Annotated in this window: 51 protein-coding genes, 1 tRNA gene and 1 pseudogene (2 of these 53 cut by a window edge); 19 read left to right on the top strand and 34 right to left on the bottom strand. The window is 60.5% G+C overall.

Annotated features, from left to right (window positions below):
* The 19 genes from BDE40_RS06075 to BDE40_RS05985 all read right to left on the bottom strand — a co-directional run.
* Positions 1-2,372: the 5' portion of a hypothetical protein gene (locus BDE40_RS06075; RefSeq protein WP_134013528.1), read on the bottom strand. Its footprint begins 1,015 nt before the window's first position; 2,372 of the gene's 3,387 nt are visible here — the first part of the coding sequence; it begins with the start codon at positions 2,370-2,372; its stop codon lies off the left edge, out of view.
* A gap of 13 nt (positions 2,373-2,385) precedes the next feature.
* Entirely contained in the window at positions 2,386-4,020 is a 1,635-nt protein-coding gene (locus tag BDE40_RS06070) for a hypothetical protein (protein ID WP_134013527.1), read from the bottom strand.
* On the bottom strand, positions 4,013-7,015 hold the full coding sequence (locus tag BDE40_RS06065) for a baseplate J/gp47 family protein (protein ID WP_134013526.1): 3,003 nt from the start codon (positions 7,013-7,015) through the stop codon (positions 4,013-4,015). The genes BDE40_RS06070 and BDE40_RS06065 overlap by 8 nt, the downstream gene beginning before the upstream one ends.
* Positions 7,012-8,220, bottom strand: a complete 1,209-nt coding sequence (locus tag BDE40_RS06060) for a baseplate J/gp47 family protein (protein ID WP_134013525.1) — start codon at positions 8,218-8,220, stop codon at positions 7,012-7,014. Before BDE40_RS06060 ends, BDE40_RS06065 begins: the two co-directional genes overlap by 4 nt.
* On the bottom strand, positions 8,220-8,618 hold the full coding sequence (locus BDE40_RS06055) for a GPW/gp25 family protein (protein WP_121020628.1): 399 nt from the start codon (positions 8,616-8,618) through the stop codon (positions 8,220-8,222). The genes BDE40_RS06060 and BDE40_RS06055 overlap by 1 nt, the downstream gene beginning before the upstream one ends.
* Positions 8,618-9,442: a phage baseplate assembly protein V gene (locus BDE40_RS06050; protein ID WP_134013524.1), complete on the bottom strand. Its 825-nt coding sequence runs from the start codon at positions 9,440-9,442 to the stop codon at positions 8,618-8,620. The genes BDE40_RS06055 and BDE40_RS06050 overlap by 1 nt, the downstream gene beginning before the upstream one ends.
* Before the next feature lie 10 nt (positions 9,443-9,452).
* Positions 9,453-10,622 carry a phage late control D family protein gene (locus BDE40_RS06045; RefSeq protein ID WP_134013523.1) on the bottom strand — a complete coding sequence of 390 codons (1,170 nt, stop codon included), beginning with the start codon at positions 10,620-10,622 and terminating at the stop codon, positions 9,453-9,455.
* The gene (locus BDE40_RS06040; RefSeq protein ID WP_134013522.1) at positions 10,622-10,957 is read right to left on the bottom strand and encodes a hypothetical protein; all 336 of its coding nucleotides are present in this window, start codon (positions 10,955-10,957) and stop codon (positions 10,622-10,624) included. Before BDE40_RS06040 ends, BDE40_RS06045 begins: the two co-directional genes overlap by 1 nt.
* A 4-nt stretch (positions 10,958-10,961) precedes the next feature.
* Positions 10,962-11,591: a hypothetical protein gene (locus tag BDE40_RS06035; RefSeq protein WP_134013521.1), complete on the bottom strand. Its 630-nt coding sequence runs from the start codon at positions 11,589-11,591 to the stop codon at positions 10,962-10,964.
* Positions 11,581-11,793 carry a hypothetical protein gene (locus tag BDE40_RS06030; RefSeq protein ID WP_134013520.1) on the bottom strand — a complete coding sequence of 71 codons (213 nt, stop codon included), beginning with the start codon at positions 11,791-11,793 and terminating at the stop codon, positions 11,581-11,583. Before BDE40_RS06030 ends, BDE40_RS06035 begins: the two co-directional genes overlap by 11 nt.
* Positions 11,790-13,175 carry an ATP-binding protein gene (locus tag BDE40_RS06025; protein WP_134013519.1) on the bottom strand — a complete coding sequence of 462 codons (1,386 nt, stop codon included), beginning with the start codon at positions 13,173-13,175 and terminating at the stop codon, positions 11,790-11,792. The genes BDE40_RS06030 and BDE40_RS06025 overlap by 4 nt, the downstream gene beginning before the upstream one ends.
* A complete protein-coding gene (locus tag BDE40_RS06020) occupies positions 13,172-14,131 on the bottom strand; it encodes a Pvc16 family protein (protein WP_134013518.1) in 960 nt (319 codons plus the stop codon). The genes BDE40_RS06025 and BDE40_RS06020 overlap by 4 nt, the downstream gene beginning before the upstream one ends.
* 1 nt (position 14,132) lies before the next feature.
* Positions 14,133-15,074, bottom strand: coding sequence for a hypothetical protein (locus BDE40_RS06015; protein ID WP_134013517.1), 942 nt, complete (start codon positions 15,072-15,074; stop codon positions 14,133-14,135).
* Positions 15,071-15,859 (bottom strand): hypothetical protein, encoded by a 789-nt coding sequence (locus BDE40_RS06010; RefSeq protein WP_134013516.1) that lies wholly within the window; start codon positions 15,857-15,859, stop codon positions 15,071-15,073. Before BDE40_RS06010 ends, BDE40_RS06015 begins: the two co-directional genes overlap by 4 nt.
* Positions 15,859-16,371, bottom strand: a complete 513-nt coding sequence (locus tag BDE40_RS06005; protein ID WP_073138745.1) for a phage tail protein — start codon at positions 16,369-16,371, stop codon at positions 15,859-15,861. Before BDE40_RS06005 ends, BDE40_RS06010 begins: the two co-directional genes overlap by 1 nt.
* Before the next feature lie 55 nt (positions 16,372-16,426).
* Positions 16,427-18,022 (bottom strand): phage tail sheath family protein, encoded by a 1,596-nt coding sequence (locus BDE40_RS06000; protein ID WP_134013515.1) that lies wholly within the window; start codon positions 18,020-18,022, stop codon positions 16,427-16,429.
* Between the two features lie 526 nt (positions 18,023-18,548).
* Positions 18,549-19,520, bottom strand: coding sequence for a glucokinase (locus BDE40_RS05995; RefSeq protein WP_134013514.1), 972 nt, complete (start codon positions 19,518-19,520; stop codon positions 18,549-18,551).
* A gap of 5 nt (positions 19,521-19,525) precedes the next feature.
* Positions 19,526-20,839 (bottom strand): GH1 family beta-glucosidase, encoded by a 1,314-nt coding sequence (locus tag BDE40_RS05990; RefSeq protein WP_134013513.1) that lies wholly within the window; start codon positions 20,837-20,839, stop codon positions 19,526-19,528.
* Positions 20,840-20,849: 10 nt separating this feature from the next.
* Complete coding sequence (locus tag BDE40_RS05985) at positions 20,850-21,878, bottom strand: substrate-binding domain-containing protein (protein WP_134013512.1); 1,029 nt, start codon at positions 21,876-21,878, stop codon at positions 20,850-20,852.
* A gap of 277 nt (positions 21,879-22,155) precedes the next feature.
* On the opposite strand from BDE40_RS05985, the gene BDE40_RS05980 reads away from it, so the two are divergent.
* From BDE40_RS05980 to BDE40_RS05960, 5 genes and pseudogenes are all read left to right on the top strand, one after another.
* Positions 22,156-23,511, top strand: a complete 1,356-nt coding sequence (locus BDE40_RS05980; protein ID WP_134013511.1) for an ABC transporter substrate-binding protein — start codon at positions 22,156-22,158, stop codon at positions 23,509-23,511.
* A 77-nt stretch (positions 23,512-23,588) separates the two neighbouring features.
* Positions 23,589-24,566 carry a carbohydrate ABC transporter permease gene (locus tag BDE40_RS05975; RefSeq protein WP_134013510.1) on the top strand — a complete coding sequence of 326 codons (978 nt, stop codon included), beginning with the start codon at positions 23,589-23,591 and terminating at the stop codon, positions 24,564-24,566.
* Positions 24,567-24,593: 27 nt separating this feature from the next.
* Positions 24,594-25,718 (top strand): carbohydrate ABC transporter permease, encoded by a 1,125-nt coding sequence (locus BDE40_RS05970; RefSeq protein ID WP_134013509.1) that lies wholly within the window; start codon positions 24,594-24,596, stop codon positions 25,716-25,718.
* 12 nt (positions 25,719-25,730) lie between these two features.
* Positions 25,731-27,383 (top strand): beta-galactosidase BglA, encoded by a 1,653-nt coding sequence (gene bglA, locus BDE40_RS05965; protein ID WP_134013508.1) that lies wholly within the window; start codon positions 25,731-25,733, stop codon positions 27,381-27,383.
* Between the two features lie 16 nt (positions 27,384-27,399).
* Positions 27,400-28,498 (top strand): annotated as a pseudogene (locus tag BDE40_RS05960) (ABC transporter ATP-binding protein).
* Here BDE40_RS05960 and BDE40_RS05955 read toward each other — a convergent pair.
* Positions 28,495-28,944: a GNAT family N-acetyltransferase gene (locus BDE40_RS05955; RefSeq protein WP_134013507.1), complete on the bottom strand. Its 450-nt coding sequence runs from the start codon at positions 28,942-28,944 to the stop codon at positions 28,495-28,497. The pseudogene BDE40_RS05960 and the gene BDE40_RS05955 sit on opposite strands and share 4 nt — an antisense overlap.
* A 105-nt stretch (positions 28,945-29,049) precedes the next feature.
* Here BDE40_RS05955 and edd point away from each other — a divergent pair, with 105 nt between their 5' ends.
* The 3 genes from edd to BDE40_RS05940 all read left to right on the top strand — a co-directional run bounded on the left by edd (position 29,050) and on the right by BDE40_RS05940 (position 32,323).
* Complete coding sequence (gene edd, locus BDE40_RS05950) at positions 29,050-30,855, top strand: phosphogluconate dehydratase (protein ID WP_134013506.1); 1,806 nt, start codon at positions 29,050-29,052, stop codon at positions 30,853-30,855.
* Positions 30,856-30,930: 75 nt separating this feature from the next.
* Positions 30,931-31,572, top strand: coding sequence for a bifunctional 4-hydroxy-2-oxoglutarate aldolase/2-dehydro-3-deoxy-phosphogluconate aldolase (gene eda, locus BDE40_RS05945; RefSeq protein WP_134013505.1), 642 nt, complete (start codon positions 30,931-30,933; stop codon positions 31,570-31,572).
* Between the two features lie 46 nt (positions 31,573-31,618).
* Complete coding sequence (locus BDE40_RS05940; protein WP_134013504.1) at positions 31,619-32,323, top strand: SOS response-associated peptidase; 705 nt, start codon at positions 31,619-31,621, stop codon at positions 32,321-32,323.
* A gap of 80 nt (positions 32,324-32,403) precedes the next feature.
* Here the strand turns inward: BDE40_RS05940 and BDE40_RS05935 are convergent, their stop codons facing one another.
* The 5 genes from BDE40_RS05935 to BDE40_RS05915 all read right to left on the bottom strand — a co-directional run bounded on the left by BDE40_RS05935 (position 32,404) and on the right by BDE40_RS05915 (position 38,432).
* A complete protein-coding gene (locus tag BDE40_RS05935; protein ID WP_134013503.1) occupies positions 32,404-33,399 on the bottom strand; it encodes a GNAT family N-acetyltransferase in 996 nt (331 codons plus the stop codon).
* Positions 33,400-33,490: 91 nt separating this feature from the next.
* Positions 33,491-35,053 carry a trimethylamine methyltransferase family protein gene (locus BDE40_RS05930; RefSeq protein ID WP_134013502.1) on the bottom strand — a complete coding sequence of 521 codons (1,563 nt, stop codon included), beginning with the start codon at positions 35,051-35,053 and terminating at the stop codon, positions 33,491-33,493.
* Between the two features lie 221 nt (positions 35,054-35,274).
* Positions 35,275-36,426, bottom strand: a complete 1,152-nt coding sequence (locus BDE40_RS05925) for a TPM domain-containing protein (protein ID WP_134013501.1) — start codon at positions 36,424-36,426, stop codon at positions 35,275-35,277.
* A gap of 42 nt (positions 36,427-36,468) precedes the next feature.
* Positions 36,469-37,263 carry an isocitrate lyase/PEP mutase family protein gene (locus BDE40_RS05920; RefSeq protein ID WP_134013500.1) on the bottom strand — a complete coding sequence of 265 codons (795 nt, stop codon included), beginning with the start codon at positions 37,261-37,263 and terminating at the stop codon, positions 36,469-36,471.
* The gene (locus BDE40_RS05915) at positions 37,260-38,432 is read right to left on the bottom strand and encodes a pyridoxal phosphate-dependent aminotransferase (RefSeq protein ID WP_134013785.1); all 1,173 of its coding nucleotides are present in this window, start codon (positions 38,430-38,432) and stop codon (positions 37,260-37,262) included. Before BDE40_RS05915 ends, BDE40_RS05920 begins: the two co-directional genes overlap by 4 nt.
* Before the next feature lie 246 nt (positions 38,433-38,678).
* Here BDE40_RS05915 and cysS point away from each other — a divergent pair, with 246 nt between their 5' ends.
* Genes cysS through BDE40_RS05900 form a run of 3 tightly spaced genes read left to right on the top strand, consistent with a single transcriptional unit; the run spans position 38,679 to position 42,455 of the window.
* Positions 38,679-40,097: a cysteine--tRNA ligase gene (gene cysS, locus BDE40_RS05910; protein ID WP_134013784.1), complete on the top strand. Its 1,419-nt coding sequence runs from the start codon at positions 38,679-38,681 to the stop codon at positions 40,095-40,097.
* Positions 40,094-41,713, top strand: coding sequence for a citramalate synthase (gene cimA / locus BDE40_RS05905; protein ID WP_134013499.1), 1,620 nt, complete (start codon positions 40,094-40,096; stop codon positions 41,711-41,713). Before cysS ends, cimA begins: the two co-directional genes overlap by 4 nt.
* Entirely contained in the window at positions 41,703-42,455 is a 753-nt protein-coding gene (locus tag BDE40_RS05900; RefSeq protein WP_134013498.1) for a squalene/phytoene synthase family protein, read from the top strand. Before cimA ends, BDE40_RS05900 begins: the two co-directional genes overlap by 11 nt.
* Here the strand turns inward: BDE40_RS05900 and BDE40_RS05895 are convergent.
* From BDE40_RS05895 to cobA, 3 genes are read right to left on the bottom strand one after another with little or no spacing between them, the layout of a single operon-like run.
* Positions 42,452-43,684, bottom strand: a complete 1,233-nt coding sequence (locus tag BDE40_RS05895) for an MFS transporter (protein ID WP_134013497.1) — start codon at positions 43,682-43,684, stop codon at positions 42,452-42,454. The genes BDE40_RS05900 and BDE40_RS05895 overlap by 4 nt on opposite strands.
* 16 nt (positions 43,685-43,700) lie before the next feature.
* A complete protein-coding gene (locus BDE40_RS05890; protein WP_134013496.1) occupies positions 43,701-44,984 on the bottom strand; it encodes a cobyrinic acid a,c-diamide synthase CobB in 1,284 nt (427 codons plus the stop codon).
* Complete coding sequence (gene cobA / locus BDE40_RS05885) at positions 44,981-45,832, bottom strand: uroporphyrinogen-III C-methyltransferase (protein ID WP_134013783.1); 852 nt, start codon at positions 45,830-45,832, stop codon at positions 44,981-44,983. The genes BDE40_RS05890 and cobA overlap by 4 nt, the downstream gene beginning before the upstream one ends.
* A gap of 97 nt (positions 45,833-45,929) precedes the next feature.
* Here cobA and BDE40_RS05880 point away from each other — a divergent pair, with 97 nt between their 5' ends.
* From BDE40_RS05880 to BDE40_RS05865, 4 genes are read left to right on the top strand one after another with little or no spacing between them, the layout of a single operon-like run.
* Entirely contained in the window at positions 45,930-46,973 is a 1,044-nt protein-coding gene (locus BDE40_RS05880; RefSeq protein ID WP_134013495.1) for a cobalt-precorrin-5B (C(1))-methyltransferase, read from the top strand.
* Positions 46,970-47,707 (top strand): cobalt-precorrin-6A reductase, encoded by a 738-nt coding sequence (locus BDE40_RS05875; RefSeq protein ID WP_134013494.1) that lies wholly within the window; start codon positions 46,970-46,972, stop codon positions 47,705-47,707. Before BDE40_RS05880 ends, BDE40_RS05875 begins: the two co-directional genes overlap by 4 nt.
* Entirely contained in the window at positions 47,688-48,311 is a 624-nt protein-coding gene (locus tag BDE40_RS05870; protein WP_134013493.1) for a DNA-3-methyladenine glycosylase family protein, read from the top strand. The genes BDE40_RS05875 and BDE40_RS05870 overlap by 20 nt, the downstream gene beginning before the upstream one ends.
* Positions 48,308-48,979: an alpha/beta hydrolase gene (locus BDE40_RS05865; protein WP_134013492.1), complete on the top strand. Its 672-nt coding sequence runs from the start codon at positions 48,308-48,310 to the stop codon at positions 48,977-48,979. Before BDE40_RS05870 ends, BDE40_RS05865 begins: the two co-directional genes overlap by 4 nt.
* Here the strand turns inward: BDE40_RS05865 and BDE40_RS05860 are convergent.
* Positions 48,945-49,460 (bottom strand): hypothetical protein, encoded by a 516-nt coding sequence (locus BDE40_RS05860; RefSeq protein ID WP_211342401.1) that lies wholly within the window; start codon positions 49,458-49,460, stop codon positions 48,945-48,947. The genes BDE40_RS05865 and BDE40_RS05860 overlap by 35 nt on opposite strands.
* A 228-nt stretch (positions 49,461-49,688) precedes the next feature.
* Between BDE40_RS05860 and BDE40_RS05855 the strand changes: the two genes are divergently transcribed.
* The gene (locus BDE40_RS05855; RefSeq protein WP_073138652.1) at positions 49,689-50,273 is read left to right on the top strand and encodes an HNH endonuclease; all 585 of its coding nucleotides are present in this window, start codon (positions 49,689-49,691) and stop codon (positions 50,271-50,273) included.
* Here BDE40_RS05855 and BDE40_RS05850 read toward each other — a convergent pair.
* On the bottom strand, positions 50,270-51,169 hold the full coding sequence (locus tag BDE40_RS05850; protein WP_134013491.1) for a cation diffusion facilitator family transporter: 900 nt from the start codon (positions 51,167-51,169) through the stop codon (positions 50,270-50,272). The genes BDE40_RS05855 and BDE40_RS05850 overlap by 4 nt on opposite strands.
* Positions 51,170-51,178: 9 nt before the next feature.
* The gene (locus BDE40_RS05845; protein WP_134013490.1) at positions 51,179-52,138 is read right to left on the bottom strand and encodes a radical SAM protein; all 960 of its coding nucleotides are present in this window, start codon (positions 52,136-52,138) and stop codon (positions 51,179-51,181) included.
* 192 nt (positions 52,139-52,330) lie between these two features.
* Between BDE40_RS05845 and zwf the strand changes: the two genes are divergently transcribed.
* Genes zwf through pgi form a run of 3 tightly spaced genes read left to right on the top strand, consistent with a single transcriptional unit; the run spans position 52,331 to position 56,027 of the window.
* Positions 52,331-53,782, top strand: a complete 1,452-nt coding sequence (zwf, locus tag BDE40_RS05840; RefSeq protein WP_134013489.1) for a glucose-6-phosphate dehydrogenase — start codon at positions 52,331-52,333, stop codon at positions 53,780-53,782.
* Positions 53,782-54,429: a 6-phosphogluconolactonase gene (gene pgl, locus BDE40_RS05835; RefSeq protein ID WP_134013488.1), complete on the top strand. Its 648-nt coding sequence runs from the start codon at positions 53,782-53,784 to the stop codon at positions 54,427-54,429. The genes zwf and pgl overlap by 1 nt, the downstream gene beginning before the upstream one ends.
* Complete coding sequence (gene pgi / locus BDE40_RS05830; RefSeq protein ID WP_134013487.1) at positions 54,429-56,027, top strand: glucose-6-phosphate isomerase; 1,599 nt, start codon at positions 54,429-54,431, stop codon at positions 56,025-56,027. Before pgl ends, pgi begins: the two co-directional genes overlap by 1 nt.
* On the opposite strand, the gene BDE40_RS05825 is transcribed toward pgi, so the two are convergent.
* From BDE40_RS05825 to BDE40_RS05815, 3 genes are all read right to left on the bottom strand, one after another.
* The gene (locus tag BDE40_RS05825) at positions 56,024-56,497 is read right to left on the bottom strand and encodes an acyl-CoA thioesterase (protein ID WP_134013486.1); all 474 of its coding nucleotides are present in this window, start codon (positions 56,495-56,497) and stop codon (positions 56,024-56,026) included. The two genes, pgi and BDE40_RS05825, sit on opposite strands and share 4 nt — an antisense overlap.
* A gap of 6 nt (positions 56,498-56,503) precedes the next feature.
* Positions 56,504-56,577, bottom strand: a tRNA-Gly gene (locus tag BDE40_RS05820).
* 34 nt (positions 56,578-56,611) lie between these two features.
* Positions 56,612-57,096 carry the end of an ASKHA domain-containing protein gene (locus BDE40_RS05815; protein WP_134013485.1) on the bottom strand. It continues 1,549 nt past the right edge of the window, so 485 of the gene's 2,034 nt are visible here — the last part of the coding sequence; its start codon lies beyond the right edge, outside the window; its stop codon occupies positions 56,612-56,614.

Below are 57,096 nucleotides of genomic sequence, written 5' to 3'. Positions count from 1 at the left end.
CAACACATCATGCAGATCTCGCTGGCGATGATGTTGCCCGGTTTGTAGTTCGACAATTCCACGCAGGCCAAGGGGATCAGGGTCCAGCCTTCGACCATGTCCGGACAGGCTGGCACCACGCGGTCGCAGAGGCATTCGAGTCGGAATTCCTCGTCCTTTTTCATGATCGCGGCATAGGCCAGCGTTTTGCTGACCAAGGCCAGTTGGCCGGAGGTGCCTTGCAACGGGCCGTTCGACAGCTCCTTGTCTAAAGCGGCGTTGATCTCGCGCAGCTCTTCGGCTTTGCGTTTGGCCAAGGGATCGCCTGCTTCCGACAGCCGTTTTTGGTATTCCTCGATCAACTCGTCGAGGATTTTCTGAGCGACGTTGATGGTTGATTTGTTCAGCTCCGCGCCGGGAAGGGGGCGGATGTTGTTGCGCAGGCAGACGTGAAGCAGGGTCAGCACTTCCACGGCGTCTTTCTGATCCGGCAATTTCTCGAACAGCTCGCTTTGGGTCAGGCTGCCACGCCCCTCAAGGCAATTTTGAACCTGATCCGACAGGGTCAAGTCGGATGTGCGGTAGGCCAGTGCTGCGGGGGACAGGAAATATTTGGTCCGGCCATCGCGCACCCCCAAGGACAGACAGATTTCGACGTTGCGCTTTTGGAGTTCTACGAAAGACTTGGCGTCAGGCAGAAGCTGGCTTTCGTCAAACTTTGACAGCTGTAGCTGGTCGCGCTGGCGTTCGTGCAGGATGCCGTTGCGGTCAAGGGCAACCCCGCCGCTGATCTCGATCGTGCCGTCGCCCAGCTCGACCGACAGGCCGCAGACAACGCCCCAATCCATCATCGTGCGCATCATCAGTTGCAGCTGCTTGTTGTCGTCGGCGCGGCACAGCGCGTTCAGCGCCTCGTCAACCGAGCGCGCGCTGCCCAAGGTTTCGCATTCCTCGTCGGACGGAGTGAAGGCAACATGGGTGGCGTCGATGTCGCAGACGCGGTCCAGTGCCTCTTGCACGGTTTGCGTCTCGCCCAGCAGGTCGCAATTCGGGTCCGCGTCATAGCTGATATGGCTGGCCGGCAGATCGGCGAGGGTGGGGAAGGACAAACGGCGGCGCAGGGCGTCCGGCAGCGGCTCCAAGGTTTCGCCATTCGAGAGGGCAATCGGGCAGAAGTGATGCATCGGGCCAAGCGGCGGTTGCGCGCGACCCAAGGGCGCGCCGTTCAGTAGCGCCTGCGCGTCTTCGGGGGCGTAACGGCGCAATTCGGCCAGCCAGTAGTCACCCGCAACCATTTCACGACGCTGATGCGTCAGGGTCAGGGTGAAGAACTCTGTGGTCAGGGTAATGTCACGGGTGCTGACACGTGGCTTGGCGCTGGCGGCACTGGGGCCGGAGGGCCGCGTGCTGGTGTCCAGCGGCAGACGCACCATGCCGTCCCAGCGGCGCACATGGGTATAGCCCAGCTCGGACGTGTCCTTGGGAAGTGTTGCATCGCTAGGGGTGTCAGAGCGTAAATCGGTGGTAAACGCCCCGCGCGCAGCGACATGGTCGCTGTTGAAGTAGCCAAGTTGCGCCTCGGTCGTCTCGGAGAAATACTCGTAAACCGCGTTGTCACGCTCCAGCGCGGCGCGCGTTTCCAGAGGCTCCACCGCTTCGGCGTTCTCGGAGGACCAAGCCAGCCGGATGGCGGTCATCTCGCCGCGCTTGTCGCGCTCTACCGAGACGACCTCGATGCGGACCAGCGCGTTCGGCAGCACCTTGTCGATGCTGATCAGATCGGCGCAAGGGTCACAGGCGTCCAGCTCGGTCGAGGCTTGAGCCAGCTCCAGCGACATCACAGCGGTGCCGCGGGCCTTGAAGGCAGGATGCTGGCCAAGCGCTTTGGGCAAGTCTTCGAGGCTGCCCAGTTCGGGCAGGCATTTCAGCTGGACCATCGTGCGGGTCCGATACGACGTCTCCGCGCCGTGCAGGCCCGCATCGGCCAGATACGGGTCCTCATGCGCCATAATTGGCCGCTCCCACAGGTCGACATAGACCAACCCGTTGGTGGGGGGCGGGCCGTTGGGCAGGTCGGCCTGTGCCGCAAAGGCCGAGAACAGGTCGACGCCCTCTTTCTCGACATCCCCAAGGCGGAAATGGCCTTGTTTGCCTTGCGCAAAGACGGTGCCGGATTGCAGCATCACTTCATCTTCCTTGCCCAACGCAAGCATACCACCGACCGCAGGCACGCCGGAGCCTGCGAAGGCCGCCCCTTGTGCTTCGTCGCGGTCCTGGTGAATTTGTCCGGCCTCGGTCAAATCGGCATCGGTGATCATCGCCCCTTGGACATGGGCGATGTTGGAATAGCGGTGCTCCTCGCGGAAGCTGAGCCTTGAATGAGAACCCTTCATCTGAAATCCCTCTCTATATGTCGCTGTCGGCGGAGCCCGAAATGGGTGGGCTCATGGCCAGCATGGGGTCGTAAAAAATGGCGATCTCCTGTCCGAGCGGCAGGAATTGTTCGAGTTTGTTCTTGAGCGCTCGCAGGCTGGCGGCGTGGTAAAGCCCGTGGCCCGCGCCCATCTCGCCCTCATCCTCCGCGCCAGCGGTGATGGCGGCGGTGGTGTCGGTGTCGAGCACGGCGTATCCTGCCTCGCCATAGCGGGCGATGCGTTTGACGCAGTCCTTGCCGTCGATGTGCCAGCGGTCGATGAATTGCGGCAGGGCGGTGGTGTTCGACCCGCCGCGCGCATCCAGACAGCGCCGCGACTTCTTGCTGCCTTCATCGCGGCGGGCAAACCGCGAATAGCGGATGCAACTGGGCGGGGTTTCCGCATCGGCGCAGATCAGCGTATCGACGAGCGAGACGAATAGGCAGTCCGACGCATCCAGCCGCGCAAATTCAGCGCCTTCCATGACGGTGCAGTATTCCATTTGCCCGTGACGCCCGTCAGCGAGGATCAACTCGAACACTGAATTGACTGCGCGAAAGCTCACGCCCCGCACCTTGGGAAGCGTCAGTTGCACCGTGTGCGCGGCGCAATCAATGAACGTTACATTGGTGTTGGCCGCGCCCTTGAGCGTGACATTGCCCTTGTCGCTGACAAAGCGGATGCCTTCGAACGTCACCGCGCGGTTTGGCAGGTTTAGCTTGGCGGGCGTCTTCGCAATAACAGCAGGCCCGGTGATGCCGTCGCCCAACTGCTCCATTGGCAACAGGTCCTCTGCCCGAACGACAGAACCTTCCTTGAGCAATGCGTTGAGTTTCTTCTGCCCCAAAACCACCTCTGGCAACGCTTTGTGGAATATCCCCTGTGGCGGGCGCACATGGATCAAGGTGCGGCGCGGGTGCGGGCCGATGCGGCGCACACGGTCCGGATCACGCAAATCGGGGCTGCGCGCGGTGCTGTCATCATAGGCGCGCGGAAAACAGGGAACACCGTTCGGTGCCAGCGGGCGCCAATATATGTCGCGCGCATCGGGGTCGTGGCGGTCGGCCTTGAGCCGGTGGAGCGGGTTCGACCCGCCCTCATCCACCACCGCGCGGTCAAGTTTGCGGAAATCCGGCGTGACGACGTTGGACGGCTGCGCCGCGTCGGGGTGTTGCGTGAATGGCGGCAAATCCATGCGCGGCGTCTGCGCGGTCATGCGCCAGCCTTCTTTGGCAACGGTTTCGGTGCGGGCCACCACATCGCCAATATCGTCGATTGACGACAAGGTGCCTTTCGATTTGAACCACGCGACGGAGTTGTTCAACTCGTTGGCGCGTGCCACCGGGTCCGGCGCGGTCAGCTCTGCGCCCAGAAGCTCCGCCAGATAGGGGACAACCCAAGGCTGGATTGCCCGCCCGTCATCCAAGGGTTCGGCGAAACTGTCGGCATGGGCTTGCTCGGTTGTCGCGCGGATATGGTCGAGCAGGTGGCCAAAACCGTGAAGCATGGCTTCCAGATCGCCGAAGTCGCCTTCGGGACCGGTGTCGCGATACCGGTATTCTTCGGGTAACTCGCGATAGAGGATGCGTCCGGCCCGTGAGCGGAGGTCGTTGATGTTCTCAGTCATGGAGGCCTCGCACATTTACGGAAATTGAAGGCGCGCCGGAGAGGGTCGCCGCAGCGGAGTTCTCGCCGATATGGGCCACCTCGTTGGCACGTGGAAAGATCGTGACGATCTGGTCGTCACGGACCATCACGCGCGGCAAGTTGCGCGGCGTGTTCGGGCCGTAATCGAAACGGGTGATGATGCTTGTGGCGACACCGGTGACGGCTTCAAGCGCGGCAATTGCTTCAGAGATATAGGCAGGTTGGCCAAAGTCGCGCTGTTTCAAGGCGAAGCGGGTGCGCAGGGCGGCGTCACACGCGCCTGCAATGTCAGTTGCGTCATAGGACGTGAGATCAGCGCGAATGTCGGCCCAGATACGTAGGTAAAGCGGCGTGTAGGGTTCAAATGCCAGCGTGACCCCCGGCAAAACCCGACCGCCAAGCGCCTCTTGCAGGTCCAGTTTCAACTGCTCGTTCAGCTCTGCACCGCCTGCGGGCACGACATGGAGCCGCACCAGACGGGTGCGCCGCGCCGTAGCCACCTCATGCGCGCGGGCGCGCCAGATGGCGGCATGGCGGTTGCACAGCATTTCAGTGTCGCGCAGGGATACCGCGCGCCCGTTTGACGACAGACGCGCAGGGGCGGACGTGCGCAGGCTCTCCACCGGCTCGCGATCCGCACCACCGGACGACGCGAAAGGCTGATAAACCGCCTTCACGGCGGCGTGCTTCTTCGAGGGTTCCACCAAGGAAAAGGGCGGCAAGCCAGACCCGCGCGCACCGGTTCCGACACGGTGCCGCATCAAGGTGACGTTGTTGCTGCCGGTTGGCAGACGCCTGCGGAAATGGATGGTCAGAAAACCGTCCTCGCCCAAGGTCGAGGACCAGCTGCGGGTCCCGTCAGCTGCCGGATTGATGTAATCCGCATAAGGCCAAACCTCGCCCTCCACGGCGACTTCCAAGGCGGGCATGACCCCGCTTTCGGGCACGGGGGACGCAATGTGGCTGATATCGGCGAGTTGCAGCAGAAAGCTTTGGCGCATCTGTTCACCATCGCCCGAGCCCAGCGTCTTTGGCCCTTTGCTTTCGCCATGACCGGCAGTGACTGCGTTCAGTTGGAACACTGTGTCACCACGGGTCATCGGCGCGATGGAGCCTGCAATTTCCAGACTGATTTCGACGCGCCCGCCGCCCAGCGGCTTGATCGTGGCAAGGCTGGCCTGCACGTCGGTCACGGAATCACTGATGATAAGCGGACGGCCGGGGCGCAAAATATCCATCGCCGCGTCGGAGATGTTTTCAAGCGTGAAATGAGCAAGATTACCAAAAGGCGCAGGGTTGTAATCATGGCCGTCGGGGCGCAGGGATTTTTGGAGTGGGCCGATGAACTCGGACTGGTGCGGGGCAGGGATGTTGGCGTCGAACTCGACGTGGAACTGCCCCTTGTCCTGACGCAATCCGCGCACGCGCAGCGCTTGCATCGCCCCGTCGCGGCGATTGCGGCGAATGAAATATGCGCCACGGCTCAAACCCTTGGGCAAGGCCCCTTGAAACGACGCGACGCGCGCGCTGTCTTCGCCCGTCACTTTCGGGTCTTTCACCACTTTGGCCGATACGGTTTTTTCGCCCTGCAAGCGCATGTAGACGACATCGGGGCGATGGGGTGGTTTGAAGGTGTAGCCAACGAGCGGTGCGCCGCTTTTGTCCGAACGGACCTCGCCCACGCCTTCGCGGATAACCTCCAGCCCTTCCAGATCGTCCGTGTCGTCGCCCCACATCTGCGCCACCACGTCACTGCCATTGATATAGAAGATGCGGTCGATCTTCGGGGTCGGACCTTGAAACACTCCCGGCTTAACGCTGGCCAGCGGTGTCAGCGGGACCAGCTCGAACTCATCCGGCAGGTCCACGTCTTTGGGCAAGGCGAGGGTCACCCGGCTTTCATTGCGGTCCACGACGCGCAGGATGCGCGATGTAGTCCCGCCGCGCAGCTCCACAAGGTCGCTTTTCTGCAAGGCGTTGGGGCGCTCCAGCTCGACGATTCTGGTATCTTCGGTACTGCGTGGTAAGGCGCGCAGCACGTCCGCCGGATCGCGCCAAAGCATCGCCCGCGACGTTTCCGGGCGGCGCGCCAAACCTTGCGCGAAGGTCAGCCTCAGCATGCTGTCATCGCCGTCTTCGCTTTGGTCTCTGACATCTGTGAGGGTCACCACCTGACCCTTCCCATGGCCCGCGACAATTGCCAGCTCTCCGGGGCTGATCGCGTCCGCGTCGGGGTTGAGCCAGTCGGCGTTTTGCACGGGCAGGGGTGTCGTGTTCACGTCCCAACTGACCACGCGGGCGGCATTCAGATCGGGATGCGCAAGCAGTTTGGAAAGGGTTTCGAAGACCAGCGGCTTTCCGGTGGTGGGCGTGTGCTTCATCGCCAGACCAGCGGCGATTTCCGTGCTGCCGGCGTCGGGCTTCAACTCCAACGCGACCAATGTGCTGGCAGAGGCGGCGGGCGTTGGTTGGTAGTTCACCAAGGCGGCCAGACGGCGCAGGTTGTCCCATTGGGTTGCCGTGCGCAGGTAGCCTTCGTTGGCATAGGCGTTCAGGTGGCCCAGCGTGACATGGCTGGCCCGCGCAAAGGCGCGCAAAATGTCCCAAGCGTAGTCGCCGTCGCTTCCGGCTTCATATTGCGCACGAACACGCAGCCCTCGCTGACCGCGGCTTTCCAGCTTTACGCCGTCCTCGGTTGCGGGAGGCAAGGCCTGTGCCAGCCGCTGCCAGACCAAGGAGCGTCGCAGCGCCTCCACATCCACTTCGGCGCGCTCCAGATCGGAGGTTTCGGTCAGAAACAGGTCGCGCAAGGCCTCGGGCTGGCGCATCTCGACCGGAACGCCTTTGGCGTAAAGCCCCGTCAAAATCTCGCGCAGGCGTTCCAGCCAGATGGCGGCGTCGCCGTCGACATAGTCGAACCGGCTCATGCCTGCACGGTTCCAGCGGGTCAGGTCGGTGGGCATCAGGTGGCTCATCCGGTTTCCCCCCCTTGGACGGTGATGCGGAACGCACCGCGTTCTGGGGCATGCGCGTCACCGGCACACAGCACATAGGTGTCTGGGTCGACGATGATGAAGCCTTCGGCGCTGCGATCCTCGAAGCTGCGCCCGACACGGCGGAAGCGGTTCAGGCACGCCACGGCCACGCCTTCGATCTGCATCGCGGCCTCGATGATGTCGGAGGCATAAAGCGCCTCGCCAAACCCCAAGCGACCCGGCTCGAAGAAACCGCCCTGGTCGGAGGTGAAGACTTCGGCAACCGCTTGGCGCAATTCGGAGCGGAAGAAGCCGGGTTTTGCACGCACGGACAGGGTGACGTTGATCGGCGCTGCGCGGGCGGGTTCCAAGAACACCTCGGAGCCAATCATCCGGTAGGCGTCGACCAGCACCCGCAGGATGGCACGACCCGTGAGTTTTGGCCCGATAGGTGGCAGCGCCAGATTGCGGTTGGAGTGGAATGCAACGATCTGCTCCCAAAGCTCCGCACGCAGGCGGTTGGGGCGGGGTGCATCAACGTCCCCGTCATGCAAGGGCGCATCCATCGGCAGATCATCCTCCAGCAAAGTGGCGATCAGAATCGAGTTCCACGCCCCCGACCACACCAGCCGCGCCTGCGCCAGTGCCACCAGCGGGTGGCCTTGCACGGTCGCGCTGTGGTCGTTCAAGGTGACCATCCGGTGTTGTGCTGCGATCTGGCTGGGGCCGTCTTTGCGGGCTTGCTCCATCGCTGAAGGGACGCGCTGCCAGTATTGTTCTAACGCTTGCTCATCCGTGGGTTCAGCCCCGAGCGGGCGGTACATAAGCCGCGCTTTCGCAATGTCGGCATCATCAGCCTGCCAGCCGATCATCGCCAGCAGCCTGCGCACGGAGCCGGGGCGGCGGGCGGTGTCCAAGAACCGTTCCGCCTGCACACGATCCAGCGCGTGGGAGGCACGGTCCAGCGCGGCGGAAAGCAATTCGACCAGCACCACCTCCATATCCGCTGGCGTCCAACGGCGACGGTCGGGGTAGCGCGAGGCCAGTTCCTGCATCAAGAACAGCCGGAAGCTGTCATAGTCGCGCACCTTCCAGTCGAAATCGTCCTCGACACCGGGAATGGGCAGCGGCAACACCTGTTCGCGGGTTCCGCAATCGGGGCAAGTCCCGTCGAAAACCAGTTTGGCTGCGGCAAGGTCCGCCATCACGTCACCTCAAATCTATGGGTTTCTTCGCGGGCAAGCGCCGCGATGGTGTAACTGATCTGGACCATCAACACCTCGGGCTGGTCCGGTGGCGCTCCGATATCGACGCGGATGGTTTTCGGATCGACCTCTCCGGCCAGCGCTTCCGACAACGCGCCGTAAAGACGGTTTTGGGCCAGTTCCCACAAGCCCACGGCGTTCGGTTCGAACACATGCTGGCGCGCGCCGAAGCCGTATTCGGGGCGGAACACCCGCTCGCCGGGCGAGGTGAACAGAACCTGCTCCACCTGCTGGCGGATATGGTCGAACCGTGCGACCTGTGCGGCCCCGTTTTCCGTCATGCGGAAGGGGAAGGCCATGTAGCCGACACGCGGCAGGGTGCTTTCGTATTGTGACATCAGCTGGCCGTGCTTTTCGTGGTTAAAACGGACGGGGTGAGCGGCACCAGCGGCGGCGAGGTCGGTGCGCCAATGGAGGTCGCGTTGTGGGTGTGCGCGTTGAACAGCGACAGGAATGTGGAGCCCTTGATCAACGGCTCGCCGCCTGATCCGGCCACAGTCACCATGGACCCCTCAATATTCACTGTGGCGGAGGATTTTACTTCAACACCGCCACCTGACATGCTGATTTCATTGCCATTCGCATCCGTGCAGGTGATGCCTGAGGAGGTCATGACCAACTCGTTCCCGTTGCCATCGGCCACCGTCAACTCACCGCCTGCGGCGTCCAGCGTCACCGTCGCACCCGCCGCATCGGTCAGGATCATGGAGCCGTCCTGATCCAATACCATCGAGGCATCGGCGGCGGATTTCAGAGTTAACACCTCGGTGCCGTCAGTGTCGTCGAGCGACAGCACATGACCGCTTTCGGTCTTGATCAGCTTCACCGCTTGGTCGGAATATTCCTCGGGCACTTCGCCGCCCGTGCGCCAGAACGTGCCTGTCCACATCGGGCTGGCGGCGTCGCCTTCCAAAAACTCCGCCACGACCTGCGATCCCACAGGCGGCACGGCGAGCATGCCGAAGCCTTCGCCGCCACCATAAGGGACAACGGGCAAGGCCCAGTCCGAGGTCTCGGTGCCCAAAACAGACGGGATCACCAGCTTGCAGCGGCCGCGTAGGTCGGGGTCCTCCACATCGGCTACGAAGGCGCGGTATTTGCCGAAATAGCTGCGCTGTTGCTTGCGGATCGTGCTCTCGAGGGCTTGGAATATTTCGGACATTGTGGCCTCCTCAGAACAGGTTTTGGATGGCAGAGAGGATGGGTGATAGCGGTGCCGCGCCCACGGCTTCGGTCTCACCCACAGCGTTGCGGATCAGTTGGAACTGCTGGCGGTAGCCGTCGGGGGAGAACTGGTGGGTGACCGTGTCCACGTAATAAACACCGCCATTGCGCGCGCCGACGCCGTCGACGGTCACCGTGCCGCCGACCCGCAGGACATGGCCGTACAGCGTGCCGTCCAGCTCTCCATTTGCTTTGATGCGAAAGCTGGCCTCGTTGACCATGCCTTGGGCGCGGGCTTCGATCTCGTCCTCGGTCTCGTCGCCTTCGCCTTTGATGCGGGCGATGGCGGGGGTTCCCAGCCCCGCACCTTCAGATGCGGCGGGGTACTTGCCCAGCAAAGGCAGGTCGGCAAAGGCCTCGCCGGTGACAGCCTCTGCGCCGTCGGTCGCAGGGGCTTTCTCCCACGCCACGACGTCGGGTTTGTTGGCCTCGTCCGAGACGGCGAAGTTCAGGCAATTCGTGGCGCTGCCCGCATAGACCATGATTGGCGCTTGCGGGTCTGCCTCCAGCCGTTTGGGGCCGAAATAGACCTCGCCCCGCTCGAAGATCATCTCGAACCCGTTGGCCTTGGCGCGGTCTTGCAGCAAGGCAATCGGGGTGGAATCCTGCGTAAGCGCGCGGGCGCTTGCCCCGTCCGGCCCGTCGAGAAGCTTCAAGGGCAGGGGTTTGATTAACTCTTCCACAATCGCGCGGTCGGTCATGGGGGCGGTCTCGTCGCCCCAGACCTTGCGTTGATGTTCGCGCGACAGGGCGGCGCTGTCATCCAGACATTCGATCACCAGCTTCGCCTCGCCGCCATTTTGCGGGTAGCTGGGCTTCAATTCCATGATGTAGCCGCGAAACACTTCGTCGATATGAGTCTGGAAATCAGCGTTGATGACGATGGTTTCCCACCGCGCAAACAGCCCCGCATCGGCGGCCATGTAGTCGCCATTGGTGTCGCGGCGGTCGTCGATTGTGATCGTCGCACTGGTTGCTTCCATGCGCGCGGCGCGGACCTCGATAGAGGAGACCAGAGCGGCGAGCGAGCCGATATCCGTCTTGGCAGAGCCGACCAATATTTCCACCGATGCGGCCTGCCGGAAACCGGGGTCAAGGAGTTGATCGAGTAAGCCCATCAGCGCACCTCCCGCCGACGCGGGACAAGCTGCGTGGTGCCGATTTTCTCGGCGGCGACTTCGGGCTTGTCGGGGTGGCCATCCGGCCCGTAGACCATATCCTCAGGGAACATCACTTCGGCGTTGCAATCTGCCATCCGTCGCCAATCCCTAGGATTTGCGTAGTAATTTTGCGCCATTTGGTCGAGACGATCGCCCACGGCGACGCTATGCTCCAGCACCGCTTCGGGGTTCGCGATTGCGCGCCCTCGGACGCCGCGAAAGCCTCGGGTGCCGTCTTCGGGTGGCTCGAACAGGGCGGTGGTTTCGTAATAACTACCTTTGAAAAATACCATCGCGCTAGGCCCCCAATCCGGATACGAGGTTCAGTCCTGTGCCGATGGTCTGGCGCACTTTGTCGGCAAGGAAGAACGGGTTGGCACTTTCGATGACCTGCATCGTCAGCCCCATTTCGGCGCGGTAGGGCATCAGGTTGGGCAGGTGCATCGTCTCTTTCTGGGTCACGCCGGTCAGGAACACCGGAAGCAACTGCATCCCCCACGCGAAGACCAGCACGGAGGCGGTTTCATCCCGCTCGAACGCCCGCGCGCCGGACAGGCCGAGCGAGGCCAGCACTTTCACGCCACCGGGGCCTTGCGCCTTCGGCTCCGCCATGGAGCGCAGCGTGTCGATCTGCGGCTGCACGCCAAAGGTCTTGGCGATTGCGTCCCCGTCATTCAGCGCGTCGGTGGCGTCCAGCAGGATGGTGACAGAGAAGCTTTCAGCCTGCATTTCAACGCCTTGCGCGACGCGGGAGGTTTCCAGCGGCGACAGGAAGTCATAGCCGCCGCGAGAGCCGGGGGCGTCGCCGGTCTTCACGGTTACTGTGCGCGAACGGCTGATTTCTTGCGGGTTGAACTTGAAGATCAGCGCCAGCGGCGGGATCGTCAGCCCGTATTCGAACAACATGCCTTTGGTCTCAACCGCCATTGCGCCCGCCTTTCAAACCGGAGCTGACCTGACCGGCCAGAACCGCGCCATTTTGCCCGTGGCTTTGGATGGTGATCGGGCCATTGGGCTGCGCGCCCTTGGCCAAGGCTTGGCCCACGGCTTCGGCAATGGCGCGGGCGTCATGGGAGGCGGTCGCGGCCATGGAGGCGGGCAGTTTCACGGTAAGGCGCTTTAGCTTCATTGCGTAGCCTCCAGAAATTCAGCAAGATATCCGATTTCTGACGGACGCACCTGACGCGTGTCTTTGGTCAGCTCGGCCCAGATGGCGCGGGCGATATGCGGCAGGTCAATGGTGCCATCGTCGGCATAGGCCAACACGGCGGCATAGGTCGCCGCATTGGCGATGGAGCCGCCGGACAAGCGCACCGCCGCACCGAGTGTCTCCAGCTCGACCCGCTTTGCAAGCGGCGCTTTGGGAGGCAGAAGCACCTTCCACAAGGCAGCGCGCGCAACGTCATCGGGCGTGGGAAAATCAACGACCAGTTGGAAGCGGCGCAGGAAGGCGGGATCCACATTGGCCCGCAGGTTTGTGGTCAGGATCACGGGGCCGGAATGCCGCTCGAACCGCGCCAGCATGTGGCTGACCTCAAGGTTAGCGTAACGGTCGCGAGCGTCGCTGACTTCGCCGCGCTTGCCCAAAAGCCCGTCCGCCTCGTCGATTTGCAGGATGGCGTTGCGTCCTTCAAGGCTGTCCAACAGCGCGTTGAGGTTCTTTTCCGTCTCACCGACATATTTCGACATGATACGCCCCAGATCGAGGCTGTAGAGCGCCCAAGGTTCGCCCGTGCGTTCGCCCAATTCAGTGGCCAGAACGGTCGCCGCGAAACTTTTGCCAGTACCGGACGCACCCGAGAACAGCGCGAGCGGTCCATGCACAGCGCGTGCGCCCCAATCGCGGGTCATGGCGTGGCGGTGCTCCACCCATGCGCCGAACTCGCGGAGTTGGCGTAATGTCGGGGCGGGCAACACCAGCTGATCCCATGTTCCGCGTAAAGTCGAAAGCGATGCGCCGGGTGGGGGCGACAGTTCAGGGTCGCGATCCAGCATTATGCGGATCAAAACGGGGCCGGGGCGCAGGGTTTGGGACGGTGTCGTGCCTTCGATCTTGAGCAGTCCGGATGCCACCAAAGGCGATGTGGGGGTGAGGCGGGCGATCAACGCGGCGATCTCGACGCTGGTTTCCAGCATCAGCAGCTCTTGGACAAAGGCCAAGCCGGGCCATGGCGTGCCAAGCTGGGGCTGCAAGGACTGGATGCGCGGGGCGAAAGCGGGGCGGGCTACAGGGGCCAGAGCAAGCGCCATCAGGTCAAGGTCCTGCGGTGTCAGTTGCTCCAGCACATCGCCGGAAATCATCGCGCTTAACCTTTGCCAGCTGCCCGCCGCGCGGGTTTCGGAAACACTGGCGGAGAGCGCGGCAAAACGGTTTGCGAAGTCGTTATCAAGGGCGGCACCCGTGCGCATGGCTTCGGCCAGTGACAGCATGTCATGCAGCCGTGCCCATTCCAGATCCATAGCCGAGGACAGCAATTCGGCGGTTGTGGGGGTGGGGGCTTCGATATTCATGTCACCACCACCCGGACTGTGTTGCCTGCGGGCATGTCGGTCCCGTCGGGCCGCACGATAAGCGTTGCCACGTCGCCGCTGGCCGCGCTGTCGAGCGTTATTGCTGCGGTCGGTGTGTCCAGATCGAGGGCCGTCGCCGTAACGCTCGCAGCTTGGGCCGCTTGCGACTGGGGGGTTCCATCGGCGCGGGTCCATGCCACGGTGACTTGGACGGCCTCTCCCTTAGGGCCGGCGATGGCGAGTTGCACCTGCGCCGCGCCATCGGGAACGGTGACATCGGAGCTCAACGCGTCGCCCGACCGGATCATCGAGAACGGCAGCCAGTTCACAGGCGCATCCGGTGCGGTGATGGCAATGGGGGTCGCGCCGATTTCAGCGTCGGGTAGGGCGTCCGCGCCCAGATCCAGAACCACGCTTTCCACGGGGGCTGGTGGCGGCAGATATGTTAGTGGCTCGACGGGGATTAAGGCCAGCTCGTAAGCTACTGATAAACGGTAAGACATTTCGCTGCCTTGGATGGACCAGATATGGTTCATCTCCTCCATCTCGGTGGCTTGCAGCACGGCTTGAAGGCGGTACTGGCTGACTTCTGGTGCCGGAACACCACCGGGTAGGATAGTCGGGATCACCGGTTGCGATTGCAGCACGCGGACGGCGTGGCCGAGCACCCGCAAATCCTTGTCCTTGATCGCCGCATCGGTGGCATTGGAGAAGGCGGTCAGCAGCACATGGGCACGGATGAAGGTCGGCTCGTTCGGCGACAGATCGGGGTGTATGCCCGACGGTGAAATCCGGTAGCAAAAGACGTTGAGGACGGCTTTATCGGATCCCTTGGCTTGCTCCGCGGCGGCGCTCGGGTTTTCGACAGTGACGGTCACATCCTGCGTGAAATTCGCCGCCAAATGGTCTGCGAAGCCCTGCATGGCGACGGAGAGGGAGCTTGCATCAATCGCCATCTCAGACCCCCCCTAGGTAACGGCGGCGCGCCATCGCGGAGAGGTCCGCCACGAGGGCTGCGGGCGCTGATGCGCGGGCAGGTTCGTGGATGACCACGTCGACCTGATCAATGACCACCTTGGCGGGGCCTTCGGCTGCGAGCGGCGACTGTTGTGGCGGGTCAAATCGAGCAGGGGGCTGCGGGTCCGGCTCTGTGAAGTTTGGCTCGACCTGATCAAACTGCGCGGGGGTCGGCTCGGTTTGCGGCAAGGGGCCGGCTTCGGTCATGGGCGGTGCGACCGGTGTCGCGGCGGACGGGGCCATCGGTGCGCTCGCTGCCTGCTCTCGGCGCAAGGTCATCCCGGGTGGCTGGTCATCCATGCTGGAAAGCGCGGCGGGTTTCGGGCCGTTCTGCGCCGAAAGCTGCTGGTCATCCGGTGGCGACAAGCGGGCGAGTGGCTGTGCCTCTTCTTCCTCCATGCGGCGAAGGTGTAGCGCGTCGTCTTCCTCCGCGCGGTGCAGCCGTTGCACCTCTTCATCCTGCGTTAGGTGCAGCGGTTGTGCTTCGTCAAAGGCCTCCGCGCGGTGCAGAGGTTGGGCAGCCTCTTCCTCCTCAAGGCGATGCAGGGGCTGGGCTTCATCTTCGACTGTGCGATGCAGGGCTTGCGCCTCGTCCTCCGGCGCGCGGTGCGGCGGCTGCATACCCTCGTCCTCCGTACGGTGCAAAGGCTGCGCGGGGTCCTCTTCCTCCGCCCGCTGCAAAGGGGCGCTTGGAATGCGGCGCAACGGGCTGGCCTCGTCGTCTTCCTCGATACGCCGCAGCGGTTGCACCTCTTCGTCGTCCATCCTGCTTATGGAATGCATCAATCCGGCAGGCTCTTGTTGACGGGCGATGCCTTTGGGCTGGGCCAACGCAGTGGTGTTATGCCCTGCACGGGGCAAAAGGCGGCTCAACAGGCTCATCGGCGTGTCCCTTCCGCTATCAGACTGGCGTATGCTTGGCGTTGGCCAGTGGGCAGGTCGAGGATCGCATCCTCGCTCCAGTGATACGCGGAAGCCAAGGAATGGACATGGCGCAGCACCGTGGTCGCATCGGGGAAGGCGAAGCTGAGCGGGTCAATTCGGGCCGTGGTTTCGGCCTCGCAGGTGGGGCAAAGGGTGGTGAGCGTGTCAGGGATATCCGGTGTTGCGGCGTCCAGCTGGGCGTCGATCAATGCCAGATCGGACGCGGTGAATTGATCGGCTTGGGCAACCGCATCAGGCCCCAGTCCACAGGATGCCGCCAGAACGCGGGGGGCGTCGGAGCCCTTTGCGCAGGCCAAGGCCCGCTCGGTTGATCCGTTCGGTACCTCGAAGCGGCACGATCCAAGCGAGGTGTCGACTTCAACAACCGGAAACGCGGACGGGATATCCGAGCGCGGGGTGTCGGCCAGTGAGACGGACAGATCATAAGCCTCCCCGCAGGACGTGCAGCTGGCCTGAAACCAGCGCATGCCCGGCAGGAAGGAGAGTGCGGCGCGGATGAGACACCACGCACGGGCACCGGTGGCCAGACGGTCGACTAGGTCACTGGTTACTGGCAGGCCGCCGATGGTTGTAAAGACCGCGCCCAAAACGCCGCTCACCTGCTCGGGACGGGTCGGCAGGCGCAAGGCGTTGGTCAAAGCAAGCTCGACCCGCCCCGTCAAGGCACGGGGGGTTGCAGTTGGAAAACCAACGGCAAGGGTAATTGGGGCGCGGTCGGGCATTACGACTCTGCGGGCTCGGCCACAGCGGCGTCACGGGTGAAACCTTCATAGGCGAGGGTAACCGACTGAATTCCAACAGCATTCATACTGTTTGAGTCCAGTTCAGGGAGGGCTTGGTATTCGGTCACGAAGGCCCGACGAAGCACATAGGAAATGGCCGGTGTGCCTTGCAGATTCAGCACATTGATTACCACATCACGGCGGAAGTTCAAAAGGCTCATGCCTGCGTCACCATCGGCCACGTTGTTCACAGAATTGGCCCATTCTTCGAACGCGGGGTCGTGGCTGAGGCCTTGCTCCAGCGTGACGTTCTCGAACTTAGTGCCGCCGGGCATGGCGCGTTGGTAGCTGGGATCACCGGCGGCGCGCCAGTTGACCACTTCAGTGGTCTTTTTCAGGGCGCCCATTTTGGACAATCCGGCGATGGTTTTGCCTCCGATTACAACTTGGAACTTAAAGGTCCGGTAAGGGTCGTAGCGGTGGGCATTGGCAGGAAACATAGGGGCTGGCATTGGATAAAATCCTTTTTCGGAAATGCTTTAGGTCTGAAAGTTTACGCAGGCGGCCTTAAGCCGTCTGCCCGACTTTCTGGCTGATCTGGACAACGACAAACTCGGCGGGTTTCAACGGGGCGAACCCGACGGCAACCCGCACGATCCCCGCGTCAATGTCGCCTTGCGTCATGGTGGAACCCAAGCCGCAATTGACGAAATACGCGTCGCTGGCTTTTTCACCTTGGAAGGCACCAGAGCGGTGCAGCCCATCCATGAAATTGCCGACCGAGGCGCGTAATCCGCCCCAAAGCTTGTGGTCGTTCGGCTCGAACACCACGGCCTGCAAGGCATTGTAGAGACTTTCGCCGATCATGTTTTGCGTCCGCCGGACCGAGATATAACGGTATTGCGGTTTGGCCTTCGTCGCAGTGGTGCGCGCGCCCCAGATGACCGTCGGGCCGGTGATGGAGCGCAGGCAGTTCACGCCCCATTCGTTGAGGTTGTCTTGCACGCCATTGCCGATCAGCCGTTCAGGGCCGAATGTGCCACGCACACCAGCCTCGAGACCTGCGGGGGCTTTCCAGACGCCGCGGGTGCCATCAATCCGCGCCCACATGCCAGCGGCCACGGCAGCAGGGCCAACGGGGAAGCTGCGGGGTTGGTCGGGGGCAAGCTCCGCGTCGAAATGCGGGTTGCCGATATTGACGCGCGGGTAATACAGCGCGGCATAGGGCGAGTTGGTGAAAACCGCGTCCTTTGCTTCCTTGGGCGTGGTAATCGCCGCGTCGCCCGGATCGACGATGACCATCCGGTTTTGCATCTTTTCGGAATGGCCGATGGCTTCTTGGTAGATGACCTTGCCGGCGGTATCTGGTTTTACATCGGGCAGCACGATGATGGAGACATCGCGGTAGTCCTCAAGCTGTCCCAGTGCTTCGGTATATTGCGCCTTTGCGGGGGCTGCAGTGTCTGCACCGCTTGCGGTGATGTCGCTTACCTCTTTGTCGGAAGAGGGCATGTCGACATCCGCACCGAAGGCGACCTCAATCAGGGTAGAGCCCTTCTTGATGGTCTCGGTTGCCAGATCTGTCGCGGCTTTGAGTTTTGCGGCGGCGGTTCCGTCGCCAACTTCCCAATCGAAGCCGGTAAAGCTTTCGATGACCTGATCAAGCTTCTTGGTTCCGTCGGGCTGGGCGGCCCATGTGCCAACGGTAATGGAGAAGGTCTTGGCGTCCTTGTCGCTTGACATCGTCACCATGAGATCATTGGCCCATGTGCCGTTGTCCTTGGCGGTGACAGCCACCGATTTCGGGTCCGTCGCGCCGGATATCTTCAGTTGAGCGGAGGCTTTGGTGCCGCCTGACCCTTGGACCGGAACGATATAGGCCTTGGTGCCGCCATTGGCGAAATAGGCGTTCACGGCCAACCCGAAGTAATCCACTTTGTCTGCCGCAAGGTTTTTCACCCCGCTTGCCGATCCGTCACCGGGCCCGAACAGCGTGGTGTATTGAGACGGCGAGGTGATGAAGGTGGGCGTGCCGCCGGATTTGGTCACGGGCGCACCGCGCCGCACATGACCGATGAAGGCTGTGACAGAGGTCGAGGCCGCTTCTATGGCCAACGCATTTGAGGGGACGTGTTCGATGTAGACGCCGGGGTGTTGATACATGGGCTCTGGCTCCTTGGCAGCATGAATGTCAGCAGATTTGGTCCGGCTCCGAGCCGACAGGCACGGAACAGGAGGCATTAGTTTGGTTTGCCAGTACGGCGAAGCCCGCTGGTCCTCTGGTGCGGGGGAGAACCACACGAGAGGACCAAACGCTGCGGCACGAATTGGGACGGTGCTGGGGGGCACCTCAGCGTGCCGTAACGCGGAGCTTGCGGTGCCCGACAGCCTGCAAAGGGGTAATCCTCGTCGAGAGCAGTGCGGCCGGGCGGCAAGTAGAGTTACGTCATAAAAATAAGCGGTTCACTCTTCGCTTATGACGAAAACTCTGCGTTATTCCCCGTAGATCGGGCAAGACCCAAGTTAACCCTACGTTAAGAGCTGGGGGGTAAATTTAATAAAAACAATGCATTAGGAGGCGTGAATAAGGTGTGAAACCAAATTCACACCCGTGAAGATACTAATTTTCGGGGTTTGGAGAAGACTGGGTGGCTTAGATATCGGCGGTCAGAGAATCACCTAAAAGGCGTCATTCCAAGCCTGCCAGATAGTTCGCACAGCCTGTCAGTGCCGCAAAGTCGTCTTCAATGACACCAACCTCGAAGTTGTGCATAAACCCCGCGAAGCGCCCTTTGTCGCGGAAGGCCTCGGCAAAGCCCAGCGGCACGAAATGCCGCGCAAAGGCGCGCGCCACGCCGCCGGAGAAGAAAACGCCACCAAAGGGCAGGTGGATCAAAGACAGGTTCCCTGCGACCGTGCCGAGCATCCGAACGAACATCTCGGCCGCTTCGCGCGCCCGCGGATCGGTGCCGTTTTCAAACGCCGCCATGATTTCGGCCGCGCGGGCCTCGCGCGGGTCGTTCGCCTCGATCCCCAACCACGCATAGACCCGCTCCAGCCCGCGACCGGAGATCATATCCTCAACGGCGGGGAAGCCATGGGCGGTTTCGAAATACTGGGCCAATCGCAGTTCGCGGTCGGATCGCAAGGGCAGGTTGGCGTGACCACTTTCCGAAGGGGGGACATGCCGACCGCCGCGGGTTTCGTAGACGGGGGCGATGTTGAACCCGGTTCCAACCCCGATGACCAGTTTCGTCGCGTTCGGGTCGTGCTTGGCCTCGGCAGAGGCGATCAATTGCTTCACGGCCCCGTCCGGCAACGCCCCCAAGGCGTGACCTTGGGCCTGCAGGTCGTTTAACAGGCATGTAGTTTCGGAACGGGTGGCGCGGGCCAGCGTTGTCTCGTCCAGTTCCCAATCAAGATTGGTCATCGAGCCGCGCCCGTCTTTGACAGGCCCCGCCAAGGCCACACAGGCGGCTTTGCAGTCGACCTGCTGCGCGTCGATATAGGCGTTCAATACGGATTCCAGCCCCGGGTAGTCCACATTGGCGTAGCGGGTCACGGTGTCGGTCAACAGCCGAGTGCCCTCCGCCAAGGCCACGCGGGTGTTGGTGCCGCCGATATCGGCGACGAGGCAATAGGTATTTGCTGGACGGTTCATATCGGTCAGGCTTTCAATGCGCGTGCAAGGGCGTGGTAAGAGGCTTTCGGGGTGCGTTCAAGCGTATCGAAGTCGACATGGATCAAACCGAAGCGCTTCTCGTAGCCCAAAGCCCATTCGTAATTGTCCATCAGGGACCAGAATGTATAGCCTTTGAGCGGTGCCCCGTCAGCAATCGCTTGTCTGGCGGCACCCAAATGCTGGTTGAGGTAGTCAATGCGCGCCGTGTCGGGGGTATCTGGCGTGTCGGGATTGGCCATACCGTTTTCAGTGACGTAGAGCGGCAAGCCGTTGGTGTAGTGTTCATCCACCCATGTCAGAAAATGACGCAGGCCTTCGGGGTATATCTCCCAACCCATCTGGGTTTTGGGTAGCGGCCCCTCTACCTCTTTATGGGCGGGCCATGCACCATCTGTGGCAGCGATCCGCTTGCAAGAGTAGTAGTTCAGCCCGAGCCAATCCAGCTTCTGGCCGATCAGCGGGAAATCGTTCTGCCAGCCTTTTGGCATATGAGGCTCCAACCCTTCCATGACGGTGTCGGGGTAGGCGCCATTGAACAACCCACCCAGAAAGAAGCGGTTGTAGTAGCCGTCATAAAGCTGTGCCGCGTCGCGGTCGGCTTGGCTGTCTGTGGCGGGGTGGGCGTATTCAAAATTACACACCGCCCCGATATTTGGGACGTTCAAATCTCGCAGAACCTCCACCGCGCGGCCATGGGCGCACAGGACGTGGTGCATCGCGTGGGCCGTGGCGCGGATATCGCGCAGGCCGGGGGCGTGGTGACCAAGGAAGTGGCTGAGCCAGCCGACGCACCAAGGCTCGTTGATCGGGGCGACGGAGAACATGCGGTCCCCGATGCGCTCAATAATCACGCGGGTGTAATCGCCGAACCACTTCGGCAGGTCCGGATTGCGCCAGCCGCCCAGATCGGCGAGCGCGGAGGGCAGTTCCCAATGATAGAGCGTCGCCATGGGTTTAAGGTTTCGCTCCAGCATGGCGTCCACAAGGCGGTCATAGAAGTCGAGGCCTTGTTGATTTGGCGCGCCGCGCCCGTCGGGCATGACCCGCGCCCACGAAGTCGAGAAGCGGTAGGCGTCCAGACCCATGGCGGCCATCAGGTCCAGATCCTCCTCGAAGCGGTGGTAGTGGTCACAGGCGATGGCCCCGTCCTCGGCGCGCACCACGTTGCCCGGCGTGGCGGCGAAGTCGTCCCAATGGGTGCGTCCCGCCCCGCCAAAGCTATGACCCTCGATTTGGTAGGCCGAGGTCGCGGCGGCGAACAGGAAGCCTTCGGGAAAGTCCGCGCGGGTATATTTCATGAGCGAGCCTCTAACGGGTTGGGGCTGGGCCGGTGGATTGCCCCACGACAAGTTCTGCCTCCCACAATTCATGAACGGGGTCAGTGGTGCGGCCTTCGATCTGGTCCATCAATATCTCGCCGCAGCGCCGTCCGGCGTCGCGCACCGACGAGCGTGTGGCTGTGAAAATCGGGGAGCCTGCGCCGTTTGGTAGATAGGAAAGCGCGTCATCAAAGCAGATAATAGATACGTCTTTCCCTATGGTTAGGCCGCGTTCTTCAACCGCACGGCGGACGCCGAGGGCTGGGATCAACGAGGAGGCAATCACGGCAGTGGGTGGGTCGCGCAAGTCCAGCATTTCGCGGGTTTTGGCGTAGCCGAAAGGTTCGGTCATCTCGAACGCGTGGGCGAGGTCGGGATCGACCTTGATCCCGCGCGCTTCAAGGGCTGTGCTGTAGCCGTCGCGCCTGCGCATCGCGAAATCCATGTCTTCGATCCCGTTGACCAGGCCGATGCGGGTGTGGCCCAAGTCCAGCAAGAAGTTGGTCGCACGGTGAAAGGCAGAGCGGTTGTTTACATCCAGCCAGCTATAAGGCGTGGTGCAATCGCTGGACCGCCCGTGGACAACGAAAGGCAGTCCCAGCCGGTGCAAAAGCGGGATACGTTCGTCATCAAGGCGCGGCCCATGCACGATGACGCCATCAACCTTTCCGGTGCTCGCCAACCGCTCGTAGGCTTCGATTTCATCCGCGTCATCCACCACAGAGACGCGCATGTCATAACCGCGGCGGGCATAGGATTCACCTGCACCGGCGATGAAGTCTGAGAACACGCAATTCACCATCTCATGCTGGTTCGACAGGGGAATGACATGGCCGATCGACATCGTTCGACCTGTCGCCAGACTTTTGGCGCGGGTGTTCGGGTGGTAGTTATGGGTTCGTGCGGCCTCGGTCACGCGAAGGCGTGTGGCTTCCTTGACCTCGGGGTAGCCGTTCAAGGCGCGGCTGACCGTGGTTTGAGACAGGCCGAGAAGATCCGACAGTTCACGCAAATTCATCTGACGGCTCCTGTTTTAACTTTCAAAGCGCTTTGAGTATTTTGGTAATTATTAGGGTGCGATCGGGGTGCGGTCAAAGGGGATTTGGACGCTGCGTCGCGGAATGTGTGTTCGCATGTGCAGAAAAGATAAGGAAAACATTACCTCTCCTTTACGATTTGTTGACACAGGCAGGACGCTAGGTCATTTTTAAGGCTATCCAAAGCGCTTTGAAAAATGATTCTCAAACGCGCGAAAGATACTTAGGCGCAGCACGCGCTGAAACTGGGAGGATTTTATGAAACTTAGCCTATACACCTCGGCGGCCATCATCGCACTGAGCAGCTCATCCGCATTTGCCGACGGTCATCTTGCCTTTGGCGCCGAAGGCGGTGACTTTTCGTGGGACAGCTACAACACGTTTGCAGAGTCTACCGATCTGAGCGGTCAGTCGCTGACGATCACGGGTGCTTGGACCGGAAACGAGAAAGAAAAAGTCGAGAAGGTCATCGCCTATTTCAACGCGGCGACTGGCGCTGACGTGACCTATTCCGGCTCTGACAGTTTCGAGCAGGACATCGTTGTGTCCGCGCGCTCCGGCTCCGCCCCGAACCTGGCCGCGTTCCCGCAGCCCGGTTTGGCCGCCGATATGGCAAGCCAAGGCTTGTTGACACCGCTTGCTGACGGCACCGCCGATTGGGTCGCCAACAACTTCGCGGCAGGCCAGTCATGGGTTGATCTGGGTACTTACGCTGACAAAGACGGCGCAGACCAGATGTACGGCTTCTTCTACCGTGTCGATGTAAAGTCGCTGGTTTGGTATTCGCCCGAAGCGTTTGACGAGGGTGGCTATGACATCCCAGAGACCATGGAAGAGCTGAAGGTCCTGACGGATCAGATCGTCGCCGATGGCGGCACGCCTTGGTGCATCGGTCTGGGATCGGGGGCTGCAACCGGTTGGCCTGCGACTGATTGGGTCGAGGATATGATGCTGCGTACGAACTCGCCCGAAGATTACGATGCGTGGGTCGCCAACGAGATGAAGTTTGACGACCCCAAGGTAATCGCGGCAATCGAGGAATTCGGCGCGTTCGCACGCAATGACGCCTATGTGGACGGCGGCTCGCAAGCTGTGGCCTCCACCGACTTCCGCGACAGCCCTGCGGGCTTGTTCTCCATCCCGCCAAAGTGCTTTATGCACCGTCAGGCATCGTTCATTCCGGCGTTCTTCCCTGAAGGCACAGAGATGGGCGAGGACGTCGATTTCTTCTACTTCCCAGCCTACGCAGACAAAGACCTTGGCAAACCCGTACTCGGGGCAGGGGCGCTGTTTGCGATCACCAACCCATCTGATGCAGCCAATGCGTTCATCGAGTTCATGAAGCTTCCAATCGCGCATGAGCTGTGGATGACCCAAGGTGGCTTCCTGACAGCGCATGCGGGTGTCAATCTGGCGACATATGCCGATGACAGCTCACGGGCTCAGGGCGAAATCCTGCAAAACGCCACTACCTTCCGTTTCGATGCCTCTGACTTGATGCCGGGTGAAATCGGGGCAGGCGCGTTCTGGACCGGCATGGTGGACTACGTCACCGGAGCAGACGCTGCCGATGTTGCGAAGGGTATTCAGGACCGCTGGGACGCAATCCAGTAAGCTCTAAAATGTGATTGCTGCGAGGGGCTGAAACGTCCCTCGCAGTTCGACCATTGCCCCTACCGGAGGACTGCCCCATGTCACCAATGATCCAAGGAATGCTCACCATCCTTATCGGTGTGGGCGGTTGTGTCGGCTACTTCTTCGCGTCGAACCTGATCCTAGACAAGATCATCTTTCCGCCACAGAAGAAAAATCCCGGAAAGAACATCAACCGCGCCAACATGGTGCGCCCGTGGCTGTTCCTTTTCCCAGCGCTGGCGGCGCTTGGGCTATATCTGGTCTATCCAGTGGTTGGGTCCTTCTACCGATCGCTGTTCAACCGTAGCGGCGACGACTTCATCGGCTTTGGCAATTACACAACAATGTTCGCGGATGACGGCTTTCAGACCGCGCTTCTCAACAATTTCCTGTGGGTGCTGGTGGTGCCCGCCTCCGCCACGTTCCTTGGCCTGCTGGTCGCGCAGCTGACCGACCGGCTGTCATGGGGCAACATCGCCAAGTCGTTGATCTTCATGCCGATGGCGATTTCCTTTGTGGGCGCGTCGTTGATCTGGAAATTCGTCTATGCCAACAACCCCGATATCGGCCTGATCAACGCCATCCGCGACAGTTTTGGCGCGGCCCCGCTGGATCCGTTGCAACTGCCGTTCTGGAATAACTTTTTCCTGATGTTCATCCTCGTGTGGATCCAAACCGGCTTTGCCATGGTGATCCTCAGCGCCGCCCTGCGCGGCATCCCCGAAGAGACCATCGAGGCCGCCATCATCGACGGCGCCAACCCGTTCCAGATATTCTTCAAGATCAAGGTGCCGCAGATCATGGGCACTATTGTCGTGGTCTGGACCACCATCACCATCCTTGTGCTGAAGGTGTTTGACATCGTCTACACCATGACCGGGGGCAATTTCGGCACTGAAATCCTGCCGAGTTACATGATGAGTTACATGTTCCGCGATGACGGGCGCGCCACGGCGGTGGCCTTCGTGATCATGATTATCGTGCTGCCGGTGATGATCTGGAACATTCGCCAAGCCCGTCAGGAGATGAAGTAATGGCCCGCGACCAAAAGAAAGCAAATAATGGATAGCATCGCCGGAACCAAATCCTCCCTCTCGTGGGCCGTGAATATCTCGGTCGTTCTGCTGGTCGTGTTGTGGCTTATCCCGACCGTGGGCCTGCTGGTCTCAAGCTTCCGCGACCGCGACCAGATCAGCGCGACGGGCTGGTGGCTGTCGCCGTTCCCGGTGTCAGAGAACTATCAGGTCAAGGCCCCCGCAGACCACGCCACGCCGGAAGGTGGGGTGAACACCATCACGGGCAATGTGTTCGGCGAGGGCTCAGGCAAAGTGTCCCGCTTCGGCGGCAAGCGCGCCGCCCCGACCGAGTTCAAGGCGGGAGAGACGGCAGAGCTGACCCGCGACCGCACCCTGACCGTGCAATCGGACGGCTCGTATATCTACACGTCTCCCGCCGAGATCACCCGCGACCCGTCGATCTATTTCGCCGCCGCGTCGCCGCCGGATTTCTCGCTGGACAATTACCGGACCATCATGGCCTCCGACAACATGGACCGCGCGTTTATCAACACGCTGACAGTGACCATTCCGGCCACGATCATCCCGATCCTGATTGCGGCCTTCGCCGCCTATGCGCTGGCATGGATGGATTTCAAAGGTCGCGGCTTTCTGATCGCGCTGGTGGTGGGCCTGCTGGTCGTGCCGCTGCAACTGGCGCTGGTGCCACTGCTGACGCTGCACAACAAGGTGGGCATCGGGCAAAGCTTCCTTGGCATCTGGATGGCGCATACCGGCTTCGGTCTGCCGCTCGCCATATACCTGCTACGAAACTACATGGTCGGCCTGCCGCGCGACATTATCGAGAGTGCCAAGGTCGACGGGGCCACGGACTTTCAGGTGTTCACCAAGATCGTACTGCCCCTGAGCTTCCCCGCGCTGGCCAGCTTCGCCATCTTCCAGTTCCTGTGGACATGGAACGATCTGCTGGTGGCCAAGGTGTTCCTTCCGTCCAACTCGGAAAGCTGGGTGATGACCGTCAAGATCGCCGACGACCTGCTTGGGTCCAAGGGTGGCGACTGGGGTATTCTTGCAGCTGCGGCTTTCATCTCGATCGCGGTGCCGCTGATCGTCTTCTTCACAATGCAACGCTATCTGGTGCGCGGTCTGTTGGCCGGCTCCGTCAAATAACAAGAGACCGATATGAGCAAAATCGACCCGAAACTGAACGCCACGACCGCCGCCGACAAGGACTGGTGGCGCGGGGCGGTGATCTACCAGATCTACCCGCGCAGCTTTCAGGACAGCAATGGCGACGGGGTGGGGGACCTGCTCGGCATCGTCTCGCGCATTCCCTACATCGCCTCGCTTGGGGTGGATGCGATCTGGATTTCGCCGTTCTTTACCTCGCCGATGAAGGATTTTGGCTACGACGTTAGCGACTATTGCGACGTTGACCCGATGTTCGGCCAGCTCAGCGATTTCGACGCGCTGATCGAGGCCGCACACGAGCGGGGGCTGAAGGTGATGATCGACCTTGTGCTGTCGCATACCTCTGACCAGCATCCGTGGTTTCAGGAAAGCCGCGCGAGCCGCGACAATGACAAGGCCGACTGGTATGTCTGGGCCGACCCCAAGCCGGATGGCACGCCGCCCAACAACTGGCTGTCAATCTTTGGCGGGCCTGCATGGCACTGGGACGCGCGGCGCGAGCAGTATTACCTGCACAACTTCCTCGTCTCGCAACCCGACCTGAACTTCCACAATATGGAGGTGCAGGACGCACTTCTGGACGTGACCCGCTTCTGGCTGGATCGTGGCGTGGACGGCTTCCGGCTCGATACGATCAACTTCTACTTTGCCGACAAGGAATTGCGCGACAACCCCGCGCTTCCGCCAGAGAAGCGCAACTCCAATATCGCGCCGTCGGTGAACCCGTATAACCATCAGGAACACCTCTATTCCAAGAACCAGCCGGAGAACCTCGCTTTCCTTGAACGCTACCGCGATTTGCTGGACGAATACCCCGCCGCCGCCTGCGTGGGCGAGGTCGGTGACGCGCAGCGCGGCTTGGAACTTCTGGGTGAGTACACTGCGGGCGATGACCATGTGCATATGTGCTACGCGTTCGAGTTCCTCTCCGCCGAGAAGCTGACCGCGTCCCGCGTTGTGGAGACCATGACGCGTCTGGACGAGGCCGCGCCGGACGGCTGGGCCTGCTGGGCGTTCTCCAACCATGACGTGATCCGCCACACGACCCGCTGGAACCTGACGCCCGCCGCACATCGCTGCTACACCACGATGATGATGGCCCTGCGCGGCTCGCTGTGCCTGTATCAAGGCGAGGAGTTGGGCCTGCCCGAAGCTGATGTCGCTTTCGAGGACCTGCAAGACCCTTACGGCATCGAGTTTTGGCCGGAGTTCAAAGGCCGCGACGGTTGCCGCACGCCGATGGTCTGGGAGCCGTCCAACCAGAACGGCGGCTTTTCCGCAGCACAACCTTGGCTGCCGGTGAGCCACGACCACGTCATGCGCTCCGTCGAGACGCAGGAACATGATCCCGCCGCGCCGCTGCACCACTACCGCCGCGCGCTGGCCTTCCGCCGCACCCATCCGGCGCTGGTGAAGGGCACCCATGCCAACCTGATGGCGCAAGGCGACGTGCTCAGCTTCACACGCAGCTACAAGGGCCAGACCATCTTCTGCGCCTTCAACCTGTCGGACACGCCGTCCACGCTGGACATGCCCGCAGGCAACTGGATTGCCATCGGCACGGAGCTTGGCTCCACCGGCGCGGCATCGGACGGACGACTACATTTAGGGCCGTGGCAGCCATGCTTCGCGCTGCAACGGTAAAGGGGAGGAAACGACCATGGCAGACCTGAAACTCACGGGCGTCGGCAAGACCTATGGCGGCTCGGTCGAGGTCCTGAAAGACATCAACCTCGATATCACCACGGGCGAGTTGATCGTGTTCGTCGGCCCCTCAGGCTGCGGCAAGTCCACGCTTTTGCGGATGATCGCGGGGCTGGAGAAGATCACCGCCGGCGAGTTGCAAATCGACGGGGAGGTGATGAACGACGTCCCCCCCCGCGCAACGTGGCATCGCCATGGTGTTCCAAAGCTACGCGCTCTACCCGCATATGACGGTGCGCGACAATATGGCGTTCGCCTTGAAACTGGCCAAGAAAACGCCCGCCGAGATCGACGAGGCGGTGAACCGCGCCGCCAAGGTGCTGCAACTGGACGACTACCTTGACCGCCTGCCCAAGGCCCTGTCCGGCGGTCAACGTCAGCGCGTGGCCATCGGGCGGAGCATCGTGCGCGACCCCAAGGTCTATCTGTTCGACGAGCCGCTTTCCAATCTGGATGCGTCCTTGCGCGTCGCCACCCGCATTGAGATTGCGCAGCTGAAAGAGTCGATGCCGAATTCCACCATGATCTACGTGACCCACGATCAGGTGGAGGCGATGACGCTTGCCTCGCGCATCGTGGTGCTGGCGAACAAGGGTATCGCGCAGGTCGGCTCCCCGCTGGAGCTGTACGAGACGCCGGAAAACGAATTCGTGGCGCAATTCATCGGTTCTCCAGCGATGAACCTGATGGCGGGTGAGGTTGTGAAAACGGGCAAGGTGACCACTGTTTCGCTACCGGAAGGCAAAGGCACCATCACCGCCAATATCCCAACCAATGCGGACGACATGGGCCTGAAGGTGAATGTCGGTATTCGCCCCGAGGATATGATCGCCACGGATGGCGACAACTACGCTTATGCTGGCACTGTCGCCATCGTCGAGGCATTGGGGGAAGTGACGCAGCTCTACTTCGCCAAATCCGCGCCGGAACGCGAGCCGGTCATCGCCAAGCTGCAGGGCATCCACACGGACGTGCGCGGGAAGGTCATTAGCATGACCGCAGACCCTTCGAAGGTGCATCTGTTTGCGGACGGCAAGTCGCTGCTTTACCGTTAGGCGAGGGATTTTCTGAACCGCTTCCCTGATGCCTGTTGCATGTCGTAACCTTGGCTTTTGTAGAAGCCATGCGCCTTTTCGTTGTCCGAATTAGCGCCAATGACGATGGAGGCCACACCGTGGTCCGTCGCCAAAGATTCAGCCGCGTTAAGCAATGCGGTGCCGACGCCGCTGCCCCGCGCGGTGCGTTGTACGAAGAGATGATGCAGGTCCAGTCCGCGAAGACCGTACTGCGCCTGTGCTTGCGGGGTTAACAGGGAATATCCAACTGGCCCGTCTGCATTGCGGGCGATCAGTCCGTAAAGCCATCCACCGGACAGGTCTCGCTCAAGATCGGCTTCGGTCACGCGCGGGAGGTCGCCATGATGGGTCGCCAAGGCGTGCACCATCGGCAAAATCGCTGTAGCATCGGCAGGCTGTGCTGTGGTGATGTGAATATCTGCCATTCGATAGGGTTAGCGTCTGCGTCATTCCGGCACAATGGGGGCCGCATATGTGCCTTTACTGTTAGCGCTAACGGCCGTATATAAGACAAAACTACGGAGGTCTCTATGCAGCTTAATTCCAAAATCGAAGACGTCACCCAGCGGATCATCGCGCGCTCCAAAGACAGCCGCAGCACCTATATGGCCCGTATGCTTCAAGCTGCCGAAGAAGGCCCGCGCCGCGCGCACCTGACCTGCGGCAACCAAGCCCATGCCTATGCGGCAATGGAAGGTGACCAAGCGCCGATGCTTGACGGGAAGGGTGGCAATATCGGGATCATCACTGCCTATAACGACATGCTCTCGGCGCATCAGCCCTTCAAGGATTACCCAGATCTCATCAAAGCCACTGCACGGGCCAATGGTGGCACGGCGCAGGTTGCGGGTGGGGTGCCTGCCATGTGTGACGGTGTCACTCAAGGCCAAGTCGGGATGGAGCTGTCTCTGTTCTCCCGCGACGTGATTGCGCTGGCTGCTGGCGTCGGCCTCAGCCACAACACCTTCGATGCCGCTGTTTATCTGGGCGTCTGCGACAAGATCGTCCCCGGTCTCGTCATCGCCGCCGCCACTTTCGGCTATATCCCCGGCATTTTCCTGCCCGCAGGTCCCATGCCCTCCGGCTTGCCTAACGATGAAAAAGCCAAGGTCCGTCAAAAATTCGCCGCCGGTGAAGTTGGCCGCGACGCGCTCATGGCAGCCGAGATGGCGTCTTACCATTCCTCTGGCACCTGCACGTTTTACGGCACCGCCAACTCCAACCAGATGCTGATGGAGTTCATGGGCCTACACCTTCCGGGCTCCAGTTTCGTCAATCCCGGCACCGACATGCGCGACGCGCTGACCAATTACGGGGCGAAACGCGCGTTGGAGATCACCAATCTGGGTAATGACTATACGCCAGTGTGTGACATCCTTGACGAGAAGACATTCGTGAACGGTCTTGTCGGCCTGATGGCGACTGGCGGCTCCACCAATCTGGTGATCCACATCATCGCTATGGCCCGTGCAGCAGGTGTACTCCTTGATCTGCAAGACCTGTCCGATATCTCGGATGCGACACCGTTGATGGCGCGGGTCTATCCGAACGGCTTGGCCGACGTGAACCATTTTCACGCGGCAGGCGGGCTGACCTATATGATCGGCGAGCTGCTTGACGCAGGCTTGTTACACCCCGACACCCGCACCGTGATGGGCGATGGTCTTGGTCTCTACGCACGGGACCCGAAACTGCGTGACGGTCAGCTGACATGGGAAGACGCGCCGCGTGAAACCCAGAACGATCGTATCTTGCGCCCCGCGTCTGACCCATTCGCCCCCGAAGGCGGGTTGAAACAACTCACTGGCAATCTGGGTCGCGGGGTCATCAAGGTCTCGGCGGTCGCGCCCGAGCGTCACATCATTGAGGCCCCCGCGCGTATTTTCCAAACCCAAGATGAGGTGAAAGCGGCCTTCAAAGCAGGCGAATTCACTTCCGACACCATCGTTGTGGTGCGCTTCCAAGGCCCCAAGTCCAACGGGATGCCAGAGCTTCACGGCCTGACGCCGATCCTTGCAGTGCTGCAAGATCGCGGTCTCAAGGTGGCGCTGGTCACCGATGGACGCATGTCCGGTGCGTCCGGCAAGGTGCCTGCTGCGATCCATGTTTGCCCCGAGGCTGTCGATGGCGGTCTCATTGGCAAGTTGAAGGACGGTGACGTGATCCGACTTGACGCGACACAAGGCACGCTGGAGGTTCTGACCCCCGACGTGCAATCCCGTGCCTCCGCGACGCCCGATCTCAGCGACAACTCCCATGGTATCGGTCGCGAGCTGTTCTCGATCTTCCGCCAAACCGCTGGCATCGCTGCTGACGGGGCAGGAGTCGTGGTTTAATCTGACGCACCGCTTATGAATATCTCCGCCGGAGACCCCTCCGGCTCGCCACACTCGCCACAAAGGACACTAAACATGACACCGCTCCAAGCCAGCCAACTCGCCCGTGAAATCTGCGAACTTGCCCCGATTGTTCCTGTGTTGGTGGTCGATGACGCAGCTCATGCGCAGCCTTTGGCGAAAGCACTGGTCGCAGGTGGTTTGCCTGCGTTGGAGGTTACCTTGCGCACACCTGCGGCGCTTGAGGTCATTTCGGAAATGGCGAAGGTCGAGGGCGGTGTTGTTGGGGCTGGAACTCTGCTGACACCAGTCGACGTTCACGCGGCCATCGATGCAGGTGCGAAGTTTGGCGTCTCTCCGGGGGCCACAGACCGTTTGCTCGACGCCTGCGAAGAGGCAGGTTTGCCGCTGCTCCCCGGTGTGGCCACCGCAACAGAGGCGATGCGGTTGCTGGAGCGCGGCTACACTATGCTCAAGTTCTTCCCCGCCGAGGCATCCGGCGGCGCACCGGCGCTGAAAGCCATCGGCGCGCCAATCCCGCAGGTCAGCTTCTGCCCCACAGGCGGCGTCAGCCCGTCCAATGCAAGCGACTACCTGAGCCTTTCCAACGTCGTCTGCGCCGGTGGCTCTTGGGTCGCCCCGAAAGACAAGGTGCAAGCCGGAGACTGGGGCGGAATCACCGCGTTGGCCAAAGCTGCAGCGGCCCTTTCGCGCTAGCGCGTGCTAACTGGACAAACCCTCGCAGACTTCTCATGCTGGTGACATGTGTGGAAGATTGATAGGTGGCGGCCGTACTCAGGCCGAAATGACGGCGATCGTGGAGGGCTTCGTTTACCCGTCCAAGCCGATCAAGATTGACGCGGGCGCACCCGACCCGGAGACTGGTTACAACATTGCCCCGACCCAGCAGGTCTGTTTGCTGTACCCGCAGGAGGGCCAGCAACTGGTCTCCACCACCGCCCGCTGGTGGTTTGTGCCGCTGTGGCACAAGGGCAGCGTTCAGGACTGGAAAGCCACGACCTTCAACGCGAAGATCGAAACGGCCCATGAAAAACCGACTTTCCGGAATGCATGGAAGGATGGTCGCTGTCTGATCCTCGCGACTGGCTATTACGAATGGAGCGGGACCAAAGCGAACAAGCAACCCCACCGCATATATGTGGAGCAGAACCAACCGGTGATGCTGTTTGCGGGACTACAGGCACAGCGCAAGGATGGTGTCAGGACATGTACGATACTGACAAGAGAAGCCTTGCCAGAAATATCAGACCTTCACCCTAGAATGCCCGTCATCCTCAATGGTGAAGAAGCGGAGCAATGGCTGGGACACGCTGAGAATGACGCGCAAATCCGGTCCAGTTTTGGAACGCATTGGGACGGCAGATTCCGGCATCATAAAGTGGCCAAGTTCGGGGCGCGTGAAGATGGGCCACAACTGATCGAGAGCATTGAGAACACGCTTATTTAGCGGGCTCTGCCTCCGTAAATCCTACTGTCTGAACACATCCCGATAGCTGTGACCGCAAGCAACGGGCAGAGCACGCAGGTTTAAGACTTAATGAACCACGTGATCGCGGTCTCATATCCGAGATTTTGCAGCAAAGAGATTTTCGAGGACCAAGCTGCGGGGCAGACGATCAATGCAGCCCGATTGCCGCGTGCTTTTAGGGCCGCCTCTGCGGCATGCAGAAGGGCTGCGGCGGCGGGGCCGTCCTCCTCCAAGCTATCGGGGTTTTCGTAATCTGTGTGGAAATAGTCATCAATGAACCCGATGCCCGTGACGTCATGGGCGGATGGGAAATGTAGTGCGGAAGCTGGTTGCGAGATTACGTAGCCTTCAAAATCACCCTCTGCCTCCGAGACGAACATATCGCGGTCCGCAAGGGTCAGGCTGCGGGCCATCCAAGCGCCGAACCGCGCGTCGGCGTCGGGATGGGGTTTCCAGAAGTCATTGAGGTCATATAAAACCTGACGATTAACCGCACTGGACGCGACGATCGCCTCTACATCATCGGCGACTGCCTCGCGGACATCCTCAGACGCAGGCGCATCGGTCAGGCCCGTCTTGGCAAAATACAATGTCAAAGGGGTATAGTCAGCCGCTCGGTACAGGCGTTCCCAAGCGCCACCTGATGCAGAGGAGCCGAGCAGAATTATCGCACCAGCCTCGACCAGATCAGCCTCTGCCGCTTCTAGTAAGGCTTTGGCGGTGTCGGCAGGCGCCCCATCGGTGACAAAGCAGTCTTCCATGATCAATCCGGGCGGCCCAAACTCGCCGGCATAGATCGGCGGGACCGGCAGAAGGATGGTATGTGTGAGGCCGACAACAGTGTCACCGTCCTCTGCTAACAACCATTGCTGCCGGAAGGGCGGCGACGTGTTTTCCATCGCGGCTTTGATCGTTGATGTGACCTTTTCCAGCGCAACAGGTGCCAAGGTCCACAGGATCGGATCCGTGGCCTGCCGCTGTTTGCCGTCCTGAACGAGCAACTCGCCCATTGCGTCAATATCTGCCAGTTCGGCCGGGCGTATCTTAACGGGCATATCAGCTCCTGTTCGCGAGGCATCATCGCCCGAAGCGTACTCTCATATAGGCCGGACTTAAAGCCTTCCGCCTCGTCCTTGTGCCGCGCGCTTAGAGCTTCAAATGAACCTTGAACCGCGACCGGATCGCCGCATCCACGGTCGGATCAAACTCTGCTAACGACCGCTCCGCCAGAATGGCGTCCTTCTTCGCTGTGGCGTTTTCCAACAAGTCCGGTTTGTCCTTCTCGGCCCATTCTTTGGGCGAGGTCCGGTCGCCCAAACTGGGATAAACGTAGTCGGTTTCCATCCGGCTCAGCGTTTGGTCCGCACCCAGATAATGTCCAACGCCCTTGGCCCCATCGACGCCCAAGCAGGTGGCGCGCATCACATCCAGCGCCAGCGTCTCCTCGGTCACTTCGATCCCGCGCACGCAGCGCAGGGCCTGCCCGATCAGATCATCGCCCAAGATCAGGCTTTCGTGGCAAAACCCCAGCAGCGAGGCATGCATACCCGCCGCTTCATACACCATGTTGAGCCCCGACAGCCCGGCCATCACATTGGAGCACATCTGCTCCCAACCCGCCTGCATGTCCGGCAGTTTGGAATCGGACGCGCCCGCAGCAGCCCCGCCAGGGATGCCGTAGAAGTGGTGCATCTGCGCGCAGCCCGCCGTCAGCAATGCCTGCTCGCCAGAGCCGACGGACATCGCCCCTGTGCGCAGATCCAGCCCGAACGGCCACGTGCCGAACACCGCCGGATGGCCCGGCTTGATGGCGTTCACATAGACCACGCCAGCCAGACATTCCGCCACCGCCTGCACAATCGCGCCTGCCACGGGTTGCGGAGCGGTTGCGCCTGCCATGCCAGCCGACAGTAACAGCACCGGCATCCCGCCGTTGATACATTCCTCCATTACGCGGCAGGCCTCGGTGGCGAATTTCATCGGTGGAACCACGAAACAGTTGGAGTTCGACAAGAAGGGCCGCGCCCGCCACGCCTCTTCGCTGCCCGCGATCATGTGCAACATCTCCAACGCGCCTGCGACGTAGTCCGGCTCGGTAAACGAGGTGCCGATATGCTTGGTCGTACCACGACAACAGGCGTAGATGGTGTTCAGGTCCATCTGGTAATTGTCGGAGATGTCTCGGCACACCATGGGGCGTTGCAGAAAGTGGATGTTGTCCAGCCGGTCCGCGATGCGAGCGGCGTCGAACAGGTCCTGCACGGTGCTTTCGCGGTAGTCACGCCCTGCGACGTCCACCACATGCACCGCGGCGCCCGCCGTGCCGAAATGAACTTTCTTGCCGTTCAGGTGCAGATCATTGACCGGATCGCGCCCGTACAAGGTAATATCCTTGCAGGCTATCGCCAGCATGTCCTCGACCAAAGCGCGTGGGAAACGGATGCGCCCATCGTCGCCTAAAATTGCCCCTGCAGCCGTCAGAATTTCAACGCCGCTTTCGGGTGCATCGGCCAAGCCGATTTCCTCCAATGCCGTCAACGCGGCTTCGTGGATATTGGCGATGTCGATGTCGGACAGGACGCGCAATTGCCCGCCCTCCAATCCGGCCCGTACGGGGCGTTTGTCGGTGGCAAGGGGGGCGGCCCGCATGGCGCGGCGCGCGGCGCGGCCTCCGGCGCGGCGGGGAGAGCTTGGGGTCTCGTCGTTCATATCAGGGGCTTTCGGGCAAAGATCAGGGCAAGGTTTGCGGTCAAACCTGCGCTGGTCGCCCACGTGCGGCACGGCCTCGGCGGGCGCCAATCGTGCGCGCCACCAGAACGTTAATGCATCCAAGGTGCTGCATTCCTATCCTCCTTAAGCCAGCTTTGGCCTCGGGAGGGTGTCATTCTGTCCTGTTTGCGCCAATCCGGCCTGTTTGCGTCATCAAAACGCTACCAGCTGCCGGAGGAGCCCCCACCAGACGAACTCCCGCCGCCGAATGACGACGAGGAAGAACTACCACTAAAACTGGAAGAAGAACCGCTGCTGGTGTTGTTTTGCGTCACGCGCGGGATTGATTTTTTCTCCGTCGCAGTATGCCCGCAATTTCGGCAGGCATGATCAAGTTGGGCGATCCCCATGCTGATAGTGCTGGGATGCGACAGAACCGTGCGCGTGGTCTCGTAGGTGTGGTAGCTGCATTCCGGGCAGGCGGCGTGTTTAGAGAACATCTTGGGGTAGCCGATCACCGTGACATGCTCGTCGTCAGGGCAGAACCAGACGCCGTAGTCTTTTGACTTGATGCGCTCTTCAATCAGCTGGCCGTGGTCCAGATACTGGTCTTCCTGTGCCTCACCCAGCCGCAACATCAACTTTCCGCATTGCGGGCATTTGCGGGGCCGGTAGCGTTGGACGCCGCGAAAGCCAAAGAAGCCCGCAACGGCGGTCACCGCCGCAATGATCAAAGACCCGATGGGATTGCCATCAAAGAACGTCAGAATGCGGTCGAACAGGCCAGTTCTGCGCGGCTCCGGCGCTTGCTCGAGAATTTGCGGGGCAGGGCGGATCACTGGTTGCGTTTGCGGCGCTGCCGTCGTGGCGGGTTTGTCGTCGGGGTGCTGTATCTGGCTCAGCGTGGCGCGTGTGCCAGCCAGAATGCCGTCGGCCACACGGCCTTCGCGGAAGGCCGGGATGATCTCGCTTTGGATGATCCGTGCCGCTATGCCGTCTTGTCGCGCAGGGTAACCGGCCCCGAGGGCAATACGAATTTCACGGTCGTCAATCGCTACCAAAAGCAACAGGCCGTCATTGCGGGCCGCATTGCCGATACCCCACCCATTGAACAGATCCTTGGCAAAGCTGCCGATATTGGCCGATGGCAGGTAGTCCTCGCGCGAGCGGATGGTCACAACGGTCATTTCGCGGCCCATCTGGTCGCGGGCGGCTTGCAGGACCGCGTTAATCTGAGCCTCGGCTTCGGGGCTCAAAATGTCCGCAAAGTCGTTGGTCAAGACGGTGTAATGCTGCGGATAGGGGAGCTTTTCTTGTGCCGAACAAACTCCCGGCACCAGCGCGAACACCAGCACAATCAGAAACCGAACCATGAAAATTCCCTCGTCACATGTCTTTTGACGACCAGATGCCCGCTAACCTATGAGTTTGTCCACCTCTGAACCGGAAATTGCGTTGGTCAAATGTGTGAAATCGCCACTTCCGAACATCGACAGACCAGCGTCATGGATCACACGATGCGTCGCCCGTGCCAAAGCCGAGCCAAGCGAGATACGCGCTGCTCCCAGAGCTGCGTATTCCGCCAGCGCGTGTTTGGAATAGGCACCCGCCACCAACACGTTCACCGGTTTTTCCGTGGCGTCGATAACGCGCTTCAGGTCGTCCATGCTTTTGGGCATCGGCACATACAAGCCGTCCGCACCGGCTTCGTCAAAGGCGCGGATGCGCCGGATCGCCTCGTCAATGTCATAGGCCCCCGTCATCACGCCGTCAGCGCGCGCCACGAAAAAGAAGTCGTTCTTCAACGCCCGTGCGGCGCTGGACGCGGCGCGCACACGTTCGACGGCCAAATCGAAGTCATAGAAGCGGTTGGAGGCTTCTATCGTGTCCTCGATGCAGATCCCCGCCAGCCCGATCTCGCCCGACAATCGCACCGTCTCGGCACATGTTTCCGGCGCTTCTCCGAACCCGTCTTCGAAGTCTCCCGAAACTGGGACGCTCACAGCTGCGATCAAATCCTGCGCATGGGCCAGCGCCACGTCCCGCTCCACCTTGCCGCCGTCAGACTTGCCCAAGGTGAAAGCATGGGCGGCGGACGACGTGCCAATCGCCTGCGCCCCCAACGCTGCCAGCATCTTGGCCGAGCCGACATCCCACGCATTCGCCAGAATGAAAGGGTCGCCCGGTTTGTGCATCTCGCGAAAACTCATGGCTGTATCTCCTTGGCAAAGCCCACCAGCGTCTTCAGCGACGCCTCGAATGCGCTGTCTTCAACCGTCATCGCCACCCGCACATGCCCCGCCGCTGATGCGCCAAAGCTCTCGCCCGGCATCACCGCGATGTGGTGCGCGTCCAGTAGCTTGTCTGCAAAATCTTCACCGCTCAACCCTGTGCTGCGCACGTCCAGCATCATATACATGGCCCCTTCGGACGGGACCAAGCCAACCACATTCTGCTCCGCCAGTATGTTCTGGCCAATGGCGCGGCGGCGTCGGAACGGCTCCGCGACCTTCTCCTCCAGCGCCAGCCCTTCGCCCAAGGCGAACACCGCCGCGTCCTGAATATAGCCCGGCACACCATAGGTCGTATGGGTCGCCAGGTTGATCAAGTTCTCCACTGCGTCTTCCGGTCCCACGATCCAGCCGATCCGGCTGCCGGTCATTGCGTGGCTTTTCGACATCGAGCCGACCACCAGCGTCCGCTCCGCCATGCCGTCCAGCGTGCGCGGGCTGATATGGGTGCCGTCCCAGACCTGCGTGTCATACACCTCGTCCGAGATGCACCACATGTCATATTCACAACACGCCCGCGCGATGCCTTCCACTGTTTCCCGCGAATAGACCACGCCGGTGGGGTTGTTCGGTGTATTCACCAGCAACGATTTCGCACCTTCGGATTTCGCCGCAATGTCTGAAAATGTTGGCTGGAACGCGTTCTCCGGCAGGCAAGGCACAGCGCGCGGAACCGCCCCCACACTGCGCACGGTGCCGGGGTAGGTGGCATAATAGGGGTCGCAATAGAGCGCCACGTCGCCCTCGTCGCACAGCGCGTGATGGGCCGAGAACAGCGCCGATTGCCCGCCGGGCGTCACCACCACGTTGTCGCGCGTTGTATGCACGCCGGTCCGTGCGGTCAGCCGAGCTGCCACCGCATCGCGCAAGGCATCGGTGCCGGGCACCATGGCATAGCCCGTATGCCCGCCACTGGCAGAGTGGTGCATGGCGTCCAGAATACTCTGGTCGGTGCGAATGTCATGCTCGCCGATCGTCAGCTCCGTCACGCCGACGCCCGCGCCGATCATCCGCCGCGCCTTGTAAAACACGTCCCACCCGTCAGAGCCGCCACCCGTCAGCCCCTGTATCCTGTTCGACAATTCCATGCACACCTCCGTCAAAGTCCGCAGACAGGGCCAGCCCGCGCGCCCCGTGTCAAATCGAAATTTGTGATAGCGGACACAACCACGCTCGACCAACGGCGCCCGACCTGCTACCAACGCCCCCATGACGACACGCACCATCATTTGTTGCTGCATTACCATCTGAGATTTCTCAGGCGGGTCGTTTTGCGTTTTCCATCCCCGGTCAGTTTCGCTAAACCCGCCGCAACACCCGCGCGCGAGGCTCCTATGACGATCAAGCTCTACAACACCAAGACACGGCAGAAAGAGGTCTTCAAACCACTCGTTGACGGCAAGGCGTCGATGTATGTCTGCGGCCCCACCGTCTACGAGCGCGCCCATCTGGGCAACGCCCGCCCCGTGCTGGTCTTCGACATGCTCTACCGCCTGCTGCGCCATGAATACGGGGCGAAAAACGTCAAGTACGTGCGCAATTTCACCGACGTGGACGACAAGATCAACGCCCGCGCCGCCGAGACCGGTCGCCCGATTTCCGAGATCACCGACGAGACGATCCAGTGGTTCCTAGACGACATGGGCGAGTTGGGCGCGCTGGAGCCGACGGATATGCCGCGTGCCACCCAATACATCGCCCCGATGATCGCGATGATCGAGGATCTGATCGCCAAGGGCCACGCCTACGCCGCAGAAGGCCACGTGTTGTTCAAGGTCCGCAGCTACAAGGACTATGGCAAGCTCTCCGGCCGCTCGGTTGACGACATGATCGCCGGTGCGCGGGTCGAGGTGGCGCCTTACAAGGAAGACCCGATGGACTTCGTCCTGTGGAAGCCGTCCTCCGACGATTTGCCGGGTTGGGACGGGCCGGTTGTGGGGGGCAAAAGTATTGGCAGGGGCCGTCCCGGCTGGCACATCGAATGCTCCGCCATGGCCTACGAGCTGCTGGGTGACACGTTCGACATACACGGGGGCGGCAACGACCTGACCTTCCCGCACCACGAAAACGAGATCGCGCAAAGCAAATGCGCAGGCCACAATTTCGCGAATGTCTGGATGCATAACGAGATGCTGCAGGTCGAGGGCAAAAAGATGTCCAAGTCGCTTGGCAACTTCTTCACCGTGCGCGATTTGCTGGAGGATGGCGTGCCGGGCGAGGTGATCCGGTTTGTGATGCTGAGCACGCATTACCGCAAGCCGATGGACTGGACGGAGAAGAAACGCCAAGAAGCAGAGAAGACATTGCGGAAATGGATGGACATAACAACAGGGCTCGAACCCAGCGAGCCGTCAAGCTTCTCAATTAGGCCACCATTGAAAATGGCGTTGTCTGATGACTTAAACACCCACAAAGCACTGACTTACCTGAATTCGACTCTGTCAGCCGATCCTCAAGCACTTTTGGATCACGCTCGGTTTCTCGGACTATTGAGTGATGAAGCTAGAGAGCAACATAACACAGCGTATTTGAAGTCACGCGCAGGGGGCGGCTCTAGCGAAATGCTCGCAAGCTTGGCGGCAAAACTGGACGGCGCAAGGCGTCATGCAAAGGCATCCAAAGACTACTCCGAAGTGGATCGCTTGAAGAAGCTTCTCGTTGAGGCTGGTGTTGAGGTGCAAATGAGCAGTGACAACGTTGCTCTGATTGCAACTTCAAGCTTCGACCCCTCCAAGCTCGAGTCCCTCAAATGAGCCCTCGCGAACGCCTCACCCTGTTCGACACAACCCTGCGCGACGGGCAGCAGACGCAAGGCGTGCAGTTCTCGACCCCTGAAAAGATTGAGATCGCCAAGATGCTCGACCAGCTTGGCGTCGACTATATCGAAGGCGGCTGGCCCGGCGCGAACCCGACGGACAGCGAGTTTTTCTCGAACGCGCCGAAGACTAAAGCGACGATGACCGCGTTCGGCATGACCAAACGCGCGGGCCGCTCGGCGGAGAATGACGACGTTCTGGCTGCCGTTCTGAACGCCAATACCACGGCGGTGTGCCTTGTCGGCAAGACCCATGACTTCCACGTCCAAACCGCTCTCGGTATCACCCTCGAAGAAAACCTTGAAAACATTGAGAAAAGTTTTCAGCATATCATCGCGCAATCCCGCGAAGCCCTGTTCGACGCGGAGCATTTCTTCGACGGCTACAAGTCCAATCCCGACTACGCCGTGTCCTGCATCCACGCGGCCTTCAACGCAGGCGCGCTGGTGGTTCTTTGCGACACCAACGGCGGCACCCTCCCAGCGGAAATAACTGAAATCGTTGGCAAAGTTATCGCCAGCGGCATCCCCGGCGACCGCCTTGGTATTCACACCCATAACGACACAGACAACGCCGTCGCAGGCTCCTTGGCCGCCGTCGACGCAGGCGCGCGCCACATCCAAGGCACCCTGAATGGTCTGGGCGAGCGGTGCGGTAATGCCAACCTCACCTCTCTGATCCCGACGTTGCTGCTGAAAGAGCCCTACAAGTCCCGCTATGCTATTGGTGTCAAAGCAGAAAACCTGCACTTGTTGACACTGGCCTCCCGCAAACTGGACGACATCCTGAACCGCGTTCCCAACAAACACGCGCCCTATGTGGGCGCCTCCGCGTTTGCGCATAAAGCGGGCCTCCACGCGTCGGCGATCCTAAAGGATCCAACGACTTACGAGCATATCGATCCTGCCGTCGTCGGCAATTCCCGCATCATCCCGATGAGCAATCAGGCGGGGCAATCCAACCTGCGCCAACGCCTTGCAGAAATGGGGTTTAAAGACATTGATACCAATGCTTTGCCGCGCATACTTGATGTGATCAAGCAGCGCGAGGACGAGGGCTATTCCTACGACACCGCCCAAGCCTCGTTCGAACTTCTGGCCCGCCGTGAGTTAGGCCAACTGCCACAGTTTTTCGAGGTCAAGCGCTACAAGGTGACGGTGGAGCGACGGAAGAACAAATACAACAAGATGATCAGTCTGTCCGAGGCCGTCGTCGTGGTAAAAGTGGGTAAAGACAAGATGTTATCGGTGTCGGAGAGCATGGACGAGACCGGCTCAGACCGCGGACCGGTGAACGCCTTGTCGAAAGCTCTGGCTAAGGATTTGGGGCCGTATTCGGCGCTGATCGACGACATGCGATTGGTCGATTTCAAGGTCCGCATCACCCAAGGCGGCACTGAGGCCGTGACCCGCGTCATCATCGACAGCGCCGACAGCAAGGGCCGACGCTGGTCCACCGTGGGCGTGTCACCAAACATCGTCGATGCCTCGTTCGAGGCGCTGCTGGATGCGATCAACTGGAAGCTGGTGCAAGAGGGCGCGCATGTCTCTTGAGGCGTGCCGCTCCTTGGTGGAACGTGCTGATCCTGAACGGTTTTCCGCAGCCCAGCTGGGTACGGAAACTGCGCAAAAGGTGCTCTGGCCGCTCTATGCGATGAATGTCGAAGTGAGCCGCGCGCCATGGGTGACCCAAGAGCCGATGATTGCCGAAATGCGCCTGCAATGGTGGCGCGATGCGCTGGAGGAAATCGCGGAGGGCAAGCCTATACGTGCCCATGAGGTCACCACAGCGCTAGGCACTGCCATTGGCGCAAGGGAGGCAGCGCTGTTGGACCAGTTGGTGCAAGCCCGCCGCTGGGATATCTACAAGGACGGTTTCGACGACGAGGCGGCTTTGCTGGCCTATCTGGACAACACCGCCGGATTATTGATGTGGGTCGGGGCCTTAGCGCTTGGAGCTCCGGAGGACGCGAAGGCTGATGTGATCGCCTATGGCTGCGCGGCGGGACTGGCCCGCTTCCTGCAAGCCGCGCCAGAGTTGGAGGCGCGGGGCCGCAGGCCGCTGGTTGACGGGACTCCAGAGGGCGTCAGGGCGTTGTGCAAAACCGTGTTGAGCGACATGCCGAAAGCCACCACGCTCAAGCGCCGTCTGGGCAAGGACGCCGCGTCAGTCATCACTGAAGGTTGGCAGACACGGGCGCTTTTGCAGCAGGGCATCAAGAACCCCACCCGTGTGGCGGAGGGGGCGTTGGGTCTCAGCGAGTTTGGCAAGCGCTGGCGATTGCTGCTCAGCTAGACCGACTGCTTCGGGCGCAGCGACAGCCAGATCAGCGCGCCGCCTGCCAAGGTCAGAAACGGGATCATGGCAATGTTAACCGCGTTCCATCCCTCGACCGCCGAGCCGCCGGAGCAGTTCATCAACCCGCCCGACGCCAATGACGCGAGTGTGACACAGCCGAACACGATTGAGTCGTTAAGGCCCTGCACAACGCCGCGCTCGGAGACGGTGTGCGCCGAGGCCAGCATCGTGGTCGCGCCGATGAAGCCGAAATTCCAGCCTAGGCCCAGCAGGATGAGGGCGATGAAGAAGTTGGCGAGCGTCACGCCGGTAAGCGCAACGACCCCCGCAAGGCCGAGGATCACAAGGCCGGTGGCGACGATCTTCTCGACCCCGAAGCGGTTGATCAGGTGGCCCGTGAAGAAGGACGGCACGAACATCGCCAGCACGTGGGCTGAGACGATGTCATTGGCGCTGTCCGCCTCAAAACCGCAACCCATGACCGCCAACGGCGTGGAGGTCATCACGAGGTTCATCAACGCGTAGGAAACCATGCCGCAGATGATCGCCACGGCGACGCGCGGGGTCTTGAGCAGCTCTAGCTTGGAGCGCACGGCGTCGTTGGTTTTGGCAGCCGCCAGGGCGGCGGCGTTGGGCAGGTCCAGCAGGAAGAACAGGAACAACCCGACGAGGTTCAGCACCACGATCGCAACGTAGCTGCCGAGGAAGGGTATAACGCTGAAGTCGAACATCAATTTGTTCAGTTGCGGACCGATGATCGCCGACATCAATCCGCCCGCCATCACATAGGAGATCGCCTTGGGCCGGAACTGCTCGGACGCGCCATCGGCAGCGGCGAAGCGGTAAAAACCTTGTGCGGACATGTAGATACCGCTGACATAGCTGCCTAAAAGCAGCATCAGGAAAGAGCCGATGTAAAGGCCGTAGCCCGCGATTGCGGCGCCCAAAGCACCCGCAAGTGCACCAATGATAAAGCCGTTGCGACGGCCTTGGCGTTGCATCAGGGGGCTAATCCACGGCGCTGTGGTCATCGAGCCGAAGACGATCATCGAAATCGGTAGCGTCGCGAGGCAGGGGTTTGGCGTCAGCGTATTGCCGACAAGGCCGCCCACTACGAACAGCATTGGCATCTGACTGCCAAGAATGGCCTGAGCACCGACAAGAACCGCCACATTGCGGCGGGTGCGGGGGTCGGAGCGTGCGGGGGCGTTGGTTACGTCGGTCATGCGCTTATCGCTACGCCTAGTTTAGGGGGGTGTCCAGACGGTCGATGACATGCGCAAAAGAGCCGCAGACCCGCCCCTGACGCAGGCCCATCGGTGCGAGGACAGTCCCCTCGGCGTCCGTGGCATGGAACAACGGCGCACCTTGGGCTTTCAGCGTCGTTGCGTAGTGAAATTCATGGCCTTTGAAATGTCCGGCCATTGGGCCGTCGCCAGCGTTTAAGTTCCGATAACCCAGATGCAGCTTTCGTTCGGCAAAGCTGGTTTGCAACGCGAGGAGTCCAGCCATCTTGTGCACGGTACCTTCGGCGTCAGTCAGGGTTTCGCCCAATATCATGTAACCACCACATTCACCATACATATCAGCCGTTTGTGATGCATTTCTCAAGCTGTTCATAAAATTTGAATTACTTGCAAGACGTTCCGCATGCAGCTCTGGATACCCGCCGGGTAGAAAAACAAAATCGCATGCAGGTACGGCCTCGTTCTTGAGCGGCGAGAAGGTGTGGATCGTGGATCCGGCGGTTTTCCAGTCCTCCAGCATGTGGGGATAGGCAAAAGCGAAGGCCTCGTCCTGCGCTACGGCGATGCGGGCATAGGGCAAAGCTCGGGCGGGATGAAGCTTGGTTCTGGTGGCGGCATTTGAAGGGAGGGCGTCCAAATCAACATGCGCCTCTACCAAGTCTGCGACGTCGTCCAACCATTGGTCGAGGTCCGGCCGCTCGGACGCCTGCACTAACCCCAAATGTCTGGACGGATGGGCAAGATCAGCGCGGCGTGGCAGCGCGCCCAAAACAGGCAGATGGTCGGGGAAATGACGACGAAGCATGACCTCATGGCGCGGACTGGCAACCTTGTTGAGGATAACGCCCGCAACAGTGACGCTGGGACGGTGTCGCGCAAAGCCTTCGGCAATTGCCGCCGCACTTTGCCCCATGCCGGAGCCGTCAATCACCAGAACAACCGGAATTCCAAGGATTTCAGCAACATCTGCGGCGGAGCCCTTGCCGTCGGGCATAGCGCCGTCAAACAAACCCATGGCACCTTCGACGACCAGAAAATCATTGCCAAGACCTTGCGCCAACTTGCGGATGCGGTCGGGCTGCATGGCCCACGCATCCAGATTGACACAGGGCTGCCCGCATGCGGCCTCATGAAAGCGTGGATCAATATAGTCAGGGCCGGATTTCGCGCCACGTACGGTTCCCCGCCGCGATAAGGCACGCAGCAGCCCCAGTGTCACGGTGGTTTTGCCCGTGCCGGAAGCGGGGGCGGCGATCAACAGCCCGTGGCCCGGGGTCATGCGCTTTCTGCCGGACGGCCTCGGCCCAAGGGGTCCAGATTGCGCGGGGCCTCGCCTGCAATCTGTCCTTGCCAGTCCAGCACCTGCCGCATGGCGACAGCGCGCCCGACGCAGATAATTGCCGGTGGCTCGGCACCGGAGGCTTCGATATCGGCAACGCAGGTGCCAAGGGTGGTTTCCAGCACCTGTTGATGCTCGGTCGTTGCGGTGGTGACAATCGCAACCGGTTCGGTGGCGGGGCGGCCTGCGGCAAGCAGTTGTGCGGTGATGTGGGCGATATGCTTCATGCCCATGTAGATCACGATGACCTGCGACCCTTTGGAGATCGCCTGCCAGTCAAGACTGCCCGTGGCATTGCCCGACTGGTCGTGGCCCGTCACAAATGTTACTGACTGGTTCACGTCGCGGTGGGTGACAGGGATGCCCGCATAGGCCAGCCCGCCGATGCCGGCGCTGATGCCGGGGATGATCCGGATAGGGACGCCGTGTTGAACGAGGGTTTGGGCCTCTTCGCCACCACGCCCGAACACGAACGGATCGCCGCCTTTCAGCCGCAACACACGTTTTCCCTCACTCGCCAGATCGACCAGCCGCAGAGAAATGTCGCGCTGCTTGGCCGAAGGCTTGCCGCCGCGTTTGCCTGCGTAAATATGTTCGGCCTGAGGGGCCCAGTCTAGGATCGCCTCCTGCACCAGTGCATCATAAATCACCACATCCGCCTGCCGCAGCGCGTTGAGTGCGTGCAAGGTTAGCAGGCCGGGATCGCCGGGACCTGCACCGCACAGCCAGACCCAGCCGGGCTGCAAAACAGGCCATTGGCCTTGGGGAAGGGGCATCGAGTCGCTCATGGAGCCTTTATGACCCGTAACCCGCCCGTGCAAAAGCGAAAGAGCGACGCCGCAATCGCCATTGGCGGCGCGGGGACGTGACGCTAAGGTCGCGCGCATGAGTGACGACACCCTTCCCAAATTGCGCCGAGGCTGGACCACGGGCGCGTGCGCCACGGCTGCCACCAAGGCAGGGCTGCAAATATTGTGGGGCGGCACGGTGCCACCTGACGTGACCATAACCTTGCCCAAAGGGGAAACACCTGTCTTCGCGTTGGCTTCGGTGGTTCAGGGCGATGGCTGGGTCGAGGTTGGCATCGAGAAAGACGCAGGCGACGATCCTGATGTAACCCACGGCGCGATAATCAAAGCACGGGTTTCGGCCTCGTCGGGTGGCGTGACGTTTCGCGCAGGAGAGGGCGTCGGGATTGTCACCAAGCCGGGTTTGCCGATCGGCGTGGGTGAGCCAGCGATTAACCCTGTGCCGCGTGCCATGATGGACGAGGTTGTCGCCGAGATGGCCAGCGATTTCGGACAGATGCCGGATGTGGAAATCACCGTTTCGGTGGTGAACGGGGCAGAGATTGCCAAGAAGACATGGAACCCCCGTTTGGGCATAGAGGGCGGCTTGTCGATATTGGGAACCACGGGGGTGGTCAGGCCGTTCTCGTGCTCCGCATGGATCGCGTCGATCCACCGTGGCATCGACGTTGCACGTGCAGTGGGCTTAACCCACGTAGCTGGTTGCACCGGCTCGACCTCGGAGCGGGTTGTGCAAGACATGCTGGGCTTGCCGGATCACGCGATGCTGGACATGGGCGATTTTGCAGGCGGATTGCTGAAATACCTGTCCCGCCATCCTATCGAGCGGATCACCATCGGTGGCGGTATCGGCAAAATCACCAAGCTTGCACAAGGCGCGCGCGACCTGCATTCCAAGAGGTCGCAAGTCGATTTTATGACTTTGAATGAATGGGTTGAAGAAGATATTTCATCTTCGAATACGGCGCTGGAAGCTGTTACTATCGCACCCGAATTGGCCAGCCGCGTTGCGCAAGAGGCATTGCATCAAGTGAAACTGATATTGAAGGACGCCCCCGTGCAGCCAAGCATTGTGATCATTGATCGTGCTGGCACGGTGTTGGCGACGGCAGGTCTATGAGAATCCTACTTCTGGCCGGAACCAGCGAGGCGCGGGATTTGGCGCACGCGTTGGTAGAACGGGGCCATCAGGTTACCGCGTCATTGGTCGGGGCGACTCGTGCGCCGCGCGATCTGGGATGCGAGACACGGATTGGCGGATTTGGTGGTGAACAGGGCTTTCGCGACTGGCTGGCAGCGCATCCCGTTGATCTGGTCATTGATGCAACCCACCCGTTCGCCGTTCAAATCACCGACCGCACGGCACGTGTTTGCGCGGAAGTTGGGCTTGAGCATCTGCAATTGCGGCGTGATCCTTGGGTGCCGGCTGACGGCGACAACTGGACCTTTATCGACCATCCCGCGCAGGCGGAAAGCGTGATCCAAGCCGGATCAAAGGTGTTTCTGGCAACGGGCCGGCAGACCTTGGAACAGTTCGCCGGCTTGTCGTCTTGCACGTTGATATGCCGCCAGATTGATCCGCCCGAAGGACCGTTCCCGTTCGAGAACGGGGAGTTTCTGGTCGGGCGGCCACCGTTTTCCATCGAAGACGAGGTGCAGTTGTTCACCAACCTGAAAATTGACTGGTTAGTGGTCAAGAACGCTGGCGGGGTGATGTCGCGCTCCAAGCTGGACGCGGCGCGCCAGATTGGGTTGCCCGTGCTGATGATCAACCGGACAACGCCGCCGGACGGCCCGATTGTCACGAGCGTGGACGCGGCTTTGGAGTGGCTCAATGCGCATTATCAAGGGTGATCCTTGCGTCGCCGAAGGGGCAGCATGGCTGGCCGCGCGCGAGCCACGGTTTGCGCAGGCTTTGACGCTGGTAGGGAAGCTGCCCTTAAGGCTGAAGCCGGAGGGATTTTCAGAACTGTTGTCCGCGATAATGGGGCAGCAGGTCTCGATTGCCTCTGCGGCGGCCATTAACGGGCGGTTGCGTGATGCAGGTTTGGTTGACGAGCGCGCGGTCGCAGCCGCGAGTGAGGATGAGCTTCGGGCCTGTGGTCTATCACGGCAGAAAATACGATACGCCCATGCGCTTGCCACTTCCGGCATTGATTTCAATGATTTGCGCGACAAAAGCACGTCGGAAGTCATTCAAACATTGACGGCTGTGCCGGGCATCGGTTCTTGGACCGCAGAGATATACGCCATGTTCTCGCTGGGCCATGCGGATGTGTTCGCGTCGGGCGATTTGGCCTTGCAAGAGGCGGCGCGCATCTTGTTTGAATTGCCCGATCGGCCCAAAGAAAAAGAGATGCGCCAGATGGCGTTGGACTGGTCACCATGGCAAAGCGTTGCCGCGCGCATCTTGTGGGCCTATTACAGGGTGGCAAAAGATCGAGAAGGGATCACATGAAACGGGTTTTGGAAAGCAGCCGCAAGGCATCGAAATCGGGCGAGGACAGCTCGCTGGTGATCTTTCTCCACGGATATGGCGCGGATGGTGCCGATTTGTTGGGTCTTGCGGACCCGTTGTCGGAGCATCTGCCGGATACCGTTTTCGTGGCCCCGAACGCGCCGGAGCAATGCACAGGCAACCCGATGGGCTTTCAATGGTTCCCGATTCCATGGATTGACGGCTCCTCCGAGGAGGAATCCGAGCGTGGCATGATGCAAGCGGTCGAAGACTTGAGCGCCTATATCGACGCGACCATGCAAGAAGAGGGCGTGTCAGAGGCAGAGACCATTCTGGTCGGGTTCTCGCAAGGGACCATGATGGCCCTGCATATCGCACCACGTCGTGAGGACCAGTTTGCGGGCGTGGTCGCGTTCTCTGGTCGCCTGTTGCGTCCCGAATTATTGGCCGATGAGGCGAAATCCAAACCGCCGGTGATCTTGATCCACGGCGATCAGGATGACGTCGTGCCGCCCATCTCCATGCCTGAAGCGGGCGACGCGCTGCAAGAGGCTGGGTTTCCCGTTTATGGTCATGTCATGAAAGGCACCGGTCACGGCATCGCACCAGACGGCCTTGGCGTGGCGCTATCGTTTATCGGGCAGCAGCTTGGGCTAGACCTTGGCTGAGGCGATTGACGGCGCCTTTCAACAAGGCTCTGGCGTATAGTTTATGAAGTGGAAGCAAGGCATTGAACAGGAAACCTAACCTTCCTGTTTTCTTGTCGGCTGTGACGGCGGAGCCGAAGTAAAGGCACGTGCCGTCTCGTATTTGGTCGACCATGAACCACGACCTTGTCTTGGAAGCCATATCGCACATCAGCAGTTGGTTTCCAGTGCGTGCTTCTACAGTCCAGGCGGCAAATGCCTCGGTCCGGCCACATGCGATGTCGGCAGCATCCTTGTCCGTTGACGGGCTTTTGGCGGCGTATTTCAGGATGACACGTTCGGTGCGAAACAATGGGGCTGTGTAGAACGCGTCGATGAAGTGCGAAAGCTCGACGGTCTCGGGGACGGTGACCACAAAGCAATCAGTATAATGACCCACGCCGTTTTCATAGCGGCGCAACAGCGCGTCTTCGGGTAGGGGTGGCGTCGAAATAGATGGCATTTTGTGTTCCCTGTCGATGCGTGATTTGAACTTAGCGAGTCTGGCTGCCTGATCCGCTGTGCAGAATCGTCACATGTCTGTCACTCAAGGAGGCCTTGCTTGCGCCGTGACCCGCCATATGGCGGGGCTTGTCAGGTGAGAATAACGATATATAGTTTTTCAAGACTGGGGCGGGGCTCCCCGCTCTGGTGTTCGCAACGGCACTACAGAGCAGGAGACCTCTTCTCTATGGACGGCGACTTCAGGCATGATTTTGTACATGAACCGGGGTGTTTGAAGCACAATCCGGCACTGGTGCTTAACGCAGACTACCGGCCCTTGTCCTACCTTCCATTGTCTTTATGGACATGGCAGGAGGCGGTGAAGGCTGCGTTTTTGGATCGCGTCACGATTCTGAGCGAGTATGACGATGTTGTCCGCTCCCCCTCGATGGAAATACGCATCCCCAGCGTGGTGGTGTTGAAGGATTATGTGAAGCCACAAAAGAAGGTGGCTTTCACGCGGTTCAATCTGTTTCTACGTGACGAATTTTGCTGCCAGTATTGCGGTGCGCGGGGGGATTTGACCTTCGATCACGTCGTGCCGCGTGCCCATGGCGGGATCACATCGTGGGAAAACGTGGTGGCGGCTTGCTCCAAATGCAATCTGCGCAAAGGGTCACAATGGTTGCACCGCTCCGGCATGTCCTTGCGCAAACCACCAGGGCGACCGAGCGCAGGGCAGTTGTTGAATGTCGGGCGTAAATTCCCGCCGAACCATTTGCACGAAAGCTGGATAGATTTCCTGTATTGGGACGCTGAACTCGAAAGCTAGGCGTGGCCGATGGTTTCGGCACCCACGCAGGCATCGGACGGGTGTTCGAGCTCCAGGATGATTTCGGATATACCGTGTTTCTGCTTAAGAAGCAGTTTCAATGAGTTGCGCAGCGTTTTTGATGTGTCGGTCGTCACGATATGCGCGCTCAAAGCTGTCTGATCCTCTTCCATTTGCCAGACATGCAGGTGATGAACATCCTCGACGCCGTCATGGTCGCGGATATCCGACAGCAACGCCTCCATATCCAATTGCGGTGGCGTGCCGAGCATAAGGACGCGGATCACAGGGCCGATCTCGCGAATGGATTGCCACAAGATGTAGCCCGCGATCAGGAAGGTAATCAGCGGATCAATCAACGGCCAGTCGAACAACAGAATGGTCGTACCGGCGATGATGACGGCAACGGAACCCAACGCATCGGCCAGATTGTGAAGAAACGCGGCCCTGATATTCATCGACGATTTGGACATCGAGTAGGTGAGCGCCGAGGTCACGAGGTCCACGACCAATGCTGCAACCGCGATCCACACGACCAACCAGCCGTCGACGGGGCTGGGGCTCCATAGACGCAGGGTGGCCTCATACAGAAGATACAGGCCGATCACGATCAGCGTTGTGTAGTTGATCAGGGCAGCGACGGTTTCGGCGCGTCTGTAGCCGAAGGTCATCGTGGCGTCAGCGGGTTTGCGACCGATTTTGCGCGCTGCAAAAGCGATGATCAAAGCGATGGCGTCAGAGAAGTTGTGAAGCGCGTCGGCAATCAACGCGAGACTGCCGGAAAGGATGCCACCGACAACCTGCAAAACGGTGAGGCCCATATTGACAGCGATGGCCCAAGCGACCCGCGCGTCGCCGTCCTCCGGACTTATGTGGTGATGATGGTCATGTGGCATGGCAGGTGCTTACGCCGAACAGCTGGCCCCGCCAAGGACGCAAAATTTCGCACAATGCGGATGGTTCAGCTTCACCTCGGTCTCGGCCTCTTCCAGCGTCGCACCCAACTCGAATTCCGGCTCATAGGCGAGCAGGGTGCAGGCGAGAACGGCAGGTTTGTCGGCCCCCTTGCGCTTAACCACCATACGCGATGAAGAACACATCACCGCATCAGGTGACTTGCCAAGTATATCCCAGCACTCCGTGGTGATCTCCGGCACCTCGACGGTTTCATCCATTTCGGGAAAAAGAACAGTGGAAACAGGGTGCTGAGCGTCGATGTTAAAGTCATATTTTGCGAATATTCCGGCATACCCAGCGCGCGCGGCCACATCGCTTTCGGCCCAGACGGAGCGACCTGCGACAGCCATGCGCGCACCTTGGTCTCGGAGCCATTCCATACCCTCAATGGTCTTTGCAAACGCGTCTTTGCCGCGCTCTTTGTCATGTACCTCTGGTGACCAGTGATCAAGCGAGATGCGGAAGGTCAGTTTGTCACCGAATTCTGCGATGAGCGCAGTCAGCGCAGCGCGCACGGTTTTGCGCATCATCGGACGCATCGCGTTGGTCAGGATCAGGACGTCATAGCCACGCGTGAGAGCGGCGCGGGTCATATCGGACATGTCCGGGTTCATGAATGGCTCGCCACCGGTAAAGGCAATCTCGCGAACACCCCATTTGCGGGTCTCCAGCTGGTCGAGATAGTCCTCCACTTCTGCGGTGGTTAGGTAGACCAGTGCATCATTGCTGGGCGACGACAGGATATAGCAGTTCTCGCATTCGATGTTGCACAGCGTGCCGGTGTTGAACCAAAGCGTTTGCGGGTTTGACAAGGCCACCGACGCACGGGTTTCGCCCTTTGCCGTGACGAGCGGGTCCGTGAACTTGCCCGCATTTGCCTGCAATGCGGCGTCAATCTGGTCTTTCATCCGGTCTTCTCCATGGCCTTCGTGCTATGGCTAGCGCGTTGTGGTGTGAAGAGAAAGTGCTCAAAGTATCATCTGACACGGTTGTGACCAACGTGTGGGGTGTTAGGATATCTTTGAATAATTTTCACTGGAATTGTGACTTCGTTAGCGCTAACAGGTTGGCAACGTCATACCGGAAAGAAGGGTATCCCGATGGTCTCACGCGTCATTCCTGTAGAGAGCTTTGATCTTGTGATCTTTGGCGGCACCGGTGATCTGGCCCGCCGAAAAATCCTGCCGGGGCTGTATAGGCGCTTTCTGGCAGGGCAGATGCCCAACGATGCGCGCATCATCGGGGCCGCGCGAAGCGAGCTGGACGATGACGGGTTCAGGGCACTTATACGCGAGTCCATTGAAGAATTCGTGTCGGAAAAGAAGCGTAAACCGAAAACTGTGGATGCGTTTCTGGCACAGCTGCATTACACGCCTATCGACGCGAAGGGATCGGCCGGCTGGGCTACGCTTGCCAAACTTGTGCGCAAGGATGTGGTTCAGGCGTTCTATTTCTCGGTGGGGCCAAGCCTGTTCGGTGATCTAGCGACGCGGCTGCACAAACACAAGATTGCGACCCCGGACAGCCGTATCGTGGTCGAGAAGCCGTTTGGCCGCGATCTGGAAAGCGCCAAAGCGCTAAACGCTGTTCTTGCAGCCAGCTTTGACGAGCACCAGATTTACCGCATTGACCATTATCTAGGCAAAGAAACCGTGCAAAACCTTATGGCCGTGCGTTTTGCCAACATGCTGTTCGAGCCGCTCTGGAATGCCCAATATATCGACCATGTGCAGATTACCGTGGCCGAGACGGTGGGTGTCGGGGGGCGCGGAGGCTACTACGACAAATCCGGCGCAATGCGGGATATGATCCAGAACCACCTGATGCAGTTGCTTTGTTTGACGGCGATGGAACCTCCGTCACGGTTTGATCCTGACGCTGTGCGCGACGAGAAACTGAAAGTGATCCGCGCGCTGGATCCAGTGCAGACAGACAATATCGTGCGTGGTCAATATGCGGCGGATAAGGATCAAGCGTCCTATATCGAGCATTCCGAGAACCCCGCGAGCAAGACCGAGAGCTTCATTGCGATGAAGGTCGACATCTCCAACTGGCGCTGGAAGGGCACACCGTTCTACCTGCGCACGGGCAAGCGCTTGAAGGGGCGGATGTCGGAGATTGTGATTCAATTCAAAGAAGTGCCGCACTCCATCTTTGAAGAAGACGCCGGCAATAAAGCCAACGTGTTAGCGATCCGTCTCCAACCGGACGAAGGCATGGATTTGCGCGTGACGATCAAAGAGCCGGGACCGGGCGGTATGCGCTTGGTTGACGTGCCACTTGATATGACATTTGCCGAAGCTCTTGGGCCGGAAGGCGCGGACGTGCCGGACGCCTATGAGCGGCTGATTATGGATGTGATCCGTGGAAACCAGACCTTGTTCATGCGCGGCGACGAGGTCGAAGCGGCGTGGGCGTGGACCGACCCGATTATCGAAGGCTGGCAGAACCGAGGCGACAAACCGGTTCAGTACGAGCCGGGAACAACAGGTCCTGAAGATGCGTTAATGCTGTTGCACCGTGACGGGCGGCGCTGGCGGGAGATTAAGTAATGGAATTTATCGAATATCCGGATCGCGACATGATGATGATCGACCTCGCCAACCATCTGGCGGGGGAGTTGAACGAAGCTTTGATGACCCATGATCAGGTCAGCTTTGCTGTACCGGGTGGCTCGACACCCGGTCCGGTGTTTGATGCCCTGTGTGCGGCCAACCTTGATTGGAGCCGCGTGACCGTATTGGTCGGGGACGAGCGGCGGGTGCCGGCGGACCACGAGCGGTCGAACGAGCGCATGATCCGCGCGCGTCTCCTGACGTCGCGGGCGGCGGCTGCGAATTATGTGTCGATCAGGCCGGATGGGGATACGTTGCCCGATATCTCGGCACATCTGCCCTTGTCGGTGCTGGTCGTAGGTATGGGAGCGGATATGCATACCGCATCGCTGTTTCCGGGCTCTCCCGATCTGGAGGCTGCGTTGGCCTCTGATGCGCCGGACCTGATGTTGGTTGAGGCCTCCGACGGGCTGGAGCCACGCGTTACCCTAAGCGGTCGCGTGTTGGAGGAAGCCATGAGCAGCCATGTTCTGATAGCAGGCAAAGACAAGCGTGAAGCATTTGAGCGCGCGCAACACGCAACCCGCATGGAAGCCCCGATCCGAACCGTCCTTTCGAATGCAACCGTGCATTGGGCGCCGTGATGAGTTGGACCGACCTGAAAACCCGTGCTGAACAGCGCGCAACGCTCGCAGATCTTTTCAGTGAAAACCCCGACCGTGCGCAGGCGTATTCCGTGCGACATGGCGACATGCTGTTCGACTACTCTAAAACCCAGATTGGCGCGGACGACCGTGCGTTGCTTTTATCAATGGCAGCGAACGCTGGCATTGAGGAACGGCGCGAAGCCATGTTCTCGGGCGTAAAGATTAACGAGACCGAAGGGCGTGCAGTGCTTCATACTGCGTTGCGCAACATGAGTGAAGGCGCGGTCGAAGTTGACGGCGAAGACGTCATGGAGGGCGTGCGCGAGACCCGCGCGCGCATGGCTGATTTCTCCGAGGCTGTGCGATCTGGCGCTGTCAAAGGGCAGGGCGGCGCGATCACGGATGTTGTCAATATCGGCATTGGTGGCTCTGATCTTGGCCCTGCGATGGCTGTGCTGGCACTGGCGCCGTATCACGACGGGCCTCGGGTGCATTTTGTTTCCAACGTGGATGGCGCTGATATCGCGGATACGTTGCGCGGGCTCGATCCTGCGACCACGCTGGTTATCGTGGCTTCCAAGACCTTCACGACCATCGAGACCATGACCAATGCCAGAACGGCGCAGGAGTGGATGGCGAAGAGCGTCACCGACACAGGTGCCCAGTTTGCCGCATTATCGACCGCCGAAGAAAAGACAGCCGAGTTCGGCATCGCGCCGGAACGGGTGTTCGGGTTCGAGGATTGGGTCGGCGGGCGCTATTCTTTGTGGGGGCCGATTGGCCTGTCGCTGATGATTGCCATCGGCGCGGATGACTTTGATGCCTTCCTGCGCGGTGCCTACGACATGGATTGCCATTTCCGCGACGCACCTCTGGACCAGAACTTGCCAATGATGCTCGCTTTGGTCGGGGTCTGGAACAATCAAGGCTGCGGCCATGCCACCCGCGCGGTGCTGCCCTATGATCAAAGGCTGACGCGGCTTCCGGCGTATCTTCAGCAGCTGGAAATGGAGAGCAACGGTAAATCCGTGGCGATGGACGGCTCGACCTTGGAGGTGAACTCCGGCCCCGTCGTTTGGGGCGAGCCGGGAACCAACGGCCAGCACGCTTTCTATCAATTGATCCACCAAGGTACGCGGGTGGTACCTTGCGAATTCATGGTGGCGCGGGAAGGTCATGAGCCGGAGCTTGCTCATCAGCATGAGTTGCTTGTGGCGAACTGTCTGGCCCAATCAGAAGCCTTGATGGTAGGCCGCAGCCTCGAAGAAGCGACGGAGATTATGGCCAAGCGTGGCCTGACCGGAGCTGAGCTGGATCGCCAAGCGCGCCATCGGGTTTTTCCGGGGAACCGCCCATCCACCACGCTTGTCTATCCAAAGCTGACGTCATTTGTGTTGGGCCAGATTATTGCGCTCTATGAACACCGTGTGTTCGTCGAGGGCGTGATGCTGGGGATCAATTCCTACGATCAATGGGGCGTGGAACTTGGCAAGGAATTGGCCAATGCGCTGACGCCGGTGCTGCGTGGCGAGGCGTCGGAAGAAGGTAAAGACAGCTCTACCCGATTGCTACTGAGCTACCTTCGGTCGACCTAGGCGTCGGTTGCGCCGTCACGGGTCTTTAGCATGTCTCGTAGCTCGGGGCTGATTGAGCGCTTGGTGCCGTCCGCGTTCAGCAACACGATGATGGCGTGGGAGGTGGTGCGCAAACTGCCACCGGACCATACGGCATAGTCCATCTTGAAGCTGGAGGTGCGCAACACACTGGCCCGTCCCGTCACGATGTAGTCCTCAGCCAGTTTCATTTCGGCGAGGAAATCCACTTGTACCTGACGCAAGACCAGTTGCGGTGCATCCGCCCCTGTGTAGCCGATGCCATAGGCTTGCATATACTGGATGCGAAAGCTTTCGAACCAAGCCAGATAGGCCGCGTTGTTGATGTGACCCAAGGGGTCCAACTCGCTGAAACGTGTGCGATCGGCGACCCCGAAAGCCCAAGGCTCCGGAATTCCAATCGCACGCAGCGTGTCGGCGTCCAGCGGGGTATGATAGGGAATATTTTTCATAAGATTTGGAGCGGGTAACGAGAATCGAACTCGTAACTAAAGCTTGGGAAGCTGCCGTGATACCTTTTCACCATACCCGCCTACCGCTTGATTTATGTGCGCCGCGCGGTGGCGTCAAGAGCGTCTGCGCCTGCGGCGACCGCCGTCTTTATCCCCGCCACCGGTGTTGAAGTTCACCTCTGGCAGGGTCACGATCGAATTCAGGATCGGGAAGGGCTCCACCGCGTTGGGAATGTTTGACGCGTTGACGAAATGCTCTTGGAACCGTGGCTCGATCGCGGTTTCGATCTTGTGGATGTTATGGACAGTTTCTTCGATTTCCCGGCGGGCCTTGGTGTTCAGCAACGCGATGCGCGCGCCTGTACCTGCGGCGTTACCGGCAGAGGTGACCTTGTCGAGTGGCGCGTCGGGGATCATGCCCAGCACCATGGCGTGTTTCGGGCTGATATGCGCCCCGAACGCGCCAGCCAGCACCACGCGGTCGACCTTGTCGACGCCGAACTTGTCCATCAGCAAGCGCGCGCCGGAATAGAGCGCGGCCTTGGCCATCTGGATTTCGCGGATGTCGCGGTTGGTGACGGTGATTGGGCGCTCGGGGT

The sequence above is a fragment of the Litoreibacter halocynthiae genome, from assembly GCF_004365635.1.
Classification (GTDB): Bacteria; Pseudomonadota; Alphaproteobacteria; order Rhodobacterales; family Rhodobacteraceae; genus Litoreibacter; species Litoreibacter halocynthiae.
The sequence above is the reverse complement of the archived record's forward strand: the minus strand, read 5'-3'. Positions and strand labels throughout refer to the sequence as shown.

Coding starts and splice junctions, on each gene's coding strand:
- BDE40_RS06060 (WP_134013525.1), bottom strand. CDS start 8,220: ATGGCGGACCTTGCCGCAGCCAAACTGGTTTTCGACGGGACTTGCCCC.
- BDE40_RS06045 (WP_134013523.1), bottom strand. CDS start 10,622: ATGGGCTTACTCGATCAACTCCTTGACCCCGGTTTCCGGCAGGCCGCA.
- BDE40_RS05825 (WP_134013486.1), bottom strand. CDS start 56,497: ATGAAAAATATTCCCTATCATACCCCGCTGGACGCCGACACGCTGCGT.
- edd (WP_134013506.1), top strand. CDS start 29,050: ATGCAGCTTAATTCCAAAATCGAAGACGTCACCCAGCGGATCATCGCG.
- BDE40_RS05870 (WP_134013493.1), top strand. CDS start 47,688: ATGCGCATTATCAAGGGTGATCCTTGCGTCGCCGAAGGGGCAGCATGG.
- BDE40_RS05980 (WP_134013511.1), top strand. CDS start 22,156: ATGAAACTTAGCCTATACACCTCGGCGGCCATCATCGCACTGAGCAGC.
- BDE40_RS05920 (WP_134013500.1), bottom strand. CDS start 37,263: ATGAGTTTTCGCGAGATGCACAAACCGGGCGACCCTTTCATTCTGGCG.
- BDE40_RS06020 (WP_134013518.1), bottom strand. CDS start 14,131: ATGGCGATTGATGCAAGCTCCCTCTCCGTCGCCATGCAGGGCTTCGCA.
- BDE40_RS05875 (WP_134013494.1), top strand. CDS start 46,970: ATGAGAATCCTACTTCTGGCCGGAACCAGCGAGGCGCGGGATTTGGCG.
- BDE40_RS05930 (WP_134013502.1), bottom strand. CDS start 35,053: ATGAACGACGAGACCCCAAGCTCTCCCCGCCGCGCCGGAGGCCGCGCC.
- BDE40_RS06010 (WP_134013516.1), bottom strand. CDS start 15,859: ATGCCCGACCGCGCCCCAATTACCCTTGCCGTTGGTTTTCCAACTGCA.
- zwf (WP_134013489.1), top strand. CDS start 52,331: ATGGTCTCACGCGTCATTCCTGTAGAGAGCTTTGATCTTGTGATCTTT.
- BDE40_RS06000 (WP_134013515.1), bottom strand. CDS start 18,022: ATGTATCAACACCCCGGCGTCTACATCGAACACGTCCCCTCAAATGCG.
- BDE40_RS06015 (WP_134013517.1), bottom strand. CDS start 15,074: ATGAGCCTGTTGAGCCGCCTTTTGCCCCGTGCAGGGCATAACACCACT.
- BDE40_RS05890 (WP_134013496.1), bottom strand. CDS start 44,984: ATGACCCCGGGCCACGGGCTGTTGATCGCCGCCCCCGCTTCCGGCACG.
- BDE40_RS05860 (WP_211342401.1), bottom strand. CDS start 49,460: ATGCCATCTATTTCGACGCCACCCCTACCCGAAGACGCGCTGTTGCGC.
- cysS (WP_134013784.1), top strand. CDS start 38,679: ATGACGATCAAGCTCTACAACACCAAGACACGGCAGAAAGAGGTCTTC.
- BDE40_RS05970 (WP_134013509.1), top strand. CDS start 24,594: ATGGATAGCATCGCCGGAACCAAATCCTCCCTCTCGTGGGCCGTGAAT.
- bglA (WP_134013508.1), top strand. CDS start 25,731: ATGAGCAAAATCGACCCGAAACTGAACGCCACGACCGCCGCCGACAAG.
- BDE40_RS06025 (WP_134013519.1), bottom strand. CDS start 13,175: ATGAATATCGAAGCCCCCACCCCCACAACCGCCGAATTGCTGTCCTCG.
- BDE40_RS05935 (WP_134013503.1), bottom strand. CDS start 33,399: ATGCCCGTTAAGATACGCCCGGCCGAACTGGCAGATATTGACGCAATG.
- BDE40_RS05845 (WP_134013490.1), bottom strand. CDS start 52,138: ATGAAAGACCAGATTGACGCCGCATTGCAGGCAAATGCGGGCAAGTTC.
- BDE40_RS05975 (WP_134013510.1), top strand. CDS start 23,589: ATGTCACCAATGATCCAAGGAATGCTCACCATCCTTATCGGTGTGGGC.
- BDE40_RS05915 (WP_134013785.1), bottom strand. CDS start 38,432: ATGGAATTGTCGAACAGGATACAGGGGCTGACGGGTGGCGGCTCTGAC.
- BDE40_RS06055 (WP_121020628.1), bottom strand. CDS start 8,618: ATGTCACAATACGAAAGCACCCTGCCGCGTGTCGGCTACATGGCCTTC.
- BDE40_RS05855 (WP_073138652.1), top strand. CDS start 49,689: ATGGACGGCGACTTCAGGCATGATTTTGTACATGAACCGGGGTGTTTG.
- BDE40_RS05985 (WP_134013512.1), bottom strand. CDS start 21,878: ATGAATTTGCGTGAACTGTCGGATCTTCTCGGCCTGTCTCAAACCACG.
- BDE40_RS06005 (WP_073138745.1), bottom strand. CDS start 16,371: ATGCCAGCCCCTATGTTTCCTGCCAATGCCCACCGCTACGACCCTTAC.
- BDE40_RS05880 (WP_134013495.1), top strand. CDS start 45,930: ATGAGTGACGACACCCTTCCCAAATTGCGCCGAGGCTGGACCACGGGC.
- BDE40_RS05995 (WP_134013514.1), bottom strand. CDS start 19,520: ATGAACCGTCCAGCAAATACCTATTGCCTCGTCGCCGATATCGGCGGC.
- BDE40_RS05925 (WP_134013501.1), bottom strand. CDS start 36,426: ATGGTTCGGTTTCTGATTGTGCTGGTGTTCGCGCTGGTGCCGGGAGTT.
- BDE40_RS06050 (WP_134013524.1), bottom strand. CDS start 9,442: ATGTCCGAAATATTCCAAGCCCTCGAGAGCACGATCCGCAAGCAACAG.
- BDE40_RS05940 (WP_134013504.1), top strand. CDS start 31,619: ATGTGTGGAAGATTGATAGGTGGCGGCCGTACTCAGGCCGAAATGACG.
- eda (WP_134013505.1), top strand. CDS start 30,931: ATGACACCGCTCCAAGCCAGCCAACTCGCCCGTGAAATCTGCGAACTT.
- cimA (WP_134013499.1), top strand. CDS start 40,094: ATGAGCCCTCGCGAACGCCTCACCCTGTTCGACACAACCCTGCGCGAC.
- BDE40_RS05895 (WP_134013497.1), bottom strand. CDS start 43,684: ATGACCGACGTAACCAACGCCCCCGCACGCTCCGACCCCCGCACCCGC.
- BDE40_RS05900 (WP_134013498.1), top strand. CDS start 41,703: ATGTCTCTTGAGGCGTGCCGCTCCTTGGTGGAACGTGCTGATCCTGAA.
- BDE40_RS05955 (WP_134013507.1), bottom strand. CDS start 28,944: ATGGCAGATATTCACATCACCACAGCACAGCCTGCCGATGCTACAGCG.
- BDE40_RS05990 (WP_134013513.1), bottom strand. CDS start 20,839: ATGAAATATACCCGCGCGGACTTTCCCGAAGGCTTCCTGTTCGCCGCC.
- BDE40_RS06065 (WP_134013526.1), bottom strand. CDS start 7,015: ATGAGCCACCTGATGCCCACCGACCTGACCCGCTGGAACCGTGCAGGC.
- BDE40_RS06070 (WP_134013527.1), bottom strand. CDS start 4,020: ATGACTGAGAACATCAACGACCTCCGCTCACGGGCCGGACGCATCCTC.
- pgl (WP_134013488.1), top strand. CDS start 53,782: ATGGAATTTATCGAATATCCGGATCGCGACATGATGATGATCGACCTC.
- cobA (WP_134013783.1), bottom strand. CDS start 45,832: ATGAGCGACTCGATGCCCCTTCCCCAAGGCCAATGGCCTGTTTTGCAG.
- BDE40_RS06040 (WP_134013522.1), bottom strand. CDS start 10,957: ATGGTATTTTTCAAAGGTAGTTATTACGAAACCACCGCCCTGTTCGAG.
- BDE40_RS06030 (WP_134013520.1), bottom strand. CDS start 11,793: ATGAAGCTAAAGCGCCTTACCGTGAAACTGCCCGCCTCCATGGCCGCG.
- BDE40_RS05850 (WP_134013491.1), bottom strand. CDS start 51,169: ATGCCACATGACCATCATCACCACATAAGTCCGGAGGACGGCGACGCG.
- BDE40_RS06035 (WP_134013521.1), bottom strand. CDS start 11,591: ATGGCGGTTGAGACCAAAGGCATGTTGTTCGAATACGGGCTGACGATC.
- pgi (WP_134013487.1), top strand. CDS start 54,429: ATGAGTTGGACCGACCTGAAAACCCGTGCTGAACAGCGCGCAACGCTC.
- BDE40_RS05865 (WP_134013492.1), top strand. CDS start 48,308: ATGAAACGGGTTTTGGAAAGCAGCCGCAAGGCATCGAAATCGGGCGAG.